Source organism: Leucobacter faecis (genome assembly GCF_054456695.2).
The window spans coordinates 1-57,671 of sequence record NZ_JBTJER020000006.1 but is presented as its reverse complement, the minus strand read 5'-3'; the positions used below and the strand labels follow the sequence as shown (position 1 = coordinate 57,671).

The window sequence follows — 57,671 nt, the reverse complement described above, 5'->3', positions numbered from 1 at the left end:
CGGCTTGTTCGGGGGCGACGCTGGGCCAGCTGGTTCCGGATCGCGCGACAGCTCAGGGCCGGGGCCGGGTGCCGCCCCGCAGACGGCCGAACGGAGCAGAGATTCCCCCGGCGAGGCAGCTACCCCCGAGGCGGTTTCGACCTATCACCACGAGGGGCTCGGAGTCTGGTTCGACTACCCGCAAGCGTGGAGCGTGGCCCCGTTCGCGAGCGCCGAGGAAGCCAAAGATCGCGGGTTCGAGTTCGCGGGATGCGGCAACCAGACGTCGTGGGATCAGCGCCCCGTGCAGGTGTTTGATGAGCGTGGCACCGAAGTCGCGGCGCTCGGGCGCACCATGAACGTTGGCTGCGTGGCCGTGCCCGCGGTCTCGACGATCGAGATCATTGATGCAGAGCCTGTTGCGCTTTCAGCCCAGGGGCCGGTGAGTTTCTATTACCTGACTACCGCCGCGGCAGACGGCGGCCTGTACCCCGTCTTGGGCCTCACCGGAGAGGAAGTCCTCAACACCACTGACCAGAGCAAATCACCGGCCAGCAGTGTCGCCATGCGCTTTGCCGCACAGTCAGAGAACCCGACCGAACGCTTTGATCTGAGTTTCGCAACCACCACCAGCTTTGGGGTGGACGTGAACGATGGCACCGCACCACATAGCGATGTCGCGCTTATCGACCGCTTAAAATTCGAGACTCACGCAGATGCAGAGAAGTTCAGCAAGTCGGCGCTGTACCAGCAGCTGAAAGACATGTTTATGTCGACCCGCTACCAAGAATCGCGTGAACGCCCGAGCGGTGACTTGGGGCTCGCGCAGACAATCTCGCTGCCCGCCTGTGACGGCACACAGATAGCGGTCGTGGGCACCTCTTGGACGCCAACCGAGTACAAGGCCGACATTGAACGGTATCTCAAGCTGTTTCCGGGCTCAGAATACTCTCGCACCGATTTCTTGTGCACCTCTTTCTTACGCCCGGCGCTCGATAACTCTGACGATAACTACATCTATTTTGTCTTCCAGCGCACCGGTAACGACACGGCACGCACGTGTCAGATCGCACGCGACGCCGCCAGCGCAGGCGGAAACACCCACGGTAAGTGGCTGCGTAACGTCGCCTGGGCCGACCGTGGCGAGCAGGTGCCCTGCTGAGGGCGGTTCTCATTGGACGGCTGCCTGCCTCGGTTCAGTCATGCTGCGCGTTTGTCCGTGTTGCCATGCTGCGCGGGCGGGAAGTTTGGAAAGAAACGCGCCAGCGTTTCTTACTTCCCGCGCAAGTGCCCACGGCACTTGCGAGCCGCAGCATCCATCGCTCTGTACGACGAGTCGTCCACAGCCCCCTGTTTCGACCGAAAATTGGCGTGATTACGCCAAATCTGTGGATAACTTCACTCGAATAAATCTACGATCCGTGAGACAATAGGGTATGGAAGCCAAACCCTCACCCCAGCACGAAGAACCCCTCGCGGGCCTCTTCACTGAGGCTGCGAGCGAGGGTGCTGATGCGGGCACTGAAACCGCCACGGCGGATGCCACTAGCGGGCTGGGGATGCAGGCGAAGTGTGACGAGATCGTGCAGCTCATGGCGCACGTGCAAGCTTTGTTCCCGGCCGACTGCCCCGGCGCAGACGCCCGCACGGTCGTAAACGCGCTCACCGACGAGGGCGCCATCGACTTCGCAAAGATCGTGGCGCAGGTGATGCGTAAGTTCACTGAGCTGCAGGTGCTCAGTGCCGGGGCGGTGGGAACGCGGTCTGCGAAACGTGCCGGGCAGCCCGGCGTCGCGCAGGCGAGCGGCTTCAAAACGAGTGTTGAGATGATGCAGCACCTCACCGGCAGTTCGTGGGGTGAAGCCTCCCGCAAAGTGCGGGTAGGAGAAAGCATCCTCACCGGCGAAACAGCCGAACGCGAAGCCCTCGAGCAGCGCGAAGCGCTCGCGGCGAAGCGCGCCCTCGAAGCCAGCGCCAGCGACGACGAGGGTCATGATGACGACGGTGGCTCGACTGCTCTTGAAACCGCAGCTGCTGAGGCGGAGCTGGTGTTGGCGGTGCCGTGGCATTCCGTGCTTGACCGGGCCGTGTCACGTGACCTGCTCACCGACCCACAAAACGATGCGATCAGGCAGGGCCTCGGCACTCCGCCCCGCACCCCCGCACCAAACACTCCCGCCGTAGGCACCGTGGCAGATGGCGCTGCGGTAGCGCCGGCGTGTGCGTTCCACACGGCCGCCTACGCGGCCCTCCACGCTTCCGGGCATTCGCCCACCCCCACGGTAGATCTTTTTGATGACGGGGACTGCGGGGGCCGGTGTGAAGCAGCTCTGCTGGTGCTGTGGTGGCAGGCCGGGCTCGACCTGATCGAGGCCGCCCAGCATACCCGGGTGGAAGAGCTGCGCCGCCACGCGCGCGCGATTCGTGACCTCCTCGACCCCGAGGGGGCGACGCTGCGGCGTAACGAGCGGTATGAGGCGCGCTCATTCAGGTGGTGGACGGACCCGAATGGGCAGTTCCATGCCCGCCTCACCTGTGACGATGACGCGGGGGCGTGGATTCAGACGATCTTTGCGAGCGCGCTGCGCCCCCGACGGGGCGGGCCCCGCTTCATCGACCCGGCAGAGCAGGCCGCGGGGGAAGAGCTCGCGCAAGACGAGCGCACCCACCATCAGATCTCGCACGACCTGCTCATCGATCTGCTCCAGTCGGGCGCGGTCGCTGACCAGCAGACCGTGTTCGGTACGAGGCAGGTGGGCGTGCGGGTGGTGCAGGTCGTGAACCGGGCCGAGTACCTCGCTGAGCAGGCCGAAGCCCGCGCCGCCGAGACGGCCTCGAAAGCCGCCAAAGCGGCAAAGAAGGCGCTCCGGCAGACGGCCAGCGGCGCCACCCCCGAGGCGCAGCAACCCTCAGACACACAGACACCGGCCGCGCAGCCTCCGGCTGACCCGGTCGGGGTGGTCGCCTGGTATGAAGACGGGCTCACCATCACCTCCGACGCAGTCGTCGCCAAGCAGCGCTGCAACGCCAGTGTCGTGCACGTCACGGTCGACGAAGACTACAACCCCCTCGACGTGGGGCGCGAACAGCGGCTCTACAACGGGGCCCAACGCATCGCCCTCGCCACCCGTGATGGCGGGTGTCGCTGGCCGGGCTGTGACCGGCCCTCTTCGTACTGTGAAGCACACCATATTGACCACTGGCACTCCGACCAGGGCCGCACCGACATCGATCGAGGGATCGCCCTATGCGCCGCGCACCATTTGCAGCTCCATAACTACGGATGGAAGATCACCCGCGACGGGCGCGGCCCCTTCATGCTCCATCCACCACCAGACACCGAGGGGAGAACTCCGCCCATCATCCTCGAAAACCCACCCCCACCAGTCACCCGGGCACCACAATCACCACCGGGTGTGACCGGGCGACCTGACCTTGCCGCCGCCACGGCCCGAGCGGCAGCACCCACCTTCGAGCTCACCCAGACCGAGCTCGCGACACCACTCCCCATCACCTACGGGATGCAACTCGGCGCCGCGAGGGCGCGGCGCTTCAAACCAGCCGACCAGCGGGCCTACGCACAAGCCAACGGGTATGCGTAGACACCAGCGGGCATGGACCGTGGGCGTGGATCCTGCGAGTCGCAAGCTCCCGCAGGATGACAACCAAAAGTAGCTCCCGCAGGATGACAACCAAAAGCTGACAGTCAATAGCAACTCCCGCAGAGCTTCAGCTAAAAGCGGCACGCGCGAGAGGGCGGTAAAGGCCCGTGCCTGCTATTCGGTCGGCTCCCCCAGCGACAGCATCAGCCGATTCGCCCAGTTAAAGAAAGCCCCCGCCTGCACCACGTCGAGCTGCTCGAGGTCGTCAAGGCCCGCCGCGGTGAGCGCCGCGACCTCTGACGCACCCAGCCGGCTCGGTGTTTGTGTCAGTGCGATCGTCGCACCAATAATTGCGTCCCATCTGGGCCCGTAGCTCGCCGGAGCACCCCCAGCCCACGCAAACCCGCTCACACCCTCACCCAGCAGCCGATCGATATCGCCCGCAGCCGCCCCCTGTTCGACCGCTGCCCGCGCATGCACCGAGGCGCAAAACACGCAGCCCGTGAACCGCGATGACGCTGCCGCCGCCATCTCGCGTTCGGCCCGCGGCAGCCCCGCATCAGTGTTGAAGAAAATGTCGAGGTCGGTGAGCGTGCGTTCGCGCAGCGCCTCGGGGTCACGCGCCAACAGCCGAAAGTACGGCATGTGAATGCGATCCGGCTCAATGAGTGCGGCATGATGCCGCTCGGTAAATTCGGCCGCGGGCAGCGGTGTGAGCCACGGTTTCCATCCCAGCGCCTCGCGCGTGAAGCGCGGCGGCTGGGTCACGCGGGGTGCCGCCGGCAGCTCTTCGCGCACCGAGACAGGTTGCTCCCCACCCGCTCCGGATCGGTGCCTCGCTGCCTCAGCCACCTCGCGCGCCAATTGTTCAAGGTCTCGGGCAGCACCAGCGCCGTGCGCTATTGCCCGGATTCCTTCCGCGACCCGCAGTTGGAAGGTGAGGAACGCGACCAACTGTGAGAGCGTGACGATACCGGTCGTGCTCCAGCCAGCCTCAAGTAGCCGGCCCAGGTGCTCCCGGCTCGCATCGCGAGGGTGCAGCACGAGCAGGTGCGCGTGCTCGAGAGCCGCTGCGAGCCTGTCCCCCAACGCGTAGGCGGCCTCGACCGAGTCCACCGAATACACCGGGCCCGCGACGCTTTCGGTCATGTTGTCGGCATGAAACGTGCCATAGGGGCCGGTGCCCGCCGCGTTTCGCGCCTCGGCCACAATGAGCGGCTCGAGGCCCGGGCCGCCGCCCGTTTCACGCAGCAGCGCCCCATAGAATCGGCCCGCCGCGGGCTGCTCGTGCAGCCGCGCCACGAAGAGTGCGACGGCAGCGCGCTCGGCCAGCGTCACCTCTTGAGCGGTATCTGTTGCGGGCACGAACAGTGCCGTGAAGCTGCCCTGGGCGTGGCTGCGTGCCTCGGGCCTGCGCGCCCGGGCGAGGTCTGCAGCGCTGCCGGGTGCGACGGCGGCGAGCGCGTCGATGATGTCGGGGAGTTCGGCGGGCGTGGGCGAGGTCGCAGGCGAAGTCGTGGTGGAGGCCACCTGGGTAAGTGTGTCGGGCATGAGTGCTCCTGGATTTGTAGGCTTGAAGTTGAGAGTGGGTCAATGTGGCGTGAAGCCGTGGGGCGTGCTTGGAGCATTAATCGCGCTTCAAGGATCAATATGTGGGACCAGTTGATGTTTGAAGCTACATTGATGGCTGAAGCGTCGCCGGTTGCGCGCCGCGGCCCGGAATGGCGTCGAGCAGCTGCCTGGTGTAGTCATGTTGCGGCTGCGTGAACACTTGCTCTGCGTTGCCGTGCTCGACCTGCCGACCGCGCTGTAGCACCGACACCGTGTCAGAGATCTGCCGCACCACGGCGAGGTCGTGTGAGATGAACACGTAGGTGAGGCCCAGCTCCCGCTGCAGGTCGGCGAGCAACCGCAAGATCTGCGCCTGCACGGTCACATCGAGCGCCGACACAGCTTCGTCGAGTACGACCATTTCAGGTTCGACGATGAGGGCACGGGCGATCGCCACCCGTTGCCGCTGCCCGCCCGAGAGCTCGTGGGGCTTACGCTTTGCGAAGGTAGCGGGCAGGGCGACCAGTTCGAGGGCGCTCGCTACCCGCGCCCCCGCGTCGCGGCGCGTACCAATATTGAAGTTGCGCAGCGGCTCGGTGAGGGTCTGGCCGATGGTGCGGCGCGGGTCGAGGGATGCGTACGGGTTTTGGTACACCAGCTGGGTGGTGCGGCGATACTCCCGCAGCGCGGCCCCCGCCAGGCCGGTCACTTCGACCTCTGCGGCTGCAAGCACGCGAATGCTCCCCGCCGTGGGGCGGGCGAGCCCCGCAATCGCGCGGCCGGTCGTGGTTTTGCCTGAGCCAGACTCCCCCACGATCGCGTGGGTGGTGCCGCGCGGCACCGTGAAGCTCACATCTGCAACCGCGACAAACGGTGTCTCGCCGCGGGGCCCGCGAAACTCCTGTCGTAGACCAGATACTTCGAGCAGCGTGGTGGGCGGGAGCGGTGTGGATCCTGCGACTCGCAAGCTTGCGCAGGATGACGTTGGGGAAGACGCAGACGATGACGAGGGCGCAGTACGACCCGCACCGCGCGAGACGACCCTGCCAAAAGCGGGGGCATCGGCAATGAGCTGCCGCGTGTACTCAGCAGAGGGGGCAGACAGCACGCGCGCCGCCGGCCCGGTCTCCTCGACGGCGCCTCCGCGCATCACGACAACGGTGTCCGCGCGGTCGGCCGCCACCGCTAGGTCGTGCGTGATGAACAACACGCCCGTGCCCTGTTCACGGCGCAGGTCGTCGAGCAGGTCGAGCACGGTGCGCTGCACGGTCACATCGAGCGCGCTCGTCGGTTCGTCGGCGATGATCAGCTCGGGAGTCGAAGCGATCGCCGCCGCGATGAGAACACGCTGCTTCATGCCGCCCGACAGCTCGTGCGGGTACTGTTTCGCACGCCTGGGGGCGTCGTCGATGCCCACCTGTTCGAGCAGCTCAATGACGCGGGCCCGCACCTTCGCCCGGTCGCGCCAGCCATGCAGGCGCAGTGACTCGGCGACGCTCGCCCCGATCGTCGCGATGGGGTTCAACGAGCCCTGCGGATCCTGCGGAATCAGCGCAATGCAGCGGCCGCGCAGGTCGTGCCAGTGCCGCTCAGCGAGCCCGGTCAGCTCGGTGACGCCGGCCCTGCGCTCATTGAACTCAATGCTGCCTCGCACCACGCGCCCGTTCGCCGGCAACAGCCCGATCACGGCCTGTGCGACGCTCGATTTGCCCGAGCCTGACTCCCCCACGACCGCTGTCACCTCGCCCGCGGTGAGGTCCAGGCTTACGCCGCGCACCGCGTCGACCATGCCCGCGCGGGTGCGGTACTGCACGGCGAGGTCACGAATCGAAAGCAGCGGTGCCGCGTCAGCACCCCCGGCGCGCGCCTCGCTCGCGGCCGGATCGGGCAAAGAATCACGCTTCGGATCACGGCCACGTGTGCCCAATGATTCCTTAGCCGCGGTGACGGCAAGATCGCGGGTGTGCGAGAGGTCCAAGCTCATGAGTTCTCTCCTCGTTCGATGAAGCGGCTGAGCCGGTTCGTGGCGACAACCACAAGCACCACGACAAGCCCGGGTAAGACGGTCAGCCACCAGGCGGTGGCGACATAGTTGCGGCCCTCTGCGATGAGCAGCCCCCACTCGGGGGTGGGCGGCGGAGCCCCATAGCCGAGAAATCCGAGGGTCGAGATTTGCAGAATGGCCGAGCCCAGTTGCAGAGCGGCGAGCGCGATCACTGCGGTCACCGAGTTCGGCAGCACGTGCCGCCACAGGACGCCCCAGAATGTGCCGCCCGAACCGTAGGCGGCCTCGACGAATTCGCTCGCCCGCACGCTGACCACCTGTGCTCGCGCAAGCCGAGCAAATACCGCGACCGAGGTCACGCCCACCGCAATCGCTGCGTTCGCGGTGCCGAAGCCGAGCAAGATGACCACGCTGAGCGACAGCAGCAGGGTCGGAATCGCGAGCAGCACGTCGACGACTCGCATCAGCGCATCGTCCACGAGCCCGCCGGTCGCCCCCGCCGTCACGCCGATGAGGGACCCTGCGACGAGCCCCACGAGCACCGCGATCAGCGCCGCCGTGATCGACTGCGATGCCCCGTAAATCACGCGGGCGTACACGTCGCGGCCGGTCGCGTCGGTGCCAAACCAGTGGCCCGCGCCCGGCGCCTGCAGCGCGGCCCCCACCTGCTCGGTGGGGCTCACCGACGTGAACAGCCCCGGCGCGAGCGCCCACGCGATCGCAACGAGCAGGATCGCGGCGGGCAGCACCAACCCGGCGGTGGCACGCAGCCGGGTGAGCGCCGCTCGGCCTGATCCGGAACCCGCGAGAGCGGGTGATTGCGCAGCAGAGTGCGCAGGAGCCTGTTCAGAAACTGACACGGTGGCGGTCATGACGTAGCTCCTTCGAGAGCGGGCTCAGCACTTGAGCGGGAAGACTTGCCGGCTTTGTTACCAGCCTTGTCGCCGGGCTTTTGGGACCGCAGCCGGGCGTCAAGCACCGGGTAGAGCAGGTCGACGACCAGGTTGATCGTCACGAACACGGCCGCGGCGATGACGACGATCGCGAGCAGCACCGGGGTGTCGCGCTGGGCGACGGCCTGCGCGGTGAGGCTGCCGATGCCGACGCGGCCGAACACGGCCTCGGTGACGATCGCGCCACCCACGAGCTCGCCAAACAGCAGCCCCGCCATGGTGAGCGCGGGCAGCAGCGCGTTCGGGGCCACGTTGCGCCACAGCAGCCACGACGTGCTCGCCCCGCGAGCCCGCACCACGTTCACGAACGGCTGCTCGCGTACCTCGTCGATGCTGCGCAGAAACACCTGCGCAAGCGGCGCCGCGATGGGAATCATGAGCGTGATCGCGGGCAGCACGAGCGCTTGGCCGGGGGTCGCACCGATCACGGGGATGAGGCCCAGCTTGAACGAGAACACCTGAATCAGCACGATGCCGATCCAAAACACGGGCAGCGACACGAACAGGGGCGGCAGGTTGCGCACCGCGTTGCGCAGCAGCCGGCCGCGGCCAAAGCTCGCGGTAAAGGCGATCGTGACGGCGAGAAAAATCGCGCCCGTCATCGCGATTACCGCGAGCGTGAGGGTCTGCGGCAGGGCCTCGGCGAGCAGCGCCGACACCTGCGCGCCGCTCGCGACCGACGTGCCCAGGTCGCCCGTCAAGAACCCGGCGAGCGAAGCGAAATAGCGGGTGATGAGCGGCTCGTCGGCGCCATAGGTTGCACTGATCTCGGCGAGCTGCTCGGTGGTGAGCCCCAGATCTGGGCTGCCGAAGCGCGCCATCACGGCGTCGCCCGGCAGCGCCTGCAAGAGCACGAACGCGCCGGTGTAGGCGAGCGCGAGCACGGCGAGCGCCTGCCCGATGCGCCGCGCGATAAAGGCCCCGCTCACTGGTTCAGGCTGACGTCGTAGAAGGAGGGCCGGCCGACGGCTTCTGTTGTAAAGCCTTCAACGCCACCGCGCACACCGTACGTTTGCGGCTCCTCGAACAGCGGCAGCACGTAGGCGTTTTCGGCGATGTGCTGCTGCGCGGCGGCGGAGGCCTGCTGTCGTTCGGTGCTCGTGGGTACCGAAGCGATCTGTTCAAGCAGTTCGTCTAGCTTCGCGTCGTGCACTTCGCCCGTCGGGGCAAGCTGGCGCAGCACGTTGCGGTTCTTGGTGTGCAGCTGCGACTTGAGCACGTCGTAGTCTGCGCGGCCGACCATCGAGTGGTACACCTGGATCGTGCCGGGGTCACGGCCCGCCTCTTCTTGCGCAGCGTAGTCACCGGCGAACAGGTTGACTTCAACGCCGAGCGGGGCCAGCTGCTCCTGAATCAGCGTGATCACCTCTTTCGAACGGGGCTGCGGCTGCGCCTCGTTGAAGGTCAGACTGAGCTTCGCACCGTCTTTTTCGCGTACGCCGTCTGCGCCCTTCTTCCACCCGGCGTCGTCGAGCAGTTTGGCGGCCTGAGCCGGGTCGTACTCGTAGAAGCTCGAGGTGTCGGTGTAGCCTGCGGCGGTCTTCGCGAGAATGCCGGTGGCGAGCGGGTAGCTGTCACTGAAGAGCGTGTCGACGATCGCCTGCCGGTCGATGCCCGCGATGATTGCGCGGCGCACATCTACGTCTTGGACAAGTTCATTCGTCGGGCGAAAATTCAAGCTGTTCGTCACGCCGTTGGTGGGGGCGGCCAAGAGGCCGAGCCCCGCGGCCTGAAACTGTGGCTCGTCGGGCGCGGGAATCTGACGGGCGATGTCTGCCTGACCTGCGACGACGGTGCCCACGCGCACACTGTCTTCGCCCGCGACGATGATGTCGACGCCGTCAATGAGGGCCGCGCCCTGGTGTGCACGCGAGGCGGGCGCCCAGTCGTAGTCTGTGCGCGCGTCGAGCGACAGCTCGGTCCCGAGCTGTTCGTCGGCGACGACGAACGGGCCGCTGCCGATGATCTCGGTCGCGTTGCCCGGACCAAACTCTTCGAGCGAGCGATCGAGCGTCTCGTTTGAGACGAGCCCCGAGTTGATCGTCGAGACCGCCTGTCCAAAGCCCGGCGAGGGCGCGGTGAAGAAGAACTTGACGGTGTGTTCGTCGACTACCTCGCCGCGGTCGTAGTTGTTGATCGCTTCAGACACGGGCAGCGCGCGCTCGGTGTCGCCCTTGCCGTATAGGTCAAAGTTTTTGACCACGTTCTCGGCGTCAAGCGGGGTGCCGTCTGAGTAGGTGACACCCTCGCGCAGTGTGAACGTGTACTCGGTCGCGTCGGCGTTCACCTCGGGCAGGGCCGCCGCGATCCACGGCTCGAGCTCGAGCGACTCGGGGTTTTGGTAGAGCAGCCGATCGGTGATCTGGTTCAGCACGCCGCCGTTGGGGTAGAACCCACCAGACGGCGGATACAGCGCGTTCCACGTCAGTGGTTCCAGGTAGGTGAGGGTGTTCTCGCCCGCCGCGTTTGCCGCCGCACCCCCGCCGCCTGCCCCGCCCGCTGAGCAGCCCGTGAGCGCCATCGCGCCTGCGGTGGCCGCCGCCGCCAGGGCGGTGAGTAACGAGAAGTGACGCTTATTCATGAGTGTTCCGTTCTGTGACAGCGGCGCTCGATCTGCTCCGCGCAATGAAGCTATTGTTATGTCTGGCATAACAACAATGAAAGCGACGGTGTAACACAACGCCATGAACGAGCAACATGTATCGCCCACCCCGTCGATCGCGGTCGTGGGCGCTGGCCCCCGTGGCACGTCCCTGTTAGAGCGCATCGGCGCGCATCTTTCTGCTGATTCGATCGACCAGGGTCCGGATCGCGGCTTCGCCGCCGGGCTTCACATTCATGTCATCGACGATGCCCCGCACGGCCCCGGCCGCATTTGGCGCACCGATCAGCCCCGCGACCTGTGCATGAACACGCTCGCCCACGCGGTTACGTTGTTCACCGAGCCGGGCGCGACGATCACGGGGCCGGTGCGCGAGGGGCCGACGCTGTACGAGTGGGCGGCGCTCGTGCGTGAGGTCGGCGCGGCCGGGGCGGCGGGCGCTGTGGGCGCGGTTGGCGCGGTTGGCGCGGCCGGGGCCGCCGCCATTTCGTCGGCCGCCCCCAACCTTTCGGCCACCCCTAACCACTCCGCCACTTCCGCCACTTCCGCCACTTCCGCCACCTCCAAAATATGCGCGGGCTTTTCCGCTTTAGACCGTCCCATAAGCGGAAAAACCCGCGCATATTTTTCTGGCTCGGTGCTTACGGGGACTCCCGTCACGCACGTTGACGAATTTCTAGCGCATCCAGTGCGCGCCGGGGTCGCCGAGGACTACGCCGAAGAGCTCGCCGACATGCGGCCCGAGTCGCACCCGAGCCGGGCGCTCTACGGCGAATACCTCGCGTGGTGCTTCGACCGCGCCCTCGCGCTCCTACCCGCGTGGGTGCGGGTGATCAGACACCGGGCCCGCGTTACCGACGTTGCACGCGTCACCAGTTATACGGGTGGCATTGGCGACCTCAGCGGCATCGGCACCCTCGGTGAGCTCAGTGATCTCAGTGACCTCGGTGATCTCAGTGATCTCAGTGACCTCAGTGACCTCAGTGACCTCAGTGACCTCAGTGACCACGGTGCCCTCAACGACCACGGTGATGTCGGTGATGTCGGTGCCTCTTGCGACGGATTTTCGACGGAACGTGAGCGGCTGACGCTTGACGACGGCTCCACCGTGGTCGCCGACGCGGTGATTCTCTCGACCGGTTGGCTGCCCGTGGCCGAGACGCGGGCTGAGCGAGCGCTGTCAGATCAGATGGGTGCGCAGACTGCAGAAAGCGAGCCCTCCGCAAACAGTGAGCCCGACGCAGGCGGTGCTTCCGCTGCCAGCGGCACCCCCACCGTAGGTACTGCACCCACCTCCGGTATGGGCCTAACCGCCCGCCCTTCAGCCCCGATCTGGGTGCGGCCGGCGAGCCCGATCGAGCAGGATCTCTCGGCCATCCCTGCGGGCCAATCCGTCATTATGCGGGGGCTCGGCATGAGCTTTTTTGACACGCTCTCGCTCTTAACGCTTGGCCGTGGCGGTCGGTTTGTCGACGACGCTGGTGCCCCGGGCGGCCTGCGCTACATGGCGAGCGGCGCCGAGCCCGTCGTACACGTGACGTCGCGCCGCGGTGTTCCGTTTCGTTCAAAGTCGCTGTACGGCGGCCTGCCACCCAGGCCTTCGCAGCGATTCTTGCGCGGCGTGGACTGGGCCTACGAACCGCGCCCCATCAACTTTGACCGCAGGCTGTGGCCGCGCATTGTCGCAGACGCCTTTCTCGACCACGCCACCACACTCGAACGCGTGCGCCCGGGCTCCGTCGCTGCACCACGCAGTCTCGAGGCCGTGCTCGCGCAGGCCTCCGGCGTCTCGCCGCAATCTTCGCGGCAGGCCGCGCCCGCTCGTAACGCGCTCGGTGCGGCAGCCATCGGTCAGGCGGGCGCGCTTACTGCACTCGAAACCGCGCTCGAGCGAGCGGTGCTTGCGCGGGAGGCCGAGCTCGGCGACGAGCGCAGCGGCGAGCGCAGCGGCGAGCGCAGCGACGAGCACAGCGGCGAGCTCGGCGACGAGCACAGCGGAGAGCGCAGCGCAAACGGAGGGGACGGAGTGGACCGCAGCAATGCTGGTGCTGACGCAGGCGCTGCCACGGCCCCTGCCGCTGCCACTGCCACTGCCGGTGCCGGTGCCGGTGCAAGCACTGCCACTGCATCGCTGCTCGACACGATCGAGCACATGGCGCGGGTGGTCGAGCCGTTTATTGCCGACGAGGCGCTGCGGTTTGATCTCGCGGGTGAAGCGGCGCCCGTGCACGAGCAGTTTGCGTCACCCGGCGAGTTTGACGCGTGGGTGCGCGCCCGCGTCGCGCACGACCTGCACGAAGCTGAGCTGGGCGTCGACAGCCCCGTGAAGGCCGGGCTATGGTCGATCAGCGCGGCCCGGGCGGTCGCGAGCCGCATCGGTTCGCTCGGCGGATTCGACGCCGAGTCACGTGTCTCGGGGTTCAAGCTGTTGTTTGAGATCGGCGGCATGGTCGGCTCGGGCCCACCCGCGTTTCGCAACCGGCAGCTGCTCGCACTCAGCGCCGCGGGACTTGTTCGGTTCATCGGCCCCGCGGCCACCGTTGAAGTCGCTACCGAGACAATTCTCGGAGCCGCGGGTGCAGGCACGATTGCAGGCACAATTGCAGGCACGGTGACGGGCGAGAACGGCTCCCCCGCCACACGCGTGACAACCGCACACTTCACCGCCGAGTCGCCGCTCGTGGCCGGGTCACGCGTCGAAGCGACCGCCCTTGTCGATGCGTGGATGCACTTTCACTCGCTCGATCAGTCGGCCGACCCCGTCGCCCTGGGACTACTGCGCGCGGGCCGCGCCCGGTCGTTTCACGTGAAATCTCGCGCTGCCCGTGCCGAGGCCAGCGCCGGCGACGGCACCCGCCCCAACCTCGATGCCAACGTCGATCCCAGTGCTCATGCCAGTGCCAATGTCGACAGCAAAGCCCCGCAGAGTGTGTCGACGGGCGGCTTCGACGTCGACCCCGCGTCGGGGCGCATCGTGCACACCGACGGCACCCTCGACGCCGCGGTGCACGTCGCGGGGATTCCGGCCGACCAGACCCTGCACGACACCGTGATTAGCCCCATGCCGGGTACCGACCCACCACTTTTGCGAGAGACTGATCGGGTGGCGCGAAGCGCGATCCGGATCGCACGTCACTCACGCGCCATGCTGCCGCTGGCAGCGCCTCGAGAAGGAGTTTTGCATGCGTAACGAATCAGAGCGGCCGGTCGCGCTCGTCACCGGAGCCTCGGGCGGTATGGGGCGCGAGATCGCGCGCGACCTGGGCCGTACCCACCGCGTGATTTTGGTGGGCCGAGACGCTGCGCGGCTCGCGGCGGCCGTCGCTGAGGCGGGCGACGGGGCGACCGGCTGGGAGCTCGAGCTGACCGATTCCGCGGCTGTGGCGGCGCACGTGGCGACGCTCGATCGGCTCGACGTGCTCGTGCACGCGGCCGCGATCGGCAACAACGTGAGCGTCGCCGATGCTGACGAGTCAGCGTGGCAGCAGATTCTGGCGGTGAATGTGACCGCTCCGGCGCTCTTGACGCGGGCGGTGCTGCCGCTCGTGCGCGCGTCGCGGGGTGCGGTCGTGTTCATCGGATCGGGGGCGAGCACGCGCCCCGTGCCGGGAAGCGCGCTGTACTGTGCGAGCAAGCACGCGCTCAAGGCCGTGGCCGACGTGCTGCGCATCGACGAAGAGCCGCACTTCGTGCGCGTGGCGACCGTCGCGCCGGGCCAGACCGACACGGCAATGCTGCGCAGCATGGTCGGCGAGGCGGCGTACCGGCCCGAGCTCTACATACGGCCAGAGTCGGTGGCGGCCGCGGTGCGCTACGTCGTTGACGCGCCGGCCGACGTGCAGATCACCGACGTGGTGGTGCGCCCGCGCCGCGAGATCGCGAGGTTGTAGCCTGCACACGCGAATACTTGGCGCTTGTTGTGGTTTCTTAGGCAAGAAACCACAACAAGCGCCAAGTATTTGTCAGTTGAGGGGCGAGCCTGGGCAGTTAGGCGTCGAGGCCGCGCACGTCGACATCACGCAACGGCACAAGGCCTGCGCGGCGGCCCTCCACGACTAGTTTCGGTCGCCCGCGCTCGGCTCCAGCAGCTCGACCGGCAACTGCACCGTCGCGGTCTCAAGATCTTGCGGCTTGATGAGCGAGGTGCCGCGCGTCTCGGGAATCGAAACGACGGTGATGATGCCGATGACCCCCACCGCGGTGAGGAAGTAACCGGGCACCAACATGTTGTTCGTAATCTCAAGGAGCCACGTGAGGATGTAGGGCGAGGTGCCCGCAAAGAGCGCGGCGGTGAGCGCATACGCGATCGAAAGCCCCGTCTGCCTGGTGCGTGTAGGGAAGAGCTCTACCACGGTCGCCGCGTGAGTGCCCAGGATGATCGCAAGAATGAGCGCCAAACCGAGAGTGGATGCGAACGCCGCGACTTCACCGCCCTGGCCCATGAGCAAGAACAGCGGCACCGAGAGGAGCGTCTGTGCAATCGCCGCCGTCATCAACACGGGTTTGCGCCCAAATCGGTCCGAGGCCATGCCAGCGAGCGGCACAACAATGAGACCCAGCGCAGATGCCATCGTTGACAGCAGCGCGGCCCGGCCAGCGTCAAAGCCAATGTAGACCTCTTGATACGTGAGCAGGTAGACCAGCACGACGTAGAAGGTCACGTTCATGAAGATTTCCATGCCGCAGGTCTGAATGAACTCGCGTTTGTTGCGCTTGAACACCTCACGTACGGGAGCGTGAGAGACCGTCTCGAGCTGCTTCAGCTGCTCAAACTCTGGGGTGTCTTCGATCTTGCGTCGAATGTAGAGGCCAATGAATCCGAGCGGCACCGTAATCAAGAACGGAATACGCCAGGCCCACTCAACGATCTGCGCGTGGTCGAAGGCAACGTTCAGCAGGAACACCACGAACGAGGCCGCCAAGAACCCGAGCAAGCTACCGAACTCGAGCCAGCTCACCCCAAAGCCGCGACGCTTCGCCGGCGAGAATTCGCCCAAGAACGCGGCTGCGCTGCCAAACTCGCCGCCCGCGGCGAGCCCCTGCACAACGCGCGTCGCGATGAGCAGGATCGGGGCGACCAATCCGATCGTGTCATAACCCGGCAGCAGTCCGAGCACCAGCGTCGAGATCGCCATCGCCAGGATCACAACTGAGAGCGTCTGCTTGCGCCCCAGTCGGTCACCGAGCCTGCCAAAAATGATCGCGCCAATAGGCCGTACCAGAAACGACACCGCGAACACGGCAAACGCGGCCAGCAGACCCGTCGTGCTATTCGACTCGGGGAAGAACACGACTGCAATGGTGCCCGCCAGGTAGGCATACACCGCCCAGTCGAACCAGTGCACAAACACACCGATGGAGCCTGCGACAACGCTCTTGCGCAGACTCTTCTTATCGACGAGCTCTGAGAGCTCGCGCATGGGTTGCGAGTTGGACATTGATGTACTCCTTCGTACCTTCAGTGATCTAGACGCGGCGCGCGAGCGCGACGTCGAGGGCGGTCCACGCGAGCGCCAGCGCGCCATCGCGCAGGGTTTGCTCGGCGGTGTCGCCCACGCAGGCGGCGGCGAATTCCAGCTGGTGGTTGCTGGCGGTGCCGCCGACCCCGATGTAGGGGTGAATGGCGTTGACAACCTGGGACACGTTGCCCATGTCCGTCGACGCGCGGTTCATGGTCGCCGCTTCGGGGCTGACGTTGAAGTCGCGGCCGAGTGCGACCGCGTTGGCGCGGTAAAAGTCGAGGGCGGCCTCGTCGGTGCGCATCTCGGCGTATCGCGCACTTTCCGGAGTCACCGTGAGCTTCGCGCCCGTCGCGAGCGCGCCCGCTTCGAAGCACTTGAGCACGCGCTCTTCAAGCTCGAGCAGCTGCTCCATCGTGTCGGCGCGCACGTACCAGCGGCCCTCAGTGCGCTCGGGGATCGCGTTGGGGGCTTCGCCCCCGCGGGTCTGCACGCCGTGCACTCGCACCGATGCGGGCAGTTGCTGCCGCAAGAGCGATATGGCGAGTTGCGCGATCAAGAACGCGTCGTTCGCGTTGACACCCCGCTCGGGGTAGGCGGCAGCGTGCGCTGCCTTGCCGTCGAACTGTACGTGCCAATGCGCCACGGCAAACGGCCGGGCCTCGGCCACGTCGACGGGGGCGGGGTGCGCCATCAGCGCGAAGTCGAGGTTCTGAAACGCACCGCGCTCGAGCAGCTCAATCTTGCCGCCGCCACCCTCTTCGGCGGGGGTGCCGATGACCTCAACGCTGACGCCCAGGTCGGAGGCAACCGCGGCGAGCGCGAGGGCGCCGCCCACCGACATCGCCGAGATCAGGTTGTGCCCGCAGGCGTGGCCGAGGCCGGGCAGCGCGTCGTACTCGGCCATAAACCCGACCGTGAATTCGCCCGCCCCAAACCGCGCACGAAACGCGGTTTCGAGCCCAAGGTAGGGCTGCTCAATCTCGAATCCGTGTGCCGCGAGCACCGCGGCGACGGCGACCGACGAGCGGTGCTCTTGCCACCCCAGCTCGGGGTCTGCGTGCAGCTGGTTCGATAGCGCAACCAACTCAGCATCCACGGCCGAGCACCGCTCGCGCACGCGCGCCTTCAGCTCGCTACTCATCGCCCGGCACCCCGTACGATGGCGCTACGACCGGGTTGAGGCCGCGGTTCACGTAGTCGTCGCGCTGTGGCAGCCACTCGGCGAGTACACGGCCCAGCTCGTCAATCGGTGCTTCGTGCCAGTCGACGCGCAGGTCGGTGACGCGCCAACCGGCGTCGCTCACGACCGCGAGACCGGCGGAGTGCACCGGGCCCTCTTCGCCGCCCGCGGCCATCGCGGCCTGCATCGCGGCGTACAGCCGCTCCTCGATGCGGCCGCCGGTCGCGAGCGCGGTGTCGACGAGCGCGTCGAGCACGTCGAGGCTCGCGAGCATGTTACCCGCGGCGACGGCGTTCTCGCGCACGGACGACCCGAAGATACCCAGCGCACGCCCGCCCGAGTGCACCGCCGCGCGGCCCTCATTGTCGAGCACGAGCAGCTGCCGGTAATCAATCGTCTCGGGGTCTGCCGCACTGACCACGGCGGCGAGCGCTTCTGCTGCGCTCGATCCGGATCGAAGCTCATTGATGAGCTTGGGCCCGAGCCTCGGGTCAGTCACGTTCTGTGAGTTGGCGGCGCCGACGCCGTCGGCGAGGTTGAGGCAGCGGGCGGCGACCGCGGGTGATGATGACGAGATGGCCGCCCCAAATTCGCCGGTGGCGGGGTCGCGCAGAATGAGTGAGAAGGTCACTTCGTCACCTCGCTGTGCGCGTCGCTGTGCGCGTCGGCGGGCGCTTCGCTGATCACTGCGGTGGCGTCGATCTCGACAAGCCACTCGGGGCGTGCGAGCGCCTGCACGACGATGCCGGTCGAGACCGGGTAGACGCCCTTGAGCCACTTGCCGACGGTGCGGTACACGTCTTCGCGGTAGCGCGGGTCGATGATGTAGATCGTCACTTTGACGATGTCAGCAAGCTTGCTGCCGGCCTCTTCGAGCAGCATCTTGATGTTGGCCATCGCTTGCTCGGTTTGCGCGGTCACGTCACCGATGCCCACCGACTCGCGGGTCTCGAGGTCTTGCCCGATCTGGCCGCGCAGGTAGACGACGCCGTTTGCTACGACGGCCTGGCAGAGGTCGTTGTCGAGGTTCTGCTCGGGGTACGTTTCTTTGGTGTTGAACATTCTCAACCGCAGATGCGTCGGCTCAGCCACGTGGTTCTCCTCGTCGAGTGGATGCTGCGCTAATTGCGCGTCACGACTATTGTTCGGGGTACGTAAGTATCTGTAAAATAGTCAAAACATAAACAGGTCATCAGTAAATCAGATTGACCGTAAGGACGCTCGCAATGACGCAACGCTTCGCCATTACCCTCACCCAGCTGGGCTACTTCGCCGAGTGCGCGAAAACGCTCAACATGACCGCGGCCAGCCTCAATCTGCACGTCGCCCAGTCGGCCGTGTCGACGGCAATCTCGCACCTCGAGAAGTCGCTCGGCGCCGCCCTCTTCATCAGACAGCACTCGAAAGGGCTCATACTTACGAAGGCCGGCGAGAGCCTGCTGCGCGACACGCACCGCATCTTTGGCCTGCTCACCGACGCGATCGAAGACATTCGCGCCGACCAAGATCAGGTGCGCGGTTCGATCACTATCGCCTGCTTCAACACGCTCGCCCCGTTCATGCAGCCGCAGCTACTGGGGGCGCTGCAGCGTGAACACCCCGAGCTCACCGTCGATATTCTCGAGGGCGACTACGAGGAGTGTCTGGCTGCGCTGCGCGGGGGCCGCGCCGAGATCGCGATCATGTACAACCTCACGAGCGCCGAGGGGATAACGCACCAGGTACTCGGGCACGTGCGCCCCCACGTGATTTTGCCCGCTGATCACCCACTCGCCGCGCGCACCGAGCTCGCACTCGCAGAGCTTTCAGGCGACCCGTTTGTGCTGCTCGATCTACCCGATAGCAACGATTACTTTCTAGGCATGCTGCGCCAGCACGGCATTACCCCCAACATCAAGTACCGCACGTCGAGCTACGAGACCGTGCGGTCGCTCGTCGCCACGGGGCTCGGGTTCTCCATTCTCAACCAGCGGCCGCAGATCAACCAGACGTACTCGGGCAACCGCACCGCGATCGTCGAGATCAGCGACCAGGTGCCCAGCCTGGGTGTGACGGCTTCGACCCTCGCGCAGGTGGAGCGCTCGGCCCGCGCCGACGCGGTCGCCGCGGCGGTGCGCAATATCGTGGCGGGCGCGTAACCACGCACCCTACCTCGTCATGTGATTTGCCGATACGCTCCAGCCACTTCATCACAAAAATCGATGCAGTACACCGCGAAGCTGTATTGGCCTCGTCGCTCCCGTTCATGTTTGCTGTAACTACCCGGGGAGCCCGCACGATGCGCTCCCGCTGCGGACCACACAGCAACACACTGTGCAGCGCAAACAGCGATGTTTGCCCGGTCCCACCGGGTTCAAGCTATTTCGAGCGGAGAACGAAGTATGTCGAGCCAAGAGATCGAGGTCACCGAAGTCCTCGTCGTCGGCGCGGGCCAGGCCGGTGTCGCCATGAGTGAGCACCTCGGTGAGCGGGGCATCGCCCACATTGTGCTCGAGCGCAGCCGCATTGCCGAGCGCTGGCGTTCAGAACGTTGGGACTCGCTCGTCGCGAACGGGCCTGCCTGGCACGACCGGTTTCCCGGTCTCGAGTTCGCAGACGTCGACCCCGACGCCTTTGCCACGAAAGAGCAGGTCGCGGCCTACTTCGAGGCGTACGCTGCCAAGATCGACGCCCCCATTCGCTGCGGTGTCGAGGTGCTGAGCGTCACCAAGAACGAGGGCGGCTCGGGTTACATCGCCGAAACGACCGCGGGCACGATTCACGCCCGTTACGTCGTTGCCGCGACCGGCGCGTTTCAAAACCCCGCGATCCCACCGCTCGTGCCCGCGAGCGAGGGCGTGCACCAGATCCACTCGAGTCAGTACAAGAACCCGGGTCAGCTGCCCGCGGGTGGCGTGCTCGTCGTGGGCGCCGGATCCTCTGGCGTGCAGATCGCCAACGAGCTGCGGCAGTCGGGCCGCGAGGTGCACCTCGCCGTCGGCCCCCACGACCGCCCGCCGCAGCGCTACCGCGACCGCGGTTTTGTGTGGTGGCTCGGCGTGCTCGGCAAGTGGGAGGCCGCCGCGCCCCCGCAGGGCGCCGAGCATGTCACGATCGCGGTGAGCGGCGCCGATGGCGGCCGCACGATCGACTTTCGCGATCTCGCTACGAACGGCATTACGCTCGTCGGGCGCGCAAATGCGTACGCCAACGGTGTCGTTACGTTTGGCACCGATCTCGCCACGAACATTCGCCGCGGCGACGAGAACTACCTGTCGATCTTGCGCGAGGCCGACGAGTTCATCGCGCGCAACGGCCTCGATCTGCCTGAGGAGCCCGAGGCGCACGTGCTGGGGCCGGATCCAGCGTGCGTTGTCAACCCCGTGCTCGAGGTCGACCTCGCCGAAGCGGGCATCACCTCGATCGTGTGGGCAACCGGGTTTCGCACCGACTACAGCTGGCTCAAAGTCGACGCGTTCGACGAGGGCGGCAAACCGAAGCAGCAGCGCGGGGTGTCGAGCGAGGCGGGTATCTACTTCTTGGGGCTGCCCTGGCAGTCGCGCCGCGGCTCAAGCTTTATTTGGGGCGTGTGGCACGACGCCAAATACCTCGCCGATCAGATCGACATTCAGCTCGGTTACCTGGACTATCAGGGCAACGCGTACCCCGCCCGCGATCCGGAGCGAAGCACAGAACCCAGCCGAGCGCCCAAGCAGTCCCACGCGCCGAGCCCCGCGCTCGCGAGCGCGTAGCGGGCGAGGTCGCAGCGATTCCTAGCAGCCCTACTGGATTCTGCGATTCGCAAGCTCACGCAGAATGACGGGGTGGGGGCGCGCCTTTCCCTCGTCATTCTGCGTCGAGGCCGCGCACGTCGACATCACGCAACGGCACAAGGCCTGCGCGGCGGCCCACCACGATGCGGTGAATCGCCCACACCAGCAAGAACACGGGCAGGCCGATGTACGAGGAGACCACCTCGAGTACGCGGCCGTCGATCACAGCCTGCGTGTTTTGGCCGAGTATGACCACGATGATAACGATCAGCGCGAGCAGCGGACCGAGCGGAAACAGCGGCGCCACATACGGCAGCTCCTTCAACGAGTGGCCCTGTTTGAGCCACGCCCTGCGAAACCTGAAGTGGGACCACGAGATGCCGACCCACACGATGAAGCCCGACAGCCCCGAAACGTTGAGCAGCCACACGTAGGCCGCGCCATCGCCGACGATGCTTGACACGAACGCGAACATGCCGATCGCGGCGGTGGCGGCCAGCGCCATGACGGGCACTCCGCGCTCGTTGAGCCTGGCGAATACACGCGGCGCTTTGCCTTCGACAGCGAGCGCCTGCAGCATACGGGTCGACGCGTAGAGCCCCGAGTTGCCGGCAGACAGTACCGCCGTGAGAATCACCGCGTTCATGAGCCCCGCAGCGACACCGATGCCCGCGCGTTCAAACACCATTGTGAAGGGTGATGCCGCGACGCTCCCCCCGTCGACCGACGCAATGAGGCTCGGGTCGGTGTAGGGCAGCAGAAACCCGATGATGGCGATCGCCGCGATATAGAACAGCATGATGCGCCAAAAGATCGTGCGAATCGCACGCGGCATGTTCTTGCGCGGGTTCTCGCTCTCGCCGGCGGCGACGCCCACGAGCTCGGTGCCCTGAAACGAAAACCCGGCGATCATGAACACCGACACGATCGACAGCCAGCCGCCCGCAAACGGCGCGTCACCGGTGGTCCAGTTTGAGAACCCCGGGCTTTTGCCGCCCATGACACCCAGGATCATGAGTACGCCGAGCACGAGAAATACGAGCACGGTCGCCACTTTGATGGCGGCGAACCAGAACTCGCCCTCGCCAAACGCGCGCGCTGACATGGCGTTGAGCCCGGTGAGTACGGCGAGGAAGATCGCCGCCCACACCCAACCGGGCACGCTCGGCCACCAGTACGACATGATCACGCCGGCCGCCACCAGCTCGGCGGCGAGGGTGATCGCCCAGTTGAACCAGTAGTTCCACCCCGTCGCAAACCCAAACGAGGGGCTCACATAGCGGGTGGCGTAGGTCTGAAACGACCCCGAGACGGGCAGGTGCGTCGCCATTTCGCCGAGCGACTGCATCACGAACAGCACCATGATGCCGATCACCGCGTACGCGACGAGCGCGCCGCCGGGCCCGGCCTGCGCGATCGTGCCGCCCGAGGCGAGAAACAGCCCCGTGCCGATCGCTCCGCCGATGGCGATCATCTGCAAGTGCCGCGCCTGCAGGCTGCGCTTCAGCTGCGGTTGCTCTGATCGCGGCTGCGCCATCGGCTCCCCTGGTTGCGGCACGCCCCCGGCTGCCGCGCGCTGCTCCCCCGTCTCGCTCATGCGCTACAGCGTGAAGTCGGTGGCGACGCGGCCGATCGCGTGCCCCTTGATGATCGCACCGGCTGCGACATGATCCGGATGGGAAGCGTAGGCGGCGAGGCCAGCCGCGTCGTCGAAGTCACAAATGAGCGTAACGTCCCAGTTGTCGCCGTCGAACAGCTCGTTGCGGTGCACCGAGAGCGCGCGCACGCTGGGCACCAGCTCAGCGAGCGGCGTAAGCGCCGTGATGATCTCGGCGGCCTGGGCGTCGCGCGCCTCACGGGTGTCGCCGCTGAGCTTCCAGTTGACAATGTGACGCAGGGTCATGGTGGTCCTTTCGGTGGGCTCGAAGCCGGGACACGAGGTCGAGACTCGAGGTGGGAGTATCGATAGCGTGGCGAGTTACGACCGACGCAGCCACGACGGCCGCCCCGCGGCCTTCTCGATGGCGGCGGTGAGTTTTGCCTGGTCCACGCGCAAGATCGCGTGGCGGCGTGCGCCGATGAGCACGACCGGAATGTGCTCGGAGTGCTTGCGCGCGAGCGACGGGTCGTTCAGGATGTTCAGCTCAGTGAGTGTCGTCACTACGTTGCGCGCTGCCAGTTCGTCACGCACCGTCTCGATCACTGCACGTGCGTCGTCACACAGGTGGCAGCCGGGTTTGCCAATGAGGGTGATCTGAACTGTACTCACGAGCCTTAAGTCTACGCGGCGAACAAAGCAAAAGGCGCCGAGTCCAAAGACTCGACGCCCACCATCGATTGCGCGTTACGCGCCTCGACTACTTCTTGTTGCGACGCTGGTGACGCGTCTTACGAAGCAGCTTGCGATGCTTCTTCTTGGACATACGCTTACGGCGCTTCTTAATTACTGAACCCACGGTCACCTCACAACGTCTAAAGGGCCGTCGGATTCGGGGCCCACAAAACACTTATCGTACCTGATCGCCAACCCCCAGCGCGAATTCACAAGCGAACTCGCCGCAAAAACGTTGCCAATCGGCTCGAAAACTTAGCCGCGCAGCTTGAAACGCGCAACCAGTTCCTTTACACGGCTCTCGGCGCGAGCGGCCGCGCGCCCCATGCGTTCGGCCGCAGCAAAGGCTTCTTCGGGCAGCAATGGGTCGCCGTCTTCGTCAAACTCTTGAAACGAATCGACGTTACCCGGGCCTTCGAGCCGCTCGCCCGACTCTGAGAGGTATTCGACTGTCACCTCGGTATCAAACCCGGCGGTAAGAAACGGGATCACAAAGTCCTCAACCATTTCGAGCGGCTCGATGTTGAGTGAGTAGAGGCGGTGTTGGCCGTCTTCACGCACGGTTACGAGCTCGGCTTCGCGCAATACTTTGAGGTGTTTCGAAACGGTGGGTTGGCTGATCTCGAGCTGCGCCACGATTTCAGACACGCTCATCTCGGCATCGGTGCGGTGTCGCTCAAGCAGCGCCTGCAGGATGTCGCGCCGCGTCTGGTCGGCGATGACTCCAAAAATGTCTGGCATACCCTAAGCGTAGTCGACTCGCCCTGACTTGCAGGGCGACGGCCTGGGGCGCAGCCGGGGCCACCGCCCGCGTGGCCCCGGCGCCCCGGCGCCCCGGCGCCCCGCTTCACACTGAGCGCCACCGTGTGTACGATGAAACCTCTGGGCGCGGCAGTATGCGCCCACTAACACCCCGATGTCTCGCACGTCACGCGCGCAGAAAGAAGTTGCAGTGAGGGCACTCAGATTGAGCCATCGCGGCTCTGTCGCACTCGCTCCCAAGGCGTGGGTCAGCGCCATGATCCACTCATCGCCGGCGCGTTTCGCCCTGCTCGTGTTTACCGCTCTCATTCTGCTGTGGACGGCTCTGCTTTCACTCCCGTTCGCCAGCCGCGACGGCAATATCACCCCGCTCGCCGACGCCCTGTTCACGGCCGTCTCGGCGATCTGTGTGACCGGGCTCTCAACGGTCGACATGGCGTTGCACTGGTCGCTGTTTGGCGAAATAGTCATCCTGGCGGGCCTGCAGATCGGTGGCATCGGCGTGCTCACACTCGCGAGCATCCTGGGCCTCACCGTGACCAGGCGGTTGGGGCTGCGGCAGCGCCTCATGGCGGCGGGCGACACGAACCCGATGCGCATGGGGCGCGACGTGTCAGAGAGCCAGGCTGTGGGGCTCGGCGACATTGGCGGGCTGCTCGCTGCCGTCGCCACGAGCTTGGTTGTCATCGAACTGGCGCTGACCCTACTCATAACGCCGCGGCTCATGGCCGCAGGCTACGATTTCTGGCACGCGCTGTGGAACGGTTTCTACCTCGCTGCCTCGGCCTTCACGAACACGGGTTTCGTGCCGCTCAAGGGCGGCCTCGACATGTTCGCGACCGATATGTACATGCTCAGCGTGTTGGGCATCGGCGTGTTTCTCGGTGCGATCGGGTTTCCCGTCATCTTTGCGCTGTACCGATACGTGGTGGGCGGCGGCTGGCGCGCGCACAAACGCCTCGGGTTGCACACCAAGCTAACCCTCACGACCACGCTCATCTTTGTGGTGTTTGGCTGGCTCGTCATCGCGGGCCTCGAATGGAACAACCCCGCCACTTTCGGCAACGAGGGCCTCGGCCAAACCATGTTCAGCTCGGCCTACATGTCGGTGATGACCCGCTCTGGTGGGCTTGGCATTGTCGACCCGCTCGACATGAACGGGTCGACCATGCTGGTCATGGACATGCTCATGTTTGTGGGCGGCGGCTCTGCCTCGACCGCGGGCGGCATCAAAGTGACGACCATCGCGGTGCTGTTTCTCGCGGCCTACGCCGAGGCTCGCGGCTACAAAGACATGCAGGTCTTTGACCGCCGGATCCCCAACGAGGTGCTGCGTGTTTCGGTATCGGTGCTCATCTGGGGCGCCACAATCGTTCTCATCTCTACGGTCGTACTCATGCAGATGACCGGCAGATCTCTCGACGTGGTGCTGTTTGAAGTGATCTCTGCCTTTGGCACGTGCGGGCTGTCGACTGGACTGTCTGGCGAGCTGCCCGATGCGGGCAAGTATGTGCTCGCGGCCACCATGTGGGCTGGCCGCGTGGGCACCGTCACCCTGGCCGCGGCCGTTGCCGCTACCAGCCGTTCAAGGCTGTTTACCCTCCCCGAAGAAAGGCCGATCGTTGGTTGACATTCGCAGTGATGCACCGGTAATTGTGATCGGCCTCGGCCGCTTTGGCGCCGCCACCGCGGGCCAGCTTGACCGTCAAGACCGTGAGGTGCTCGTCGTCGACACCGACGCGGGCCTCGTACAGAAGTGGGCCGACCGCGTCACCCACGCGGTGCAGGCCGACGCGCGCTCGATGGAGGCGCTGCGACAGATCGGCGCCGATGACTTTCAGATCGCAGTCGTCGCGACGGGCGCTTCAATCGAGTCGAGCGTGCTCATCGCCGCGAACCTGGTCGACCTCGGGGTGCCGCAGATCTGGGCGAAAGCGATTTCACTGTCGCACGGCAAGATCCTCGAGCGTATCGGCGTAAATCACGTGATCTACCCCGAGCGCGAGGCAGGCGAGCGCGTCGCCCACCTGCTCAGCGGCAGCATGCTCGACTTCATTCAGTTTGACGACAATTACGTGATCGCGAAGATGTACCCGCCGCGCTCGATTCGAGGCCGCTCGCTCACCGAGAGCGGGGTGCGCACCCGCTACCGCATTACTGTGGTGGGGGTGAAAACACCCGGCCAGCCGTTTACACACGCGACCCAAGACACCGTCGTGTCGCCGCGCGATCTCATCATCGTGAGCGGCACTGCCGCCGACGTCGAGCGGTTCGCGGCGATCGGCTAGCGCCTGCTGGTGGGCGACTGGCGGTTTGCTGGTGGGCGCCTGGTGAGCACCGAAGCGCTACGCTCGAGGCATGACTGATGCAGCGGGGCGCCAGGCGCTTCTTCGCGCCACCATCGTGGTGGTAGCAGGTGGTGGCTTGCGCGCGCTCACATACCGAGCCGTCGCGGCGGAGGCGGGTGTCTCGCACGGGCTCGTGCGTCACCACTTTGGTACGCGCGACCAGCTCATCGCCGAGGCCATGGAGTTTGCGATCGGCGAGAGCCTCGCGGGCTCAAACATGGTCGAGGCCGTCACCAGCGTCGACGACTTCGCGGCGGGCATCGATTCGCTCGCAGAACGCGAGAGCGAGATCCAGTCGTTTCAGTACGAACTGCTACTCGAGGCGCGCAGGCGGCCCGAACTGCACGAGCTCGCCACGCGCCACTACACCGCGTACCGCGACGCGATCGTCGCGCAGCTGGCGAGGCTCGGGGTGCACGATGCCCCGCTCGCAGACCTCATCTGGTTTACGCTCGACGGCATCGTGTTTAAGCAGCTTGTGGCACCCGGTGATGCCTCGCCCGCGCTCGAGCACGTGCGCACGCTCGTGAGACAGGCCATCCCCGCGTAGTCCGCACCGGGAGGCGATCCGGCGCGAAAATAGCACGCAGATGAGCGCGCAGATGAGCACGCAGATGAGCACGCAAATTGGCGCGCAAATTGGCGCGCGAACTTGACTATCCATTTGGATAGTTTTAGGCTGGCGCTACTCGCGGGGCGTTGTTGCCCCGCACCCGGCACAGCAGCCGGGTGACCACCGAAGGGACACGCAGCCGTGCCAGACACCAAGATCGATTTTCTGTACCTCAACGAGCCCGACATGATTCGAGCCGGGGTCACCGACATGCCCGCGTGCGTCGACGCGATGACCGACGTGCTCGACCTGTTTGCCCGCGGCGACTACCGCATGGCCGGCCCCGAGAACAACGCACACGGTGCGCAGGTGTACTTCCCCGAGACCGAGACGCACCCCGGCATGCCCGTCGACGGGCCCGACCGCCGGTTCATGGCGATGCCCGCCTATCTCGGCGGCGACTACCAGGTGACCGGCTGCAAATGGTACGGCTCGAACGTCGAGAACAAGCAGCGCGGGCTGCCCCGCTCGATTCTCATGTTCACGCTCAACGACAAAGACACGGGCGCCCCGCTCGCGCTCATGTCAGCAAACCTGCTGAGCGCGTACCGCACCGGCGCGATTCCTGGCGTGGGAGCCCGGTTCCTTGCCCGCGAAGACGCGAAGGTCGTGGGCATCGTGGGCCCCGGCCCCATGAACCGCACCTCGCTCGAGGCGTTCATGGCGGTGCGCCCCGCGATCAACCACGTGAAGGTGGCGGGCCGCAGCCAGGGCGGCATCGACACGTTTATCGCGTGGGCGCGCGAGAAGTTTCCGCAGATCAACACGATCGAGCAGGTCGATGGCATGGAGCAGGCGGTGCGCGACTCAGACATCGTGAGCATCGCGGTGCCCAGCAAGATGGGGTCAGAAAACTACCCCTACGTGGCCGACGAGTGGGTCAAGCCCGGCGCGTTCATCTGCTGCTCGGCACACCTCGCGCTCGAGGAGTCGCTCACGCAGCGCGCCCGCCACGTGGCAGACGCGCGCAAGATCTACGAGGCGTGGGCCGAAGAGATCCCTTCTCCCGTGCACGAGACCGTGGGTATCTGGGGCATGCACCTCGTCGACCGCGTGAACGACGGCCGCATGACGCGCGAAGAGTTCGGCGACCTGGGTGAGATCATCGGCGGCTCGGCCGTCGGGCGCCAGAACGACGACGAGGTGTTCATCTTCTCGGTGGGTGGCATGCCCGTCGAAGACGTCGCCTGGGCGACCCACGTGTACCGCAACGCCGTGAAGCTCGGCATCGGTACGTCGCTCAACCTGTGGGAGACGCCGGCGCTCGCCTAGCGCCCGCCCTGCGCCCGCGCCCCAGTGGGCCCCACCCGTCATCCTGCGGAGCGCAGCGACTCGCAGGATCCACACCATCAATTTGAAAGCGAACCATCATGGATTACCAGAAAACCGATGTTCTCGTCATCGGCGCGGGCAGCGTCGGCGCGATGGCGCTGTGGCAGCTGAGCAAGCGCGAGGGCTTAAGCGTCGTCGGCATTGAGCAGTACGGCCGCGTCAATTCACACGCCTCATACGCCGGCGAATCGCGCGTGTTTCGCACGGCCGTGCACGAGGGCGGCACGTATGTGCCGATGATTCAGCGCTCGCGCTCGCTGTGGCGCGAGCTCGAGGCCGACTCGGGCCGCAACATTTACACCGAGGTCGGCTGCCTGTCGATCGCACCCGAGGGCTTTCCTGACTTCGAGACCGCACTCGGCACGGTGCGCGAGTTCGATCTGAAGCACCGCCTGCTCGACGCGGCCGAACTGCGCCGCGAGTACCCGCAGCACCGCATCAACGACGGCGACGTCGCGCTGCTCGACGCGCACGGCGGCGGCCTGCGCCCCGAGGTCGCCATCATGAGCGCACTGGGCGTGGCCGAGGCGAATGGCGCCCAGCTGTTCTTTAACACCTCGGTAATCGATGTTGAAGAGCGCCCGAACGGTGTCGTCGTGCGTACGACGCAGGGCGCTTGGCTGGCCCAGCGGGTCGTTGTCGCCTCCGGATCATGGTCGTCCAGGCTCTCGCCCGAGCTCGACGAGCTGCTGCGCCTGCAGGTACTCGGACTCACGTGGTTTATGCCCGAGCGCCCCGAACTGTTCGTACCCGAGCGGTTTCCCGTATTTCTGCGCGACGTGGGGTCGGTGCACTTCTTTGGTGCGCCGAGCTTCGACGGCTACGCGTTTAAGGCGTGCACGAACCCCGACTGGCCCGTCTACCGCGACGTCTCAGAGGTGCCCAAGCACCACACGCGTGAGCAGCTGATCCGTATCGGGCAGCGCGCCGCCGAGCTGTTCGATGGCATCAACCCCGAGCCCGTGCGCGAGAGCGTGCACCACTGCGCGTACACGCCAGACCGCCTGCCCGTCGTCGATCGCACCGACTCGGGCCGCATCGTAACGATTGCGGGACTCTCGGGTCACGGCTTCAAGTTTGTGCCGCAGCTGGGCGAGTGGGCAGCGCAGCTGGTCGCGGGCGAAGACACGACCGTCGACCCCCGCTTCGCGCTGAAGTCGCACATGGAGCGCCTCGCAGTGCTCGGCCCGTACACGGGCGGCGGCCACTAGCTACTAGCCCCTGGCTCCCGGCCCCGGCCCCGTGCACAAAAATAGGCGCGAGAAGTTCCGCTTTAGCTCCACTCATAAGCGGAACTTCTCGCGCATATTTTGCTTGAGCGTCGCAGACGGCTGCCGCGAGTGCCTAGTCGGGCTCGGTGTGGCTAGCGCCCCGCACCACACAACACCACTCAACCCTGGTCGGCGATGCCGAGGCTCCACACCGCACCCGCGGGTTCACCCTCCACTCGAAGCTCGAGCGACGTACCCGCAAGTGTTTGGTGTTCAACGATCGGTTGCACCCGGTAGTTCTCGCCACCGGGAGTGCACTCCAGCAGATAGCTCCCAGTACCGGCGACACTCACCCGAACCGTACCCTCGGCCCCCGCGCACACTCCAAAGACGCCATAGATCTGCCCATCGCGGTATCCCGTAAATGTGCCGGTCGTCGGTTCGTCGACCCCGGCGGCTTCTTCCGCACCAGTGCCGCCACGCCAGCCACCAGTAAACCAACTCGCTTCGGGCTGCGGGTTATTACCACGCCCCGCAAATGCTCCCAACGACTCGAGTTGCAGCGCGTCGAGCTCACTCTCAATCGCTTCAGGCAGCTCGTCCATGGCCGCGCGCACCCACTGTTCGTGAGCTTGAGCGTCAAACTCCTGCGAGTTCGGCGCACACCCAGCACTTAACGCGGACAGACCAACCGCGACGCCAACACCGAGGCAGACTTTCAGTCGTCGTAGCTTCACACGCACACACTATCGCCATGCGCGCTGCGCCGGGAAGCTGCTCTACTTCTACACAACCAGCACTAGAAGCGACAGTTTGTTCGCTTACGAGCCGCCATAAGCGTACAGACTGTCGCATCTGCAGTATCCCGAACCAATTCCGTCACCAACAACCCACCTTGACAGATCGCGAAGCCTGTTTGTTATAGTTCTAATACAACTATAAAACCAGGAGAGGCGTCATGCCCCACACCATCGAGGTCTCAGGCCTCACCAAATCGTTCGGCACGGTTCACGCCGTGCAAAACCTGAGCTTCACCGCGCACCCCGGCCGCGTCACCGGGTTTCTCGGGCCCAACGGTTCAGGCAAAACCACGACCCTCAGCATGCTGCTCGGGCTCGCCCGCCCCGACTCGGGCACCGCCACCATCGGCGGCAAGCGCTACGCCGAGCTCGAACGCCCGGCCCTCACTGTCGGCGCCTCACTCGAGGCCAACTTTCACCCCGCTCATACCGGCCGCGCCCACCTCGACATTGCACGCCGCGCCATCGGGGCGCAACAAGCCCGCGTCGACGAGGTGCTCGACCTGGTCGGCCTCAGCCACGCGGCCGAGCGTAAGACCGGCGGCTATTCCCTCGGCATGCGCCAGCGCCTCGCCCTCGGCACGGCGCTGCTCGGCGACCCCGACGTGCTCGTGCTCGACGAGCCCGTCAACGGCCTCGACCCCGAGGGCATCCGCTGGATCAGACTCTTTCTGCGCCACCTCGCCGGCCAGGGCAAGACCGTACTCCTGTCGTCGCACCTGCTGAGCGAGGCACAGCACACGGTCGACGACGTCGTCGTGATCCGGAGCGGCCAGCTCGCCTTCGCGGGCCCGCTCGCCGATCTGCAGCGGGGCACGCGCACCGTGCTCGTCGACGCGGCCACGCGCGAGGGCCGCGCGAAGCTCGCTGCGGCCCTCGCCGAGGCGGGCGGGACCGTCACCGACACCGCGGGTCACGGCGCACACGCACTAGGCTCCGGATCATCGCCCGCCCCCGAGCAGCTTCTGCCGGGCGCGCACGCACCGCAGCCAGCAGAGACACCGCAGCCAGCACCGTCAACGCAGCGCGATCCGCTCAGCGTGGCAGGCCTCGCGCCTCAGCAGGTCGGCGAGATCGCGTTCGCGGCCGGGGTGCCGCTCGCGCATTTGAGCACCCCCGAGTCGGGGCTTGAACAGAGCTTCCTTGAGCTCACCGAAGGAGCCGCATCATGACCCGCTTCGCTCGCAGCCTGTCGGCCGAACTGCGCAAGGTGCGTGCAACGAAACTGTGGTGGATCCTCTCGCTCGTCATTGCCGCGTACTCGGCCATGATGGCCGCCGTCTTCGTGTTTATGTTTAACGCGATGCCCGAGGCGGCTGCCGCTGGAGCCGCTGAAGCCGCTGCCGCAGGAGCCGCAGCGGCCCCGGGCGCCGCACTCCCCCCGCAGACACTCGCCAATCTCGTCTACTCGTCGGTGTCGACGTTCGGCTACGTCGTACCGCTCTTGTTTGGCGCGCTCGCGGTGACGGGAGAGCTACGCCATCGCACCCTCGGGCTCGCGTTCTTGTTCGAGCCGCGCCGCGGATTCGTGCTCGCCAGCAAGACCGTCACCGTGTTCGTCGTCGGCCTCGGGCTCGGCGTCGCAGGCGTCGTGGGCGCCCTCGCCGCCGCGCTTCCCGTGTTTAGCGCAACGGGCACCAACCCGATGCTCGGCACCGGCGAAACCTGGGCACTGCTTACTCGCGTCGTGCTCGCGATCGGCGTGTGGGCCGTGTTTGGGTTTGGCGTCGGCGTACTCGTCAAGAACCAAGCCTTCGCGATCGTGCTCGCGCTCGTGTTCACGCAGTTCATCGAGCCCGTCGCCCGCATGGGCGCCCAGTTTTGGGAGTGGAGCGCGCAGGTCGCCAAGTTTCTGCCCGGCGCCGCCACCGATGCGTTCGTGGGCGCCAGCGTCATGAACAACATGGCCGCGCTCGACCCCTCAGCCACGGGTGAGCATTCAGCCTCGCTCGGCATTTGGGCGGGGTTCGCGGTGCTGGCCGGGCTCGCCGCCGTGGCAGTCGCCGCGGGCTGGGCACTGCGCTGGCGCGGCGACGTCGAGTAGGCGCCTGGAGTTGGTCGTTACCGCGGCCGCAGCTCTGGTCGAGCGCGTCGTGCTGCCGCCGCGTCTCCTGCTCCGTCCTGCCCACCCGAACGAGCCCTACTAATGCCATGGCCGTACTTCCGTTCAATAGACCCGTTCATCTATTGCTCACGAACTCGTACCGTTGCGTATAGCGCCGCTGAAGGGTCGACGTTGCTCCAGGCACGACTTTTAGGAGATGAGTCGTCCATTCGACAGTGTCATCGCAATAAAGGCTGTTGATCCGGGGGATCAAAGAACGTCCGAGATGCATGCAGATCTCCTGCATAAGGTCCGACCACCACCCGCGTCGCGTCGCCACGCTCGACGAGGCCGGAGTCATCCTGCACGATCGCGTCGAAAGACGCCATTTCGTCCTCTTGCATGCTGATCGGTTTGAAGCGGCTCTGGTCATCGCGCACCAATTTGCCCGAGCTTCACGTTGATTTCCACCGTTGGCCAGGTCTGGTTCTTGTACCGTTTCACGGTGTCCCCGGGTAGTCCAGAGAGCTCCCGACCTCTTCATGATGTTCTTGCACCGTGCCGACCGTGGATGATTATGCAGTGCTACTGGGGAGGGCGATATGGATACCCGTGATGGTGCCGTTGCGGACGAGGAATCCGCGCCCAGGAGGAAACTCGGCACGCTTGGCGTGGGTGAACGGTGTCGTGAATAAAGTCGGGGCGTCATTCGCGTCTGGTTGCAACGCGAGCGCCCAACGAGCGCCCCTGAGCGGAGCGGCGAGTTCCCAGACGGTACCAAGAGTTGCGTTCTCGCCCTCGACGATCGTGGTGTGCTCGCTGCGACGCAGGAGTTTGAGGAGTCCGGCGAGTGCTTGCTCGTTCCCAGAGCCGTCGAATCCGCCGATGTCTTCGATCACGACGACGCCCCGATGATCATCGGCGGGGAACTTCGGCGGAGGTTCCGGCCCGTCGGACAGACCCGGGTTTGCTGATGATAAGCATAATCAGCCCCTGTCAATTAACGGGAAGCCCGGAAGCAGGGCAGAGACCCACATCCCCATACGTGAGGATGGAACTTATGACGTCCCGAAAGGATGGGGTAAATGAAACTCAAAATTGAGGGTGAGAGAATAGAGCAGGTCTCGTTTGACTATGCGGTCTCATTACTTACTGAGCGTGACGGGTACCTGCAGATAGAGACCGCGTTTTCTCTTCTCGAGTCTGCCGCCAACGAGCGATCCTTCTTTGATCCTGAAAGCTCGAAGGAAGTCGGAAGGATCCTGCCTTTTGTGCTCCATGCCACTGTGACTAGCGCTCTCGTCGATGAGAAGGGCAATCTCGCGCTGGACTTTGACAATGGGGCACGTTTGGAGGTTCCCTATCACGCAGATTATGAGGCATGGAACTTTGTTGACAAGAGCGGGTTCAGGGCTGTGGTGTCAGCGGGTGGTGGGCTGACTATCTGGCAGGGCGAAGACTGAAACCGCAGACAGAACTTCAACGCTCGAGGCTCGAACCAATCACACCTGGGGAAGGTGCTACCGTCATTGATACCTGAACCGCCCCGGGTCTCAAAGTGAAAGCTTGGGTCAAGCCGTGTGTGAAAGTGATCGGCGTGAAGATTCACTACGTTCTCACTATGAAGACTGGGACAGTTAATGACTTCAAGCTCAATTGAACCAGTACAACCTGAAGCGATAGTTCTTCAATACCCATGAGGACGAGAAGGTTCTCCCCCTCCTGTCTGCGTCCGCAAGCGAGTACAACTCTGATTTGCTTTTGCCATCGAAGCTATTTCTCCGATAGTCAGGGCTACGGTCAGCTTTCAGATGTCACAGCTTCAAGTGAGCTCATTTGGGGCGTGGTGGGCTTAGGCTCTGTCTGTGTCGGCACATATGATGCCTAGGGCCATCGCCACAGTATTCCTGCGTGCGGTCCCTTTGAGCGGACCCCGAGGCTCACGCCTCGGGGTTATCTCTTTTCACCGCCCCGCTACGAGAAGAGCCGCGCCTTGTAGCGCACGAGCTCCTCCCACTGGTCGCGGTCCCAGCCGAATTCCTCGAGCAGCTGCTCCTGCAGGGCCTCGCCCGTCGCGAGGATCACGGCCGCATCGTCGACCTCCTTCTGCAGGTCGACGAGCAGCGCCAGCGCAGGAGGTGTCTCAGGCCTGGCAAGTGATGCAGCTCCCCAGATGGCATGGAGCTGCCGGGGAGGCTTGGCGTGCTTTCACGCCGAAGGAGCACGGGCACTTGGCGGTCGCTCCAGTGGCGTTTAACCGGGCCGCGGCTGCGATGCTCCGCTACAAGGGGGCGTTTCGTGCTGCCAGGGCTGAAGCTCAGGCCGCTATCAACGATGCCGCGGCTGCAGAGCAGGCCACGGCGAAAGCGAAGCTCGAGCATTAGACCGCGGTCTTGAAGGCGCAATTGGCGCCGGAGGGTTCTCCGGATAAGCACGTCGCACGGTACAACGAACGACGCCTCCATGGAGAGCTCGGTCACGTCGCGCCCGCTAAGTTCGAGTCCGCCTACCGGGTCATGAACCCGGTCCCTGTATTGCTTGAAACCCGGCAAAAAGAACTCTCTACCAAACACGCCGCATGACACCCTCGGGCTCGCGTTCTTGTTCGAGCCGCGCCGCGGTATCGTGCTCGCCAGCAAGGCCGTCACCGTGTTCGCTGTCGGCCTCGGACTCGGTGTCGCAGGCGTCGTGGGCGCCCTCGCCGCCGCGCTTCCCGTGTTTAGCGCGACGGGCACCGACCCGATGCTCGGCACCGGCGAAACCTGGGCGCTGCTCGCGCGCGTGGTGCTCGCGATCGGCGTGTGGGCCGTGTTTGGGTTTGGCGTCGGCGTGCTCGTCAAGAATCAAGCCTTCGCGATCGTGCTCGCGCTCGTGTTCACGCAGTTCATCGAGCCCGTCGCCCGCATGGGCGCCCAGTTTTGGGAGTGGAGCGCGCAGGTCGCCAAGTTTCTGCCCGGCGCCGCCACCGATGCGTTCGTGGGCGCCAGCGTCATGAACAACATGGCCGCGCTCGACCCCTCAGCCGCGGGTGAGCATTCAGCCGCGCTCGGCATTTGGGCCGGGTTCGCGGTGCTGGCCGGGCTCGCCGCCGTGGCAGTCGCCGCGGGCTGGGCACTGCGCTGGCGCGGCGACGTCGAGTAGCTGGCCGTTACCGCGGCCGCAGTGTCGAGTGCTGCTGCACCCAGCTGTACATCGACACCGCGGCGGCGGCCGACGCGTTAATCGAACGCGTCGAACCGTACTGTGTGATCTCGACGACCGCCTCGGCCGCCGCGATCGCTTCGTCGGTGAGCCCGGGTCCCTCCTGTCCAAACAGCATCACGCAGCGCTCAGGCCAGTCAAAGATCTCCATGGGCACGCAGCCGGGCACGTTGTCGATCGCGATGATCGGCACGCCCTCCTCGCGCGCCCAGGCGGCGAGCGCCTCGACGTCTGTGTGGTGCTCGACGTGCTGGTATCGGTCGGTGACCATGGCGCCGCGTTTGTTCCAGCGTCGGCGGCCGACGATGTGCACGGTGTCGGCGGCAAACGCGTTGGCGCTGCGCACGATCGAGCCGATGTTCATGTCGTGCTGCCAGTTCTCGATCGCCACGTGAAAGCTGTGTCGCTGCTCGTCGAGGTCGGCGATGATCGCGTCCATCGTCCAGTAGCGGTAGCGGTCGATGACGTTGCGCGAGTCGCCGTGCGCGAGCAACTCGCGGTCGTAAAACTCCTCGGTGGGCCACTCGGTTTCACCGCCGGGCCACGGGCCCACGCCCCAGGTGCTGCGCTCGGGGTGCGCGCCAGCTGCGCTTGCCGCACCGGTTACGCCGGCGGCGGGGTCGGGCTGCGGTGCGGCGGCGGACTGCTGGGTGGTGGGATCTTCGGCGTGAGTCACCCGCCTATTCTCCCAGGTGCTGCGCCCTGGTAGTGTGCGGGCAAGAGCCCGCGGCGCTATGCGGCGAGCGTGCCCGGCCAGCCCGCGCCCGGCAGGCACGCCAGCACGACCGCGTCGCCCGTCACGTGCCACGGGCCGAATGCGTAGGGCACCGCGTAGGCTTCTCCGCTCGCGACCGCGGTCTCGCCCGCGGCAGAGCGCAGGGATCCGGATCCGGATGTCACGATCACGACCGCGTACGAAGCCGGCAGCTCGCCGCTGCCGCCCGTGCCGCGCAGGAGCCGAAAGAACGGGTCGCCCGCGGCGGGCAGCAGGGGCTCGGGCCCGGGCTGCGGGGCGCCGGTCTCGACAATGAGGGCGGCGAGATCGCTGGCCGCGAGGCGGGCGTGGGAGACAGCTCCCATCGCGGTATCGAAGCCGAGATCGAGGTGCGACTCGTCGCGAGTCGAGGTGGTGACCGACCACTCGAGCAAGATCGAAAAATCGGTGGGCTCTTGCAGCTCGGCGACGAAGACGCCCGCGCCGATCGCGTGCGCTGTGCCGGCGGGCACGAGCACGCCCATGCCCGCGCGGGCTTCAATCTCGTTCATGTGCGCGAGCATCCACCCGCTGTCTTGGGCATCGCGGCGGCGGGCGAGCTCGGCGGGGTCAACGTCGTCCTTCCACCCCAGGTAGAGCGCGCTGCCGGGCTCGGCGTCGAGCACAAACCACGCCTCGGTCTTGCCGTACGGGCAGTCGAGGTGGGCGGCCGCGAACGCGCGGTCGGGGTGCACGTGCACCGGCAGCCGCTGGCGTGCATCGAGGAGTTTCACGAGCACGCCGACGTCTGCTGGGTTTGCCGTGCTGGTTGCGCTGCTCGCCGTGGGGCCCACCCAGGCAGTGGGGTTCGCAGCGACGAGGTCTGCGAGCGGGCCCTCGGCCGTGATCGCAGGCCCCACCCCGGGTTCACCGAAGCGCGACACCGTCGATCCGATCCACTCCTCGGGCTGAAACTCGGTGGCCTGTTCGATGCCGCGCAGCGCCGCGATGCGGTCGCCGCCCCGGTAGAAATGCTGAATCGGGTTGGGCGGCAAGAGGAGAGGCTGCACTGGTGCTCCTTGGGTGAGTGGGTGAGGTGTCGACGGGGGCGACTATTTAGCGGAGGGGCGCCTATGCCGCCTGCGCGGCTTCGACCTTGACAACGGTGAGCAAGAACACCGAGTCCTCGGGCACCTCGACCGAGTGCACCTCGTCGGGAATCTCGACGATGTCGCCAGGCGTAAGCAGCCACGATTCGGTGAGCCCGCGCAGCTCGATCCGGCCCGTGATGAGCTGCAGCGTAGCTTCGCCGGGGCTTTTGTGCTCGGCCATGCGTTCGCCGCCGCACATGGCGATGACCGTTTGCCGCAGCGCCCGCCCGCGCCCGCCGTAGAGGGTGCGAGCGAAGCGCTTATTTGAAGCCGCGCGCGCGAGTACCAACAGCTCTGTTGCTAGGTTCGTCAGCGAAATAGTCTCCATAGATTCCACGCTACACCTCTCGCTACGTGTTCGTCTCGGCCGCAGCGGCTACGGCCGCTTCAAGCTCGCTGCGCCACGATCCCAGGTGTACGGGGTCATCGGTGACGATCAGGTCGATACCGCGTTCAACCGCGCGGTCCCAGCGGCCGGGCTTATTGAGCGTGTAGGCGAGTGAGCCGATGCCTGCGCTGCGCAATTCACCGAGCAGGCTGCGGTCTTTGTCGATGAGTTTTGGGCGCCCACCCACCGCCGAGACCTCGAGCTCGCGCGCAAGCTGCACCATCGACGCGTCCCACTCCCTCGTGAGCATCACGCGAGCAAACTGCGGGGCGATTTCTTGCAGCCCGCGCAGCGTGGCTTCGTCGAACGACTGCAGCGCCACCCGATTCACCATGTAACGCGATTGCAACAGGTCACCCACAGCGGCGAGCTGTTCGCTCGTCCACTCCCCCTTGAGTTCGACGAGCGCACGCACGTTGGCGGTCTCAAGTACGTCAAGAAACTCTTCGAGCGTGGGTACCTGTTCACCCGCGTGGGCGGCATCGAACCAAGACCCCGCGTCGAGGGAGCGCACGTAAGCGAAGTCACGCATCGCGACGGGCCCGTTGCCATTGGTGGTGCGATCAAGAGTAAGGTCGTGCAGCAGCACGGGCACTCCATCGCTCGTGAGTTGCACATCGGTTTCAACAAAGTCGACACCCTGATCAATGGCCACGCGCATGGCAGCGAGCGTGTTCTCGGGGGCGAGCGCGGCCGCGCCCCGGTGCGAAACAATACTCACGGTATCTTCGCGGTGCAGCGCTCCGTGCAACTGCATAATGCTTGAGGCAGACGCTTGCGGCGCGGCCCCAAACAGCACCAGCAGTGCGGTGACGAGCAGCCACGCGATTAGCCCTGTGCGCGGCGGTAGCCGCTGCCAAGAACCCGTCTGCATCTATGCCTCTTTCTCGTGCTTCGTCGCGCGATGCCTGCCAGCCTAACCTAATTCGTTACCGTTTTGTGACATTGGTTTTTGTTTCATCTGCTGCGCACTCACGGCCATAGACGCCACTGACCGCCCGGCCGTAGAGTCAGGGCAGGGGTTCGCCCCGCCAGCCCTAGATCACGAGGAGACCCGGTGACTCACAACCAGCATGCGCCTAACGCTCAGCACAGCTACCGCCTCACCCACGGCGATTACGCGACCGAAGTGCTCGCCACGGGCGCCACCCTCTCGAGGCTCACCCACGGCGGTCGCGACCTTATCGCACCCGCCGACGCGCCCCACTCCCCCGGTTTCGCGGGCGCCCTGCTTGCGCCCTGGCCCAACCGTGTCGTCGACGGCCGCTACCTGTTCGCGGGCGAGGTGCGCGAGCTCCCCATCAACGAGCAGGGCAGGCACCACGCGATTCACGGGCTCGCGCACGCGCTCACGTTCACGCCCGCGAAACCGCACACAGCCAACACGCTCGAGCTCACGGCAACGCTCGAACCCACCCCCGGATACCCCTGGCAGCTGCGCCTCACCGCACACTTCACGCTCGGCGACGATGGCCTGCGCTACGGCGTCACCGCCGAGAACCTTTCGCCTGAGCCCGCACCCTACGGCGCCGCCACGCACCCCTATCTCATCGCGGGCGAGGGGCCCGTCGACACCTGGAGCCTCGAGCTCGAGGTCGCCTCGCGTCTCGAGGTCGCGCCGGATCGCCTGATCCCGCAACGGCTCGCCCCGTGGGCCGGGTTCGCGGCCCCCCTGGGCACTTCACGCATCGATCACGCGTTCACCGGCATCGCTTGGGGGGACGACGCGGGCAGCGCAGGCGAGAGCAGCGCGGGCCATCGCACAGCCCGCGCCCGCGTGACCGCCCCGGCCCCCGGCAACAGCAACGACAATGAGAACGGCAACGGCTTTACCGGCGTCGAACTCACTTGGGACTCCACCTGCCCGTGGGTGCAGGTGTTCACCTGCGACCTGGGCGACGAGGTACAGGGCAACCGTGCCGCACTCGCGGTTGAGCCGCAAACCTGCGCGCCCGACGCATTCAACGCGGGCGCCTACCCGTTCGACACGGGGCTCGTGACCCTCGCACCGGGTGCATTGCACGAGGTGACGTGGCGCATCGCGGCACTTTAGCACTCGGTCGAACGACCCGGCACGTAGATATCGAGACGCCACGGTAATTTCGTATTTAACGTGCCGTCTCGTTATTTCGATGCCGGGCCTTCAGCCCACAACCTGGCGCACGAGACCAGACACCGCCTGCCTGCCGCGCACAATGACCCCACGCATTGACCGCGCACCCCGCCAAACCGTACGATGTTTGCGTGAACATTTTTGATGCCGCCGACGCTGCCGACGCTGCCAGCACCGCTACCAGCACCTCTGCCAGCACCCCCGTCAGCGAGCCGAGCACTGCTCTCGCAGCGGCGCGAGTGACAGAGCTTGGCGCGGGCGTCACCAAGCGTTCCACACAGCTCGCCGACGGCCGCGAGCTCATCTACTTCGACGACCCCAACTCGCAGCTCGCAGCCGAGCGACACGTCGACACCCGCCCGCTCGACCCGCGCCCCGACACCGCGCACATGCGCTACGACGTACTCACGGGCGACTGGGTCTCGGTGGCCACCAACCGCCAGAACCGCGCCTTCTTGCCACCAGCTGAGCTCGACCCGCTCGCCCCGCAGACCCCGTCAAACCCGTCAGAGGTACCGTCGATGTACGACGTCGCGGTATTTGAGAACCGCTCACCGTCATTCGGCCCGACACTGCCCGGGGAATTTGATCCGGCGCTACGCACCGAGACCGGCGTGCCGCTCGAGGCAGCCGACCCAGCGACCGGCATTGCGCAGCCCTCACACGGTCGATGCGAGGTGATTTGCTTCTCACCCGAGCACGAGGGGTCGTTTGCGTCGCTCTCGCCGACGCGCGCCCGCACCGTCATCGAGGCGCTCGCAGATCGCGTGGCCGCGCTGTCTGCGCTGCCCGGCATTGCGCAGGTGTTTCCGTTTGAGAACCGCGGCCGCGAGATCGGCGTGACGCTGCCGCACCCGCACGGTCAGATCTACGGCTACCCCGTCATCACGCCGCGCACCCGCGGGCTCCTGCGCAGCATCGAGACCCACGGCCGCGACCTGTTCGCGCGCGTGCTCGACGCCGAGCGCGCCTCCGAACGCCTCATCTTCGAGGGAGAGCACTGGAGCGCGTTCGTGCCGTTTGCCGCACGCTGGCCCCTTGAGATACACCTCATGCCGCACCGACACGTCGCCGATCTCGCCGAGACCACCGCCTCTGAGCGCGACGAGCTCGCCCCGCTCTACCTGCGGCTGCTGCGCGCCGTCGACGGCGTGTACGACACCCCCACGCCCTACATCGCCGCCTGGCATCAGGCGCCCGTCGCCGTGGGCCGCGATGCAGTGCGGCTGCGGCTCGAGCTCACCTCGCCCCGCCGCTCGGCCGACAAACTGAAATTTCTCGCCGGATCAGAGGCCGCAATGGGGGCCTGGATCGGTGACGTCGCGCCCGAAGCCGCCGCCGCCGCGCTGCGCGCCGCGTTTGAGCGCACCCCGTGGCCGGTCGACGTCGCGCCAGCCGCTACGCACGCTGCGCACGCTACGCACGCCGCTCACTAGGCGCCCGCGCCTCCCAAACACCCACAGCTTCTCAGTACCCAGATTTTCCAACACCCAAATCAGAGGACTCCGCCCGATGAACGACGCACACGCCATTTCATCCCCCCTAGAGCCCGCGGGACCTCGTGCTGCGGCCGAGTTTCTCGCACGGTTTGGCCGGGAGCCCGCAGGCGTGTGGTCTGCGCCCGGCCGCGTTAATCTGATCGGTGAGCACACCGATTACAACGAGGGTTTTGCGCTGCCGTTTGCGATCGGTCAGCGCACCTTTGTCGCGGCCGCGCCGCGCGCAGACGCACGCTTGCGCGTCGCGACCGACGCGTTCGCAGACGCCGTCGAGGTAGGCATCGCTGATCTCACGAGGCTGTTTCCGCGGCGTGAAGATGCCGGGGCGGCAGATCTGCCCCCGGTGCCCGAGTGGGCGGCGTATCCACTCGGCGTCGCGTGGGCGCTGCTCGAGCAGGCCGGCGGCAACAACGGCGGCAGCAACGGCGGCGACGCTGGCGCAGTCACCGGCTACGACCTGCTCTTCACCTCTGACGTGCCGCTGGGCGCCGGCCTCTCGTCGTCGGCGGCGCTCGAAAGCGCCACCGCCGTCGCACTCAACGAGCTGTGGAGGCTCGGTTTCGACCGTCGCACGCTGGCCCGCGCGGGGCAGCGCGCCGAAAACGAAGCCGTGGGCGCCCCCACCGGCATCATGGACCAAACGGCCACGCTGCTTGGCGAAGTCGACCACGGCGTGCTCATCGACTGCCGCGACCTCACCACTGATCTCGTGCCACTGCATTTTGGTGACGAACACCTCGAGCTACTCGTCATCGACACCCGTGTGCGCCACGCTCACGCGACGGGCGGATACGGCGAGCGTCGTGCCTCGTGCGAGAAGGGGGCCGCGACGCTCGGCCACCCTAGCCTGCGCACGGTCACGATTGCAGACCTGCCCGGCGCCGAGCACACGCTCGACGATGTGACGTTTAGGCGTGTACGGCACATCGTCACCGAGAACTCGCGCGTGCAAGAGACCGTCGCGCAGCTCGCGGCGACTGGCCCGCGCAGTATCGGCCCACTGCTCACCGCGTCCCACGTGTCGCTGCGTGACGACTTCGAGGTGTCGGTGCCCGAGCTCGATCTCGCCGTCGAGGCGGCAATCGCGGCGGGGGCGCTCGGGGCCCGCATGACCGGCGGCGGCTTTGGTGGCGCGGCCATCGCGCTCATTGATGTCTCCCTCGCCGAACAGGTGACCGCGGCGGTGCTGGCGGCATTCGCGCGCGAAGGGCTCACGACTCCTCACGTGTTTGCGGTCATCCCGGGCGCAGGGGCCGCGCGCGAGCAGTAGCCCGCGTAATTCTCACGTATGCCCCGGCGCCATTGGCGTTGGGGCATTTTGATGTTCTCAAAAATTAGACTTGTGAACGCAAACATTTATCGCTTTAATGTTGTGTACGGCCCCTAGGATTCACGCCACTCACGCGGCAGATTTTCACGGCACCGCATCAGCTCCGTTACCGAAGCACCCCAACGAGACACTCACCCTCAACGAAGAGAGAGCAAGATGGCACCTCACAAACGACTCACTCGCACGGCCGCCATCGTGGCGGTCGGCGCAATGTCGGCGTTTGGCCTCGCGGCCTGCAGCAGCGGCGACAGCGGCAAGGCCGGCGGCGAGGCCGCCGCGTCGGCCGACAATCCCGTCACGATCGAGTACATGCACCGACTTCCCGATGGCGAGGGCATGACCCCGGTAGGCGACATCGTCGACCGCTGGAACGCCGAGCACCCCGAGATTCAGGTCAAGGCCACCAAGTTCGATGGCAAGCCACAAGACATGGTGCTCAAGCTTGAGACTGACCAGAAGGCGGGCAACGCGCCCTGCCTCGCACAGGTCGGCTACGGCGAGGTGCCGCAGCTGTACGTGAAGGGCATGCTCGAAGACGTCGCCGCAGAAGCCGAGAAGTACAAGGGCAACTTCTCGAGCGGCGCCTACGCCGGCATGCAGGTGGGCGACGCCGTTGTCGGCCTGCCACAAGACACCGGCCCGCTCGTCTACTTCTACAACGAAGCCGAGTTCGACAAGCTGGGCATCGAAGCACCCAAGACGCTCGACGACCTGACCGCAGCGTCTGCAACCGCCGCCGATGCGAACAAGTTTGTCACCGCGTTCACCCCCGACGAGGCGCAGAACTGGCTCACCGCGCAGGCGGCGTCTGCGGGCGACGCGTGGTTCAAGGCGGCCGGCGACGAGTGGCAGGTCGACACCACCGGTGCGGGCACCGAGCGCGTGGCCTCGTTCTGGCAGGGGCTCATCGACAACAAGCAGACCCTCACCACCGAGCGCTGGGGTGAGGGCTTCACCAAGGCCATTGACGACGGCAGCCTAATCGGCCACATTGGTGCGGCCTGGGAGGCGGGCTTCATGCTCGACTCGCTCGACGGCACCGATGCTGAGGGTCAGTGGCGTGTGGCGCAGCTGCCCGACTTTGGCGCGGGCCAGCTCACGGGCCCCGACGGCGGCTCGGGGGTTGCAGTATTGAAGGGCTGCGAGTACACCGAGCAGGCGATGCAGTTCAACGACTGGTTCAACACCCAGGTCGACGACCTCGGCTCGCAGGGCCTCGTGGTCGCCGCCACGACCGGCACCCCGAAGACGAGCGAGAAGATGCTCAAGCAGTTCGGCGGCCAAGACGTGCTCGCAGAGCTCGGCACCGCCACCGAGAACCTCAACCCCGACTTCGTCTACGCACCGGGCTTCGCCACCCTCGCAAAGATGAACGAGACGGCGGCCGCAGCCGCGAGCGGCTCGGCGAAGGTGGCAGACATCTTCACCACCGCAGACACCACGATGGTGGCAGCGCTCAAGGACCTCGGCCTCCCCGTGGCCGAGTAACCCGAGTAACCCAAGTAACCCGAGTAACCATAAGAATCAGTCAGAGTAGGTATTGATGTCTCGCACTGCAACTGCCAGTGCCCCCTCACGGCGACGCCCCACCAAGCGTCGCCGTGAGGCGTTCACGGGCTGGTCATTCATGGCGCCGTTCGCGCTGCTGTTCTTGCTCGTGTTTCTCGTACCGATTATTGTGTCGGTGCGCGAGGCGTTCTTCGCCCAGGTGTCGGCGGGCGGCGGGCTGTACGGCGGCGGTGAGCTCGTCGACACGTTCGTGGGCCTCGACAACTTCGTGGTCGCCGCCCAAAACGTCTCGTTCTGGGCGGGCATGGGCCGCGTCGTGCTCTACGCCGCGTTCCAGATTCCGGTCATGATCGTCGTCGCGCTCGGCCTCGCGCTGCTGCTCGACTCCTTCATTCTGCGCCGCCCCGGCCTCTTCAGACTGTCGTTCTTTCTGCCCTATGCGATTCCCGGCATCATCGCGGCCATGATGTGGCTCTACTTCTACACGCCAGAGGTCTCACCGATCCTGCCGTTCCTCCCCGAGGGCACCAACTTCATGGGCCCCGGCACGGTGCTCGCGTCGATGGCCAACATGACCACCTGGACCTACACCGGCTACAACATGCTCATCTTCCTCGCGGCGCTGCAGGCGATTCCCCGCGAACTCTATGAGGCCGCCCGCATCGACGGCGCCTCGGGCATGCAGGTCGCGCTCAAGATCAAGGTGCCGCTGGTGCGCGGCGCAGCTCTGCTCGCGGTACTGCTGTCGATCATCGGCACGATCCAGTTGTTCAACGAGCCCGTCATCATGGCGAGCGCGAACTCGTGGATGGGCAAGGACTTCACCCCCATGATGCTCACCTACAACACCATGATGGGCGAGGTCTCCCCCTCGGGCGCGGGCCCCGCCTCGGCGCTCTCGCTGCTCATGGCTCTCATCGCGGGCCTGCTCGCTATCGTCTACGCGCTGCTGCAGCGCGGTAAGGGAAACTGATGAGCAACACGACGAAGATCATCGCGACCGTGCCCATCGATCCGGATCCGGCCCTTGCCGCAGATCGCCGCGCCGTGGCCGCGGCCCGCGCCAGGCGTCGTGCGGCAGAGGCCGACGCGCCGCCGCGCTCGCTCGCGCCGTCGACCGCGGTGCGCGTTGCCGGCATCGTCGCGCTCTCGATTGCGACGCTCTATTTCTTGGTGCCCGTGTTCTGGTTGATCGTCGCGTCGACGAAGAACAACGCTGACCTCACGGGGTCGTTTGGGTTCTGGTTTGCGAACTGGAACCTCGACACGAACTACGACAGCCTGATGAGCTGGACCCAGGGCCTGTTCTGGCGCTGGGTAGGCAACTCGGTGCTGTACTCGACGGCGGCCGGCGCGATCGGCACGCTGCTCGCGGTGATGGCGGGCTACGCGGTGGCAAAGTTCGCCTTCCCCGGCAAGAAACTGATGGTCGGATTGATCATGGGCGGGCTGCTCTTGCCCGTCGCCCTGCTCACTGTGCCGCTGTACATCGAGTTTCACGCGCTCGGGCTAACCGACTCGATCTGGGCGATCATCGTGCCGTCGGCGGCGTCGCCCTTTGGCGTATTTCTGGGCATGGTCTACGCACAGTCGTCGGTGCCCGACGAGCTGATCGAGGCGGCACGCATTGACGGTGCGAGCGAGGCGCGCATCTTCTTTACGATCGTGCTGCGGCTACTCGCCCCCGCGATGGTGACGATCTTCTTGTTCATCTTTGTGGCGACGTGGAACAACTTCTTGCTGCCGCTCATGATGGTGTCGAGCCCCGAGCTGAAGCCTGTCACGCTCGGCCTGTACGGCATGATGAACTACTTCTCCCCCGACAAGGGCGCGGTGATGCTGGGTGCGCTGCTGGGCGTGCTGCCCCTGATCGCGTTGTTCTTCACGCTGCAGCGTTACTGGCGCTCGGGCCTCGCCGCGGGCGCCGTCAAGGGGTAGCCTCGCGCCAGGCCCGTCAATACGGGCGAAGGCCCGGTCTCACCGCTCTCCGGTCGCGTCGGCTTCGCCGCCGCTCCTGCCAGACCCAACCAAGCGGTGAGACCGGGCCTTCGCCCGTTCACGTCGGTGATGCGACCGTCGTACGCCACACACCACCACGTCATCCTGCGGCCGGCGACCTCACCACGTCATCCTGCGGCGGGCGACCTCACCACGTCATCCTGCGGCGACGAAGTCGATCGCAGGATCCACACCCCACACAAACTTCATCGACAGGGCTGGATTCTGCGATGCACTCCGTGCCCGCAGAATGACCAAAAGAGGGCGCCCGCAGAATGACCAAAAGAGGGCGCCCGCAGAATGACGGGAGGGGCCGCAGGACTCTGCACCGTACTACACCCCACACCGCCACGTCATCCTGCGGCGACGAAGTCGATCGCAGGATCCACACTCACGGGTCCGGTCAGACCCCGATGAACTCCTCTTCGGGGCCGAACTCGGGGCCTTCGCGCACCTCGACCGCGTCGGGCAAGCCCTCGGCATCGAACACGACGATCTCGTTGTCACCTGCCCGCCACAGCGGCGCGGGGGCGTAGAGCGTGTGGGTCGGGCCGACCTCCCAGTAGCGTCCGAGCAAGAATCCGTTCAGCCACACCGACCCCTTCACCCCGCCGGGGAAGGCGAGCCACGCATCGAGCGGTTCGCTCACGCTGAGGGTGGCGGCCGCTGAACCTGTAGGCGGTGCTGCTGCGACGCTGCCCGAGGAGTCTGCGGGCCCAGCGTTGACGAGGGCAGCGTCGGCCGTCGATCCGGAGCTTGAGACAGCAGAGCCCACGGTCTCAGCAGAGCCCACGGTCTCAGCAGAGCCCACAAGCTCAGCAGCGGCGTGGGCGCGCGGCACCTCGTCGCCGAGCACGCGGTAGGTCCAGCCGTGCACGATGCGGCGGCCGATGCGCACCGCCTGCATGATGCCCTTGCCCTCGCCGGTGAGCGAGCCGTAGTTGATGCGACCGAGACTCTCGACCAGTAGGGTGAAACGCGCATCGCGGGCTGACCCCGGGAGCGCGAGCTCGGTCACACCGTCGCGGGCGAGCACCCCAACGTGTGCACCATTCAGGAGCACGACCGCGCGGTCGTGCAGCCCGTCGATGGCGAGGCGCGATCCGGCCTCGAATGACACGTTTGCCTCGTAAGCGACGTAGCCGTCCTCGGCCCCGAGCTGCTCGTACGTGAGCGGGCGAGGCGATGCCGCGCTTGGGTCGCCCGCGGGCTGGGCGCCCTCGATCACCCGCGTGAGCGAGGCGGTGTGCGCGAGCCGGGCCTTCGCTGCGGGCTGCAGCCGCGGGTTTGCCGGGGGCGCTGGCAGCGGGGCGTCGTGGAGCGGGGCGAGCGCCTCGCGCAGCGCGTCGAAGCGGTCGTTGAGCGTGCCGTCTTCGCCGATGGGGGCGTGGTAGTCGTAGCTGGTGACGGTGGGCTGCAGCATTTCGTCGTAGTTGGCGCCGTTCCAGTAGCCAAAGTTGGTGCCGCCGTGGGCCATGTACAGGCTGAACGAGCCGCCGATCTTAAGGATCTCGTCGATCGTGCCCATCATGCTGGCGGCGCTGCGCACGTGGTGGTTTTCGCCCCAGTGGTCGAACCATCCGCCCCACATTTCGCTGCACATGAACGGCACGCCTGGGTCTTGGAGTGCGCGGGCGCGGTCGACCCCTGAGCCGAACGTGAATGTGGGCATTGCGCCCGCGACCTGGCCGTGCAGCTGCATGTCGCGCGTCGTGCCGTCGGCGGTCGTGAGCAGTTCGGTGATGCCGCGGGCGCGCAGCCCGTCGCGCAGGTGCTCGAGGTAGGCGCGGTCGCTGCCAAATGAACCGTACTCGTTCTCGACCTGCAGCGCGACGATCGGGCCGCCGTGCGCGGCCTGCAGTGGGGCGACGCGGGCGATCAACTCGTCCATCCAGGTGTCGACGGCCTGCAGGTACACGGGGTCGCTCGTGCGCAGGTTTGCCGTGCGGGCGGTGAGCCAGTGCGGCAGGCCGCCGTTCGACCACTCGGCGCAGATGTACGGGCTCGGTCGCAGAAACACGTCGAGCCCTGCCTCGCCCGCAAGCGTGATGTAGCGTTCGACGTCACGCCAGCCGTCGAATACCATCTCACCCTCGCGGCGCTCGTGGAAGTTCCACGCCACATAGGTGTCGACCGTGTTGAGGCCGAGCGCTTTGAGGCGCATGAGCCGGTCTTCCCACTGATCGGGGTGCACCCTGAAGTACTGCATCGACCCCGAGAGGATGCGGTGTGGCTTGTCGCCCCTGTACAGCTGGCCGTCGCGCCAGGTGAGCAGCGGCGATACGTTCGCGTCAACACTGACGCTGTGCGTTGAAGTCATGTGGGTGGCTCCTCGAAAAATGTTTGCGTTCACATTATCGCAATGATGCACACAATTTGCTAGGCAGCGAGGGCGATTGATCGCTACCATTAATCACATGCCACCCCGCCGCCCGTCTCACGACAAAGCCCCCAGCCAGGTCGACGTCGCCAAGCTCGCGGGTGTCTCCACCCAAACCGTTTCGCGCGTCATGTCAGGCCAGGGCAGCGTGCGCCCTGACACGGCCCGCAAGGTGCTCGCGGCGGTCGACGAGCTCGGCTATCGCATTCACGCCGCCGCCGCGTCACTCGCTTCGGGCCGCACTCGCCTGCTCGGCGTGATCATCGTTTCGAACGACCGCTATTCGCTCGGCGCTCTCGGCGTCGGCATCGAGCAGGCCGCCGCCGCACACGGCTACACCGTGACCACCGCCGCGGTCGCCGAGCACGCCTCTACCGACGCGTTTCTTGAGGCGTTCGATCGGCTCGAACGGCAGGGCGCCGAGGGCGTCATTCTCGGAGTGCCCATCGATCTCGACACCCCGGCGATGCGCACCCGCACCGACCGCACCCCCACCGTGCGTAGTGAGCGCAGCGAACTCGACCCGCAGTCCCCCTTCGCTGTTGACCAGTCGCGCATCGCGCAGCTCGCAGTCGAACACCTGCTCGCCCTGGGACACGAGACCGTGTGGCACGTGTCAGGCGACGAGTACTGGGTTGAGACCGACGAGCGCCGCGCCTCTTGGCAGCGCACGCTCGAAGCACACGGCATTACGCCCCCGCCCGTGATTCCGGGCGACTGGACCCCCGAGTCTGGGTACCGGGCCGGCCGCACGATCGCCGCTATTCCCGACGCGACCGCGGTGTTTGTGTCGAGCGACGAAATGGCGTTTGGGGTGTTGCGTGCGCTGCACGAGGCTGGCAAGCGGGTGCCCGAAGACGTCTCGGTGGTGAGCGTCGACGGCATTCCGCTTTCGGCCTATGCTTCCCCCGCCCTCACGACGGTGCGGCAGCCGTTCGAAGATCTCGGCCGCGCCGCCGCGCTGCGACTCATCGCGATGCTCGAGGGCGCTCCCGCGGGCGAGCTGCCCACAATCGCGCCCGAGCTCATCGTGCGCAGCTCGACCGCCGCCCCGCGCACGTAGCGCAGTGGCGGTCCTCACGCCGGATCGGTGGGCCCGGGACTCCCACACGGTCGACTTCGCCACAAATGCCCCAGTTTGTTTGGTTTAGGGGCTCCCGCATCGAACTTTCTGGGGCATCTGTGCGGCGGGGCCCGGAACGGCGGGCCCGGAACGGCGGGCCCGGAACGGAGGGCCGCCGATCATGGGCAGTTTTGCGTGTGCACGCGTACGCCCCGCGAGTGGTCGCATTTCGGTACAAATATCGAACGGAACAGGCCAAAACACCACAATATTCGTACCGAAGCTTTTGCCGCACCGCGACAACCAGTTTGGCGGCACAAGAGTCGCTCGGAACAGACGCCAACAAGAAACCCCCGCTGCCGTAGCATTGGGGGCTTCCGAATGTGTACGTGGTCGGTCCAAGCCCGCCACTCACGCTTTAAGGATACTCGTGTTGGCGATACGGCCCGGGCTGACAAACACGCGGGCTCACGAATGCCCCAGTTAGTTCGGTTTAGGGGCCCCAGTATCAAACTTTCTGGGGCATCTGTGCGGCGGGGCCCGGAACGGCGGGGCCCGGAACGGCGGGGCCCGGAACGGCGGGGCCCGGAACGGCGGGGCCCGGATCGGCGGGGCCCGGAACGGGGCCCGGAACGAGGCCCAGAACGAGGCCCAGAACGGCGGGGCCGGAACGGTGGGCCCGGGACATCGAAGCCCACGGGCCCACCGATCCGGATCACAGGGCGCTAAGCGATGACGAGGCCTTCGCCGTCGGCCGCCACGTCGACCCGCACGGTGTCGCCGTCGCGCACGTCGCCCGCGAGGATCGCGCGCGCGAGCTTGTCGTCGATCTGCTTCTGCATCAGCCGGCGCAGCGGGCGCGCACCGTAGACGGGGTCGTAGCCGGCCTGCGCGAGCCAGGCCCGCGCGGCGGGGGTGACCCCAATCGTGAGGCGTCGCTCAGCGAGCCGCGCCTGCATGCGGTCGATCGATAGCTCGACGATCTGCGCGAGGTCTTCGACCGACAGCGGGTGAAAGATCACCATCTCGTCGAGCCTGTTGATGAACTCGGGCTTGAACACGCGGCGCACCGTCTCGCGCACCGCGCCCTCCTTCTCGCCCCAGGTGAGGTCGGCGTCGATGAGGTACTGCGAGCCCAGGTTCGACGTGAGAATCAGAATCACGTTTCTGAAGTCGACCGTGCGGCCCTGCCCGTCGGTGAGCCGGCCATCGTCGAGCACCTGCAGCAGCACATCGAACACCTCGGGGTGCGCCTTCTCAACCTCGTCGAGCAACACGACCGAATACGGCCTACGCCGCACGGCCTCGGTGAGCTGGCCGCCCTGCTCGTAGCCGACGTACCCGGGAGGGGCGCCGACGAGCCGCGACACCGAGTGCTTTTCGCCGTACTCTGACATGTCGATGCGCACCATGGCGTGCTCGTCGTCGAAGAGAAACTCGGCGAGCGCCTTCGCGAGCTCGGTTTTGCCGACGCCCGTGGGCCCGAGAAACAGGAACGATCCGGTGGGCCTGTTAGGGTCGGCAATCCCGGCGCGCGTACGGCGCACCGCGTCAGACACAGCTTCAACCGCGTCTGCCTGGCCGATGAGCCGCCTGCCGAGCTCGCGCTCGAGCGACAGCAGTTTCTCGGTCTCGCCCTGCATCAGGCGCCCCACGGGAATGCCCGTCCAGGCCGCCACGACACCCGCGATCTCTTCGTCGGTCACCTGGTCACTGACCATGCGCGGCTCGGCGGGCTCGCCGCCATCGCCATCGGAACCACCGGTGCCGCCGGTGCCGTCAGCGCCGGATCCCGCTTCCTCTGCGCGCTCAGCCTCGGCGAGCTCTTTCTGAATGACCGGGATCTCGCCGTAGAGCAGCTTCGAGGCCTTCTCGAGCTTGCCTTCGCGCTGCGCCAGTTCTGCCTCCATGCGCAGTTGGTCGAGCTTTTCGCGCAGCTCGCCGACGCGGTTGAGCGAGGCCCGCTCGCGCTCCCAGCGCGCCTCGAGCACGTCCAGTTCGGCCTGCTTCGCGGCGAGGTCTTCGCGCAACTTCGCGAGCCGCTCTTTCGAGGCCGCGTCTTTCTCACGCTTGAGCGCGAGATCTTCGAGCTTCAACCGATCGACGGCGCGGCGCAGCTCGTCGATCTCGACCGGGGCCGAGTCGATCTCCATGCGCAGCCGGCTCGCTGCCTCGTCGATCAGGTCGATCGCTTTGTCGGGCAGCTGGCGCGCCTGAATGTAGCGGTTCGACAGCGCCGCGGCGGCCACGAGCGCCGAGTCGGCGATCGTCACTTTGTGGTGCGCTTCGTAGCGCTCCTTCAGCCCGCGCAAGATCGCGATCGTGTCTTCGACGGTCGGTTCACCGACGTACACCTGCTGAAAGCGCCGCTCGAGTGCAGCGTCTTTCTCGATGTACTCGCGGTACTCGTCGAGGGTGGTCGCGCCAATGAGCCGCAGCTCACCGCGCGCGAGCATGGGCTTGAGCATCTGCGATGCGGCGACCGAACTCTCGCCCCCGCCTGCCCCCATGAGGGTGTGCAGCTCGTCGATGAAGGTGATGTATTTGCCGTCTGATTCCTTGATCTCGGCGAGCACCGCCTTCATGCGCTCCTCGAATTCGCCGCGGTATTTGGCCCCCGCGATGAGCGCTGAAATATCGAGCGAAATCAGCTCTTTGTCCTTGAGCGACTCTGCAACGTCGCCCGCGACGATGCGCTGGGCGAGCCCCTCGACGACGGCCGTTTTACCAACGCCTGGTTCGCCAATAAGCACCGGGTTGTTCTTGGTGCGGCGTGTGAGTACCTGGCTCACGCGCCGAATCTCTGCGTCACGACCGATCACCGGGTCGAGCTTGCCCGAGCGGGCCACCTGGGTGAGGTTGACGCCGAACTGCTCGAGCGCGCTGTCGCCGCCCTCGCCCTGGGCGGGCTGCCAATTTGCCTGCATGTGGGGTCCTTTCTCTGTGTGCAAGCGCCGGATCAGCGCTGCGCGTCACCGACCGCAAGCCGTGCCGCGCAACACCCTCCAACAAACTTGAGTGCTGATGACTCAAGTTTATCGCCTCTTACCTATTTGCACCACTGCGGATACAGTAAATTTCACGCCGCGCAACGGTGCGCGGTCACGCCTTCGTTCGACGAGAGCTGTGGGCGTCGTATATCGAAGGGACGCCCGTGACCGCGCATTCGACCCCCGCTGCACCAGACCTTCAAGAAAGCGCCCCGCCCCGCATTCGCTGGTCGGCCGCGACCGCGGCGTTTCAGGTTGAGGGTGCCCGCACGTTAGACGGCCGCGGCCGCACCATCTGGGACGACTTCGTCGACACCCCTGGAGCAGTGTTAGACGCATCGACCGCAGACCCCGGCCCCGACAGCTACCACCGTTATTTAGAAGACGTCGCCCTCGCTCAAGGGCTCAGCCTCGACCGCTACCGCTTCGGTATCTCGTGGGCCCGGGTCGTGCCCGAGGGGTCTGGGGCCGTGAACAGCGCGGGTCTCGACTACTACGGCAGGCTCGTCGACGCACTCCTCGAGGCGGGCGTGACCCCCTTTGCCACCCTGTACCACTGGGATCTGCCGAGCCCACTCGAGGCGGCGGACGGCTGGCTAAGCCGCGACACCGCGTACCGGTTCGAAGAGTATGCGGCGGTCGTGGCCGCGCACCTCGGCGACCGCGTGAAGCACTGGTACACGATCAACGAGCCCGCGATGACCGCGCTCGAGGGGTACGCGATCGGCACCCTCGCGCCGGGCAGGCAGGAGCTCTTCGGCGCACTCCCCGCCGCACACCACCAGCTGCTCGCCCACGGACTCGCCATGCGGGTGCTGCGCGAGGAGGGCGCGCAGCAGGTTGGCCTCACCAACAATCACACGCTCGTGCGCCCGCTCACAGATTCCGTCGACGACCTCACCGCGGCGGGCGCCTACGACGTGATCCATAACCGGGTATTTGCTGATCCGGTGCTGACCGGGCAGTACCCAGATCTCGCTGCGCTGGGGCTGCCCGAGATGCCCGCCCAGCCGGGCGACATGGAGCTGATCAGCGCGCGCCCCGATTTTTACGGCGTGAATTTCTATAACCCGACGACCGTGGCCGCGGCTCCCGAGGGCAGCCCGCTGCCGTTCGATCTCGTGCCCACTCCGGGCGCGCAGACGACGGGCTTCGGCGAGATGTGGCCGATCGTGCCCGAAGCGCTCACGGAGCTGCTCACCGGCATGCGCGACACCTACGGCGCGGCACTGCCGCCCATCATCATCGGCGAGAATGGCGCCTCGTTCCCCGAGCCCGATCACCTCACGCGCGAGGCCGCTGCTCCGGATCAAGCCGGGCCCGCCCCCGCCGAGCGCAACACCGACGACCCCACGGCCGACGAGCGCATTACCGACGAGCGCCGCATCGCGTACCTGGCGGGGCATATTCAGGCGGTGACAGACGCGATCGCGGCGGGCGTTGACGTCGAGGAATACACCGTGTGGTCACTCATCGACAACTTCGAGTGGGCGGCGGGGTACACGCAGCGCTTTGGGCTCGTGCACGTCGACTTTGAGACCGGCGAGCGCACTCCCAAAGCGTCGTATGACTGGCTGCGCGGGGTCATTGCGCACTCACGTAGCGATGTCTCGCGGTTACGGCCATGACCGCGCAGGTGCCCGGTGCGCCTGGCACGCCCGGCACGCCCGGCGCGCCCCGCACGCCCCGCACGCCCCGGGCCGCAATATCGCTTACGGGCTCGAACAAGTCAGGCCGGGTGGGCGGGTGGTGGCTGACCCTGTTTACGCTCGCGTGGCTCGTGATCTGGACGGCGCAGCTCACCCCGCTGCAGCTCTTGTTACCGCTGCAGCTCGACACCCCAGACAGCGCCTCTGGCTGGGTGTCTGGGGTCGTGTCATCGGGCATCGTGCTGGGGGTGGGCGGGCTCGCCGGCGTGATCGCGGGCCCCGTCGCCGGGTCCCTTTCTGACCGCGGTAGTGGGCATCGTCGCCGCCCGTGGGCGCTCGGCGGTGCGTGGCTCGCGGCCGGCTGCTTGGTGCTCACCGGGTTCAGCTCGGGCCCCTGGCTCGTGGGCGCTTCGTGGGTGGGGGTGTCTGTGGGCATCGCGACGGCCTCTGCCGCGTTCACCTCGATGATCGCCGACCAGCTGCCCGTCGCGCAGCGCGGCGCCGCGTCGTCTGCCGTCGGATCATCTCAGGCGCTCGGCATCGTGCTGGGTGTCGGCGCTGTCGTGCTGCTCGGCCTCGGCGTGCTCGCGGGCTACCTCTTACTCGCCGCCATGATCGCAGTCGTGGGCACCGCAACCGCGCTGCTCTTGCCCGATCCGCCCGCGCCGCTGCTCGCAGATTCCGGGCACACCATCCCCGGGCCCGCTGCCGAGAGCAACGTGGGTTTCTCGCCTGAGCTCTCGCCCCAGTTCTCGGCCGAGCCCACAGCGCCCGGGCCCACCGCATCGAGGCATGCAGCGCCCGAGCCCACCGCGCCCAGGCCCGCGGCGTTCGGGGCCACCGTGCCCAGGCCCACCGCACCCGGGCCCACCGATCCGGAGCTGATCGCAGCGACAGCGGCCCGCAGCCTGCGGGCGTCGCTCGCCGACCGCGATTTTCGGTGGATGCTCGTCGGCCGCCTGATCGTCAACGTCGGCAATGCGCTCGGCACCGCGCTGCTGCTGTTCTTTTTGCTCTACGGGCTGGGGCAACAGCACGCCGCGGCCGAAGAGAACCTGCTGCTGCTCATCGTCGTGTACACCGTGTTTGTGGTGCTCGCGTCGATCGTGGTGGGGCTCCTCTCAGACCGCGTAGGGCACAGGCGACTGCTCACGATCGCGTGCGCGGTCGTGCAGGCGAGCGCGGGCGTCGTGATTCTCGCCTCGCCCACGTTTGCGGCGACGATGGTCGCGGCGGCGCTCATGGGCGTGGGCTACGGCGGATTCTCGACCGTCGGCCTCGCGTTCGCGACCGATCTGCTGCCCAGCTCGCGCGATAACGCACGCGACCTGGGCGTCGTCGGCGTGACGGCCTCGCTCGGACAGCTGCTCGGGCCCGTCATCGGTGCGGGCCTCGTCGCGATCGCGGGCGCATTCTGGCTGCTGTTTCTGGGGGCGACGGTGCTGTCGCTGGTGGGCGCTGGCCTCACGGCGCTCGCCCGCGAGGCCGGATCAGCGGCTACGCCGCGCGTGCCGCGACCCGCGCGCTCCATCGCCCCATGACGATGCCGACCGGAATCAGTAGCAGCCAGGTCAGCTGCCCCCAGGTCGAACCCGCGGCGTAGGCGACCGGGATCGACACGGCGAACACTGCGACACGAGCCGCAAGATCGAGCCGCCCCGCCCACCAGGCCGCGCGCGGCGCATCGTCACCGATGAGCCCTCGAGCACGACCCAGCTCAAACATGGTCGACTGCGACACCATTGCGAGCGCCACGTTGACCGCGTAGATCGCCGTCGCGAGCGGCAGGGCTGCCGTGCTGGGGTCGCTGATGCCCTGGGTGGTAAACGGCAGCACCACGATCAGACACGCGGTCACGAGGTTCGCGGCGATGATCGGGCCGTCGATGCCCCGAAACTTGCCCAGAAGCTCAGTGTTGCTGTACCAAAACACGGCGATTACGACGAAGCTGACGGCAAAGCCCGTGAGTTGGGTGCCCAGCCCGCCCGAGAGCAGGTGCACCGGATTCGTCCAGAACTCTGCCGGCGGCAGGTCGACGTTGGCGATGAGTAGCGTGACGGCGAACCCGTAAATCGCGTCGAAAAAGCCGAGCCCCCGGTCGAACTCAGACCGGTCTCGCTGAAACATGCTGCGCGGTGCCACGTTGCCCTCCTACTACTGGGGTGCTGTCCCAGCAGGTACGCTTACTACGTTAGTCAGCCGCAGAACCGAAAGCATAGAAGTCATGTCGAAGATCGCCCTCGTACGCCAGCCCAGTTCGAAGCTCGACGACGGAATCGTCGACCACATTGAGAAGGTGACGGTTGATATCGACCGCGCCCGCGAAGAATGGCGCGGCTACGTCGCGACGTTGCAGGCGCACGGCTGGGAGACCATCGAGGTTGAGCCCGCAGACGACTGCCCTGACTCGGTGTTCATTGAAGACACCGTCGTAATGTACAAGAACGTTGCCGTGATTAGCCGCCCCGGCGCCGACAGCCGCAAGCCCGAAACCGACGGCACCCGCAAAGCGCTCGAGGAGCTCGGATGCGCGATCGCAGAGATTCGCGAGCCCGGCACGCTCGACGGTGGCGACGTGCTCAAGATCGGCGACACGGTCTACGTCGGCCGCGGCGGCCGCACCAACGGCGAGGGTATCGCGCAGCTGCGCCGCCACCTCACACCGCTCGGCGCGAAGGTCGTCGCCGTGCCCGTCACGAAGGTGCTGCACCTGAAGACCGCCGTGACCGCGTTGCCCGACGGCACCGTTATCGGTTACCCCGAGTTCGTCGACAACCCCGCCGTCTTCGACCGGTTCTTGCCTGTGCCCGAGCCGCACGGCACCGCCGTCGTGATTCTGGGCGACAACGATCTGATCATCTCAGCCTCTGCCCCCAAGACCGCCGACCTGCTGCGCGAACTCGGCTACACGGTCACCACCGTCGAGATCGGCGAGTACGAGAAGCTCGAGGGTTGCCCGACCTGCCTGTCGGTGCGCGTGCGCGACCTGATGTAACCCGCGCCCCGCTGCCCCGGGCCACGCTGCCCCGCGCCCCCGCGCCCCGCGCGACCCACCACGTCATCCTGCGCGACCCACTACGTCATCCTGCGCGACCCACTACGTCATCCTGATATGGAGATCGATTTGTCAAGTGGGCAGGGGAAAACGCCGCCAGACTGGCTGCCTAGCGGCGTTTCA

The 57,671-nt window shown here is 66.3% G+C and carries 50 protein-coding genes (1 of these 50 running past the window's edge); 26 read left to right on the top strand and 24 right to left on the bottom strand.

The features are described 5' to 3' along the window. Together ACXR2W_RS08265 and ACXR2W_RS08260 are read left to right on the top strand one after the other, a co-directional pair. A protein-coding gene (locus ACXR2W_RS08265; protein ID WP_489948840.1) for a hypothetical protein crosses the window boundary here: on the top strand, window positions 1-1,141 show its 3' portion. 104 nt of this gene lie to the left of the window's left edge; 1,141 of the gene's 1,245 nt are visible here — the last part of the coding sequence; its start codon lies beyond the left edge, outside the window; its stop codon occupies window positions 1,139-1,141. 274 nt (window positions 1,142-1,415) lie between these two features. Continuing rightward, on the top strand, window positions 1,416-3,581 hold the full coding sequence (locus ACXR2W_RS08260) for an HNH endonuclease signature motif containing protein (RefSeq protein WP_458814604.1): 2,166 nt from the start codon (window positions 1,416-1,418) through the stop codon (window positions 3,579-3,581). A gap of 174 nt (window positions 3,582-3,755) precedes the next feature. On the opposite strand, the gene ACXR2W_RS08255 is transcribed toward ACXR2W_RS08260, so the two are convergent. The 5 genes from ACXR2W_RS08255 to ACXR2W_RS08235 form a co-directional block, all read right to left on the bottom strand. Continuing rightward, window positions 3,756-5,132 (bottom strand): alkylhydroperoxidase domain protein, encoded by a 1,377-nt coding sequence (locus ACXR2W_RS08255; protein WP_458814606.1) that lies wholly within the window; start codon window positions 5,130-5,132, stop codon window positions 3,756-3,758. A gap of 124 nt (window positions 5,133-5,256) precedes the next feature. After that, on the bottom strand, window positions 5,257-7,116 hold the full coding sequence (locus ACXR2W_RS08250) for a dipeptide ABC transporter ATP-binding protein (RefSeq protein WP_458814608.1): 1,860 nt from the start codon (window positions 7,114-7,116) through the stop codon (window positions 5,257-5,259). After that, window positions 7,113-8,009 carry an ABC transporter permease gene (locus ACXR2W_RS08245; RefSeq protein ID WP_458814610.1) on the bottom strand — a complete coding sequence of 299 codons (897 nt, stop codon included), beginning with the start codon at window positions 8,007-8,009 and terminating at the stop codon, window positions 7,113-7,115. Before ACXR2W_RS08245 ends, ACXR2W_RS08250 begins: the two co-directional genes overlap by 4 nt. Continuing rightward, window positions 8,006-9,019, bottom strand: a complete 1,014-nt coding sequence (locus ACXR2W_RS08240) for an ABC transporter permease (RefSeq protein WP_458814612.1) — start codon at window positions 9,017-9,019, stop codon at window positions 8,006-8,008. Before ACXR2W_RS08240 ends, ACXR2W_RS08245 begins: the two co-directional genes overlap by 4 nt. Next, window positions 9,016-10,671 (bottom strand): TIGR04028 family ABC transporter substrate-binding protein, encoded by a 1,656-nt coding sequence (locus ACXR2W_RS08235; protein ID WP_458814614.1) that lies wholly within the window; start codon window positions 10,669-10,671, stop codon window positions 9,016-9,018. The genes ACXR2W_RS08240 and ACXR2W_RS08235 overlap by 4 nt, the downstream gene beginning before the upstream one ends. A 103-nt stretch (window positions 10,672-10,774) precedes the next feature. Between ACXR2W_RS08235 and ACXR2W_RS08230 the strand changes: the two genes are divergently transcribed. Together ACXR2W_RS08230 and ACXR2W_RS08225 are read left to right on the top strand one after the other, a co-directional pair. Next, the gene (locus ACXR2W_RS08230; RefSeq protein ID WP_458814616.1) at window positions 10,775-13,882 is read left to right on the top strand and encodes an FAD/NAD(P)-binding protein; all 3,108 of its coding nucleotides are present in this window, start codon (window positions 10,775-10,777) and stop codon (window positions 13,880-13,882) included. After that, entirely contained in the window at window positions 13,875-14,582 is a 708-nt protein-coding gene (locus tag ACXR2W_RS08225) for an SDR family oxidoreductase (RefSeq protein ID WP_458814618.1), read from the top strand. The genes ACXR2W_RS08230 and ACXR2W_RS08225 overlap by 8 nt, the downstream gene beginning before the upstream one ends. 165 nt (window positions 14,583-14,747) lie before the next feature. Here the strand turns inward: ACXR2W_RS08225 and ACXR2W_RS08220 are convergent, their stop codons facing one another. From ACXR2W_RS08220 to ACXR2W_RS08205, 4 genes are read right to left on the bottom strand one after another with little or no spacing between them, the layout of a single operon-like run. Next, window positions 14,748-16,130, bottom strand: a complete 1,383-nt coding sequence (locus tag ACXR2W_RS08220) for an MFS transporter (RefSeq protein ID WP_458814620.1) — start codon at window positions 16,128-16,130, stop codon at window positions 14,748-14,750. 28 nt (window positions 16,131-16,158) lie between these two features. Next, window positions 16,159-17,295, bottom strand: coding sequence for a M20 family metallopeptidase (locus tag ACXR2W_RS08215; RefSeq protein WP_458814622.1), 1,137 nt, complete (start codon window positions 17,293-17,295; stop codon window positions 16,159-16,161). Then, window positions 17,288-17,965 (bottom strand): DUF1028 domain-containing protein, encoded by a 678-nt coding sequence (locus ACXR2W_RS08210; RefSeq protein ID WP_458814624.1) that lies wholly within the window; start codon window positions 17,963-17,965, stop codon window positions 17,288-17,290. The genes ACXR2W_RS08215 and ACXR2W_RS08210 overlap by 8 nt, the downstream gene beginning before the upstream one ends. Continuing rightward, the gene (locus ACXR2W_RS08205; RefSeq protein ID WP_458814626.1) at window positions 17,962-18,426 is read right to left on the bottom strand and encodes a RidA family protein; all 465 of its coding nucleotides are present in this window, start codon (window positions 18,424-18,426) and stop codon (window positions 17,962-17,964) included. The genes ACXR2W_RS08210 and ACXR2W_RS08205 overlap by 4 nt, the downstream gene beginning before the upstream one ends. A 134-nt stretch (window positions 18,427-18,560) precedes the next feature. On the opposite strand from ACXR2W_RS08205, the gene ACXR2W_RS08200 reads away from it, so the two are divergent. After that, window positions 18,561-19,472 carry a LysR family transcriptional regulator gene (locus tag ACXR2W_RS08200; protein ID WP_458814628.1) on the top strand — a complete coding sequence of 304 codons (912 nt, stop codon included), beginning with the start codon at window positions 18,561-18,563 and terminating at the stop codon, window positions 19,470-19,472. 243 nt (window positions 19,473-19,715) lie between these two features. Then, a complete protein-coding gene (locus tag ACXR2W_RS08195) occupies window positions 19,716-21,065 on the top strand; it encodes a flavin-containing monooxygenase (protein ID WP_458814630.1) in 1,350 nt (449 codons plus the stop codon). A 94-nt stretch (window positions 21,066-21,159) separates the two neighbouring features. Here ACXR2W_RS08195 and ACXR2W_RS08190 read toward each other — a convergent pair whose 3' ends face one another. From ACXR2W_RS08190 to ACXR2W_RS08170, 5 genes are all read right to left on the bottom strand, one after another. Further along, entirely contained in the window at window positions 21,160-22,623 is a 1,464-nt protein-coding gene (locus ACXR2W_RS08190) for an amino acid permease (protein ID WP_458814666.1), read from the bottom strand. A gap of 63 nt (window positions 22,624-22,686) precedes the next feature. Further along, window positions 22,687-22,989, bottom strand: coding sequence for a Dabb family protein (locus tag ACXR2W_RS08185; protein ID WP_458814632.1), 303 nt, complete (start codon window positions 22,987-22,989; stop codon window positions 22,687-22,689). Window positions 22,990-23,064: 75 nt separating this feature from the next. Beyond that, entirely contained in the window at window positions 23,065-23,355 is a 291-nt protein-coding gene (locus ACXR2W_RS08180; RefSeq protein ID WP_458814634.1) for a glutaredoxin family protein, read from the bottom strand. 88 nt (window positions 23,356-23,443) lie between these two features. Then, window positions 23,444-23,542: a 30S ribosomal protein bS22 gene (locus ACXR2W_RS08175; protein ID WP_005504750.1), complete on the bottom strand. Its 99-nt coding sequence runs from the start codon at window positions 23,540-23,542 to the stop codon at window positions 23,444-23,446. 131 nt (window positions 23,543-23,673) lie between these two features. After that, window positions 23,674-24,159, bottom strand: a complete 486-nt coding sequence (locus ACXR2W_RS08170) for an ArsR/SmtB family transcription factor (protein WP_458814638.1) — start codon at window positions 24,157-24,159, stop codon at window positions 23,674-23,676. 277 nt (window positions 24,160-24,436) lie between these two features. Between ACXR2W_RS08170 and ACXR2W_RS08165 the strand changes: the two genes are divergently transcribed. The 5 genes from ACXR2W_RS08165 (at window position 24,437) to solA (ending at window position 29,684) form a co-directional block, all read left to right on the top strand. Next, a complete protein-coding gene (locus ACXR2W_RS08165; protein ID WP_458814640.1) occupies window positions 24,437-25,810 on the top strand; it encodes a TrkH family potassium uptake protein in 1,374 nt (457 codons plus the stop codon). After that, on the top strand, window positions 25,803-26,468 hold the full coding sequence (locus ACXR2W_RS08160; protein WP_458814642.1) for a potassium channel family protein: 666 nt from the start codon (window positions 25,803-25,805) through the stop codon (window positions 26,466-26,468). The genes ACXR2W_RS08165 and ACXR2W_RS08160 overlap by 8 nt, the downstream gene beginning before the upstream one ends. 70 nt (window positions 26,469-26,538) lie before the next feature. Continuing rightward, window positions 26,539-27,078 carry a TetR/AcrR family transcriptional regulator gene (locus tag ACXR2W_RS08155; RefSeq protein ID WP_458814644.1) on the top strand — a complete coding sequence of 180 codons (540 nt, stop codon included), beginning with the start codon at window positions 26,539-26,541 and terminating at the stop codon, window positions 27,076-27,078. Window positions 27,079-27,282: 204 nt separating this feature from the next. After that, a complete protein-coding gene (locus ACXR2W_RS08150) occupies window positions 27,283-28,413 on the top strand; it encodes a tyramine oxidase subunit B (protein ID WP_458814646.1) in 1,131 nt (376 codons plus the stop codon). 98 nt (window positions 28,414-28,511) lie between these two features. Beyond that, the gene (solA, locus tag ACXR2W_RS08145) at window positions 28,512-29,684 is read left to right on the top strand and encodes an N-methyl-L-tryptophan oxidase (protein ID WP_458814648.1); all 1,173 of its coding nucleotides are present in this window, start codon (window positions 28,512-28,514) and stop codon (window positions 29,682-29,684) included. Window positions 29,685-29,863: 179 nt separating this feature from the next. Here the strand turns inward: solA and ACXR2W_RS08140 are convergent, their stop codons facing one another. Beyond that, entirely contained in the window at window positions 29,864-30,289 is a 426-nt protein-coding gene (locus ACXR2W_RS08140) for a hypothetical protein (RefSeq protein WP_458814650.1), read from the bottom strand. Between the two features lie 353 nt (window positions 30,290-30,642). Here ACXR2W_RS08140 and ACXR2W_RS08135 point away from each other — a divergent pair, with 353 nt between their 5' ends. Both ACXR2W_RS08135 and ACXR2W_RS08130 read left to right on the top strand, forming a co-directional pair. Continuing rightward, window positions 30,643-31,656 (top strand): ABC transporter ATP-binding protein, encoded by a 1,014-nt coding sequence (locus ACXR2W_RS08135; RefSeq protein WP_458814652.1) that lies wholly within the window; start codon window positions 30,643-30,645, stop codon window positions 31,654-31,656. Next, window positions 31,653-32,528, top strand: coding sequence for an ABC transporter permease (locus tag ACXR2W_RS08130; RefSeq protein ID WP_458814654.1), 876 nt, complete (start codon window positions 31,653-31,655; stop codon window positions 32,526-32,528). Before ACXR2W_RS08135 ends, ACXR2W_RS08130 begins: the two co-directional genes overlap by 4 nt. 239 nt (window positions 32,529-32,767) lie before the next feature. On the opposite strand, the gene ACXR2W_RS08125 is transcribed toward ACXR2W_RS08130, so the two are convergent. Together ACXR2W_RS08125 and ACXR2W_RS08120 are read right to left on the bottom strand one after the other, a co-directional pair. Beyond that, the gene (locus ACXR2W_RS08125) at window positions 32,768-32,971 is read right to left on the bottom strand and encodes a hypothetical protein (RefSeq protein ID WP_458814656.1); all 204 of its coding nucleotides are present in this window, start codon (window positions 32,969-32,971) and stop codon (window positions 32,768-32,770) included. A 132-nt stretch (window positions 32,972-33,103) separates the two neighbouring features. Continuing rightward, window positions 33,104-33,427: a hypothetical protein gene (locus tag ACXR2W_RS08120; RefSeq protein WP_458814658.1), complete on the bottom strand. Its 324-nt coding sequence runs from the start codon at window positions 33,425-33,427 to the stop codon at window positions 33,104-33,106. Between the two features lie 186 nt (window positions 33,428-33,613). Between ACXR2W_RS08120 and ACXR2W_RS08115 the strand changes: the two genes are divergently transcribed. From ACXR2W_RS08115 to ACXR2W_RS08105, 3 genes are all read left to right on the top strand, one after another. After that, window positions 33,614-33,991, top strand: a complete 378-nt coding sequence (locus ACXR2W_RS08115) for a DUF6188 family protein (RefSeq protein WP_458814660.1) — start codon at window positions 33,614-33,616, stop codon at window positions 33,989-33,991. A 768-nt stretch (window positions 33,992-34,759) separates the two neighbouring features. Then, window positions 34,760-34,912, top strand: a complete 153-nt coding sequence (locus ACXR2W_RS08110) for a hypothetical protein (protein WP_458814662.1) — start codon at window positions 34,760-34,762, stop codon at window positions 34,910-34,912. A 154-nt stretch (window positions 34,913-35,066) separates the two neighbouring features. Next, a complete protein-coding gene (locus ACXR2W_RS08105) occupies window positions 35,067-35,669 on the top strand; it encodes a hypothetical protein (protein ID WP_458816007.1) in 603 nt (200 codons plus the stop codon). 7 nt (window positions 35,670-35,676) lie between these two features. On the opposite strand, the gene ACXR2W_RS08100 is transcribed toward ACXR2W_RS08105, so the two are convergent. The 4 genes from ACXR2W_RS08100 to ACXR2W_RS08085 all read right to left on the bottom strand — a co-directional run bounded on the left by ACXR2W_RS08100 (window position 35,677) and on the right by ACXR2W_RS08085 (window position 38,836). Next, window positions 35,677-36,405, bottom strand: a complete 729-nt coding sequence (locus ACXR2W_RS08100) for a TrmH family RNA methyltransferase (protein WP_458816005.1) — start codon at window positions 36,403-36,405, stop codon at window positions 35,677-35,679. Between the two features lie 56 nt (window positions 36,406-36,461). Continuing rightward, window positions 36,462-37,493: a class I mannose-6-phosphate isomerase gene (locus ACXR2W_RS08095; protein WP_458816003.1), complete on the bottom strand. Its 1,032-nt coding sequence runs from the start codon at window positions 37,491-37,493 to the stop codon at window positions 36,462-36,464. Between the two features lie 61 nt (window positions 37,494-37,554). Continuing rightward, window positions 37,555-37,902, bottom strand: a complete 348-nt coding sequence (locus ACXR2W_RS08090; RefSeq protein ID WP_458816001.1) for a cupin domain-containing protein — start codon at window positions 37,900-37,902, stop codon at window positions 37,555-37,557. Between the two features lie 22 nt (window positions 37,903-37,924). Continuing rightward, the gene (locus ACXR2W_RS08085; protein WP_458815999.1) at window positions 37,925-38,836 is read right to left on the bottom strand and encodes a glycerophosphodiester phosphodiesterase; all 912 of its coding nucleotides are present in this window, start codon (window positions 38,834-38,836) and stop codon (window positions 37,925-37,927) included. 183 nt (window positions 38,837-39,019) lie between these two features. Between ACXR2W_RS08085 and ACXR2W_RS08080 the strand changes: the two genes are divergently transcribed. From ACXR2W_RS08080 to ACXR2W_RS08055, 6 genes are all read left to right on the top strand, one after another. Further along, window positions 39,020-40,015: an aldose epimerase family protein gene (locus ACXR2W_RS08080; protein ID WP_458815997.1), complete on the top strand. Its 996-nt coding sequence runs from the start codon at window positions 39,020-39,022 to the stop codon at window positions 40,013-40,015. Window positions 40,016-40,314: 299 nt separating this feature from the next. Next, window positions 40,315-41,511, top strand: a complete 1,197-nt coding sequence (galT, locus tag ACXR2W_RS08075) for a galactose-1-phosphate uridylyltransferase (protein WP_458816009.1) — start codon at window positions 40,315-40,317, stop codon at window positions 41,509-41,511. 76 nt (window positions 41,512-41,587) lie between these two features. Next, on the top strand, window positions 41,588-42,844 hold the full coding sequence (gene galK / locus ACXR2W_RS08070) for a galactokinase (RefSeq protein WP_458815995.1): 1,257 nt from the start codon (window positions 41,588-41,590) through the stop codon (window positions 42,842-42,844). A gap of 216 nt (window positions 42,845-43,060) precedes the next feature. Beyond that, window positions 43,061-44,392 (top strand): ABC transporter substrate-binding protein, encoded by a 1,332-nt coding sequence (locus ACXR2W_RS08065; RefSeq protein ID WP_458815993.1) that lies wholly within the window; start codon window positions 43,061-43,063, stop codon window positions 44,390-44,392. Window positions 44,393-44,447: 55 nt separating this feature from the next. After that, window positions 44,448-45,386 carry a carbohydrate ABC transporter permease gene (locus tag ACXR2W_RS08060; protein ID WP_458815991.1) on the top strand — a complete coding sequence of 313 codons (939 nt, stop codon included), beginning with the start codon at window positions 44,448-44,450 and terminating at the stop codon, window positions 45,384-45,386. Continuing rightward, window positions 45,386-46,351, top strand: coding sequence for a carbohydrate ABC transporter permease (locus ACXR2W_RS08055; RefSeq protein ID WP_458815989.1), 966 nt, complete (start codon window positions 45,386-45,388; stop codon window positions 46,349-46,351). Before ACXR2W_RS08060 ends, ACXR2W_RS08055 begins: the two co-directional genes overlap by 1 nt. 463 nt (window positions 46,352-46,814) lie before the next feature. Here ACXR2W_RS08055 and ACXR2W_RS08050 read toward each other — a convergent pair whose 3' ends face one another. Next, window positions 46,815-48,731 (bottom strand): glycoside hydrolase family 35 protein, encoded by a 1,917-nt coding sequence (locus ACXR2W_RS08050; protein ID WP_489948839.1) that lies wholly within the window; start codon window positions 48,729-48,731, stop codon window positions 46,815-46,817. 97 nt (window positions 48,732-48,828) lie between these two features. On the opposite strand from ACXR2W_RS08050, the gene ACXR2W_RS08045 reads away from it, so the two are divergent. Continuing rightward, window positions 48,829-49,854 carry a LacI family DNA-binding transcriptional regulator gene (locus ACXR2W_RS08045; protein ID WP_458815985.1) on the top strand — a complete coding sequence of 342 codons (1,026 nt, stop codon included), beginning with the start codon at window positions 48,829-48,831 and terminating at the stop codon, window positions 49,852-49,854. Between the two features lie 725 nt (window positions 49,855-50,579). Here the strand turns inward: ACXR2W_RS08045 and ACXR2W_RS08040 are convergent. Next, window positions 50,580-52,781 (bottom strand): ATP-dependent Clp protease ATP-binding subunit, encoded by a 2,202-nt coding sequence (locus tag ACXR2W_RS08040; RefSeq protein WP_458815983.1) that lies wholly within the window; start codon window positions 52,779-52,781, stop codon window positions 50,580-50,582. 227 nt (window positions 52,782-53,008) lie between these two features. Between ACXR2W_RS08040 and ACXR2W_RS08035 the strand changes: the two genes are divergently transcribed. Further along, the gene (locus ACXR2W_RS08035; RefSeq protein WP_458815981.1) at window positions 53,009-54,472 is read left to right on the top strand and encodes a glycoside hydrolase family 1 protein; all 1,464 of its coding nucleotides are present in this window, start codon (window positions 53,009-53,011) and stop codon (window positions 54,470-54,472) included. Beyond that, window positions 54,469-56,034, top strand: coding sequence for an MFS transporter (locus ACXR2W_RS08030; protein WP_458815979.1), 1,566 nt, complete (start codon window positions 54,469-54,471; stop codon window positions 56,032-56,034). Before ACXR2W_RS08035 ends, ACXR2W_RS08030 begins: the two co-directional genes overlap by 4 nt. On the opposite strand, the gene ACXR2W_RS08025 is transcribed toward ACXR2W_RS08030, so the two are convergent. Beyond that, a complete protein-coding gene (locus ACXR2W_RS08025) occupies window positions 55,991-56,635 on the bottom strand; it encodes a TMEM175 family protein (RefSeq protein ID WP_458815977.1) in 645 nt (214 codons plus the stop codon). The genes ACXR2W_RS08030 and ACXR2W_RS08025 overlap by 44 nt on opposite strands. An 82-nt stretch (window positions 56,636-56,717) precedes the next feature. Here ACXR2W_RS08025 and ddaH point away from each other — a divergent pair, with 82 nt between their 5' ends. Beyond that, entirely contained in the window at window positions 56,718-57,488 is a 771-nt protein-coding gene (gene ddaH / locus ACXR2W_RS08020; RefSeq protein ID WP_458815975.1) for a dimethylargininase, read from the top strand. Window positions 57,489-57,671: the final 183 nt, after the last annotated feature.

Bases quoted from the DNA above. Each gene is read 5' to 3' on its own strand.
- ACXR2W_RS08260 (WP_458814604.1), top strand. From the start codon at position 1,416: ATGGAAGCCAAACCCTCACCCCAGCACGAAGAACCCCTCGCGGGCCTC.
- ACXR2W_RS08255 (WP_458814606.1), bottom strand. From the start codon at position 5,132: ATGCCCGACACACTTACCCAGGTGGCCTCCACCACGACTTCGCCTGCG.
- ACXR2W_RS08250 (WP_458814608.1), bottom strand. From the start codon at position 7,116: ATGAGCTTGGACCTCTCGCACACCCGCGATCTTGCCGTCACCGCGGCT.
- ACXR2W_RS08245 (WP_458814610.1), bottom strand. From the start codon at position 8,009: ATGACCGCCACCGTGTCAGTTTCTGAACAGGCTCCTGCGCACTCTGCT.
- ACXR2W_RS08235 (WP_458814614.1), bottom strand. From the start codon at position 10,671: ATGAATAAGCGTCACTTCTCGTTACTCACCGCCCTGGCGGCGGCGGCC.
- ACXR2W_RS08230 (WP_458814616.1), top strand. From the start codon at position 10,775: ATGAACGAGCAACATGTATCGCCCACCCCGTCGATCGCGGTCGTGGGC.
- ACXR2W_RS08225 (WP_458814618.1), top strand. From the start codon at position 13,875: ATGCGTAACGAATCAGAGCGGCCGGTCGCGCTCGTCACCGGAGCCTCG.
- ACXR2W_RS08220 (WP_458814620.1), bottom strand. From the start codon at position 16,130: ATGTCCAACTCGCAACCCATGCGCGAGCTCTCAGAGCTCGTCGATAAG.
- ACXR2W_RS08215 (WP_458814622.1), bottom strand. From the start codon at position 17,295: ATGAGTAGCGAGCTGAAGGCGCGCGTGCGCGAGCGGTGCTCGGCCGTG.
- ACXR2W_RS08200 (WP_458814628.1), top strand. From the start codon at position 18,561: ATGACGCAACGCTTCGCCATTACCCTCACCCAGCTGGGCTACTTCGCC.
- ACXR2W_RS08195 (WP_458814630.1), top strand. From the start codon at position 19,716: ATGTCGAGCCAAGAGATCGAGGTCACCGAAGTCCTCGTCGTCGGCGCG.
- ACXR2W_RS08190 (WP_458814666.1), bottom strand. From the start codon at position 22,623: ATGGCGCAGCCGCGATCAGAGCAACCGCAGCTGAAGCGCAGCCTGCAG.
- ACXR2W_RS08185 (WP_458814632.1), bottom strand. From the start codon at position 22,989: ATGACCCTGCGTCACATTGTCAACTGGAAGCTCAGCGGCGACACCCGT.
- ACXR2W_RS08170 (WP_458814638.1), bottom strand. From the start codon at position 24,159: ATGCCAGACATTTTTGGAGTCATCGCCGACCAGACGCGGCGCGACATC.
- ACXR2W_RS08165 (WP_458814640.1), top strand. From the start codon at position 24,437: ATGATCCACTCATCGCCGGCGCGTTTCGCCCTGCTCGTGTTTACCGCT.
- ACXR2W_RS08155 (WP_458814644.1), top strand. From the start codon at position 26,539: ATGACTGATGCAGCGGGGCGCCAGGCGCTTCTTCGCGCCACCATCGTG.
- solA (WP_458814648.1), top strand. From the start codon at position 28,512: ATGGATTACCAGAAAACCGATGTTCTCGTCATCGGCGCGGGCAGCGTC.
- ACXR2W_RS08140 (WP_458814650.1), bottom strand. From the start codon at position 30,289: ATGGACGAGCTGCCTGAAGCGATTGAGAGTGAGCTCGACGCGCTGCAA.
- ACXR2W_RS08135 (WP_458814652.1), top strand. From the start codon at position 30,643: ATGCCCCACACCATCGAGGTCTCAGGCCTCACCAAATCGTTCGGCACG.
- ACXR2W_RS08130 (WP_458814654.1), top strand. From the start codon at position 31,653: ATGACCCGCTTCGCTCGCAGCCTGTCGGCCGAACTGCGCAAGGTGCGT.
- ACXR2W_RS08115 (WP_458814660.1), top strand. From the start codon at position 33,614: ATGAAACTCAAAATTGAGGGTGAGAGAATAGAGCAGGTCTCGTTTGAC.
- ACXR2W_RS08090 (WP_458816001.1), bottom strand. From the start codon at position 37,902: ATGGAGACTATTTCGCTGACGAACCTAGCAACAGAGCTGTTGGTACTC.
- ACXR2W_RS08085 (WP_458815999.1), bottom strand. From the start codon at position 38,836: ATGCAGACGGGTTCTTGGCAGCGGCTACCGCCGCGCACAGGGCTAATC.
- galK (WP_458815995.1), top strand. From the start codon at position 41,588: ATGAACGACGCACACGCCATTTCATCCCCCCTAGAGCCCGCGGGACCT.
- ACXR2W_RS08065 (WP_458815993.1), top strand. From the start codon at position 43,061: ATGGCACCTCACAAACGACTCACTCGCACGGCCGCCATCGTGGCGGTC.
- ACXR2W_RS08060 (WP_458815991.1), top strand. From the start codon at position 44,448: ATGTCTCGCACTGCAACTGCCAGTGCCCCCTCACGGCGACGCCCCACC.
- ACXR2W_RS08055 (WP_458815989.1), top strand. From the start codon at position 45,386: ATGAGCAACACGACGAAGATCATCGCGACCGTGCCCATCGATCCGGAT.
- ACXR2W_RS08050 (WP_489948839.1), bottom strand. From the start codon at position 48,731: ATGACTTCAACGCACAGCGTCAGTGTTGACGCGAACGTATCGCCGCTG.
- ACXR2W_RS08045 (WP_458815985.1), top strand. From the start codon at position 48,829: ATGCCACCCCGCCGCCCGTCTCACGACAAAGCCCCCAGCCAGGTCGAC.
- ACXR2W_RS08040 (WP_458815983.1), bottom strand. From the start codon at position 52,781: ATGCAGGCAAATTGGCAGCCCGCCCAGGGCGAGGGCGGCGACAGCGCG.
- ACXR2W_RS08030 (WP_458815979.1), top strand. From the start codon at position 54,469: ATGACCGCGCAGGTGCCCGGTGCGCCTGGCACGCCCGGCACGCCCGGC.
- ddaH (WP_458815975.1), top strand. From the start codon at position 56,718: ATGTCGAAGATCGCCCTCGTACGCCAGCCCAGTTCGAAGCTCGACGAC.